Annotated in this window: 47 protein-coding genes, 3 tRNA genes and 1 pseudogene; 12 read left to right on the top strand and 39 right to left on the bottom strand. The window is 65.2% G+C overall.

The window, feature by feature from the left end; genetic code table 11:
• Nucleotides 1-4 precede the first annotated feature (4 nt).
• From ACLIIZ_RS11445 to ACLIIZ_RS11415, 7 genes are read right to left on the bottom strand one after another with little or no spacing between them, the layout of a single operon-like run.
• On the bottom strand, nt 5-922 hold the full coding sequence (locus ACLIIZ_RS11445; protein ID WP_416692252.1) for an acetaldehyde dehydrogenase (acetylating): 918 nt from the start codon (nt 920-922) through the stop codon (nt 5-7).
• Between the two features lie 23 nt (nt 923-945).
• Nucleotides 946-1,740, bottom strand: coding sequence for an SDR family NAD(P)-dependent oxidoreductase (locus ACLIIZ_RS11440; protein WP_416692251.1), 795 nt, complete (start codon nt 1,738-1,740; stop codon nt 946-948).
• Between the two features lie 10 nt (nt 1,741-1,750).
• Nucleotides 1,751-2,533 carry a 2-oxopent-4-enoate hydratase gene (dmpE, locus tag ACLIIZ_RS11435; RefSeq protein WP_416692250.1) on the bottom strand — a complete coding sequence of 261 codons (783 nt, stop codon included), beginning with the start codon at nt 2,531-2,533 and terminating at the stop codon, nt 1,751-1,753.
• Nucleotides 2,534-2,550: 17 nt separating this feature from the next.
• Nucleotides 2,551-3,375, bottom strand: a complete 825-nt coding sequence (locus ACLIIZ_RS11430; protein ID WP_416692249.1) for an alpha/beta fold hydrolase — start codon at nt 3,373-3,375, stop codon at nt 2,551-2,553.
• 11 nt (nt 3,376-3,386) lie between these two features.
• Nucleotides 3,387-4,841, bottom strand: coding sequence for a 2-hydroxymuconic semialdehyde dehydrogenase (locus ACLIIZ_RS11425; RefSeq protein WP_416692248.1), 1,455 nt, complete (start codon nt 4,839-4,841; stop codon nt 3,387-3,389).
• Between the two features lie 30 nt (nt 4,842-4,871).
• The gene (locus ACLIIZ_RS11420) at nt 4,872-5,300 is read right to left on the bottom strand and encodes a GlcG/HbpS family heme-binding protein (RefSeq protein WP_416692247.1); all 429 of its coding nucleotides are present in this window, start codon (nt 5,298-5,300) and stop codon (nt 4,872-4,874) included.
• Nucleotides 5,300-6,226 carry a catechol 2,3-dioxygenase gene (locus ACLIIZ_RS11415; RefSeq protein ID WP_416692246.1) on the bottom strand — a complete coding sequence of 309 codons (927 nt, stop codon included), beginning with the start codon at nt 6,224-6,226 and terminating at the stop codon, nt 5,300-5,302. The genes ACLIIZ_RS11420 and ACLIIZ_RS11415 overlap by 1 nt, the downstream gene beginning before the upstream one ends.
• A gap of 171 nt (nt 6,227-6,397) precedes the next feature.
• On the opposite strand from ACLIIZ_RS11415, the gene ACLIIZ_RS11410 reads away from it, so the two are divergent.
• Nucleotides 6,398-7,108 (top strand): GntR family transcriptional regulator, encoded by a 711-nt coding sequence (locus ACLIIZ_RS11410; protein ID WP_416692245.1) that lies wholly within the window; start codon nt 6,398-6,400, stop codon nt 7,106-7,108.
• 13 nt (nt 7,109-7,121) lie between these two features.
• Here ACLIIZ_RS11410 and ACLIIZ_RS11405 read toward each other — a convergent pair whose 3' ends face one another.
• Genes ACLIIZ_RS11405 through ACLIIZ_RS11375 form a run of 7 tightly spaced genes read right to left on the bottom strand, consistent with a single transcriptional unit; the run spans nt 7,122 to nt 12,115 of the window.
• Nucleotides 7,122-7,463, bottom strand: a complete 342-nt coding sequence (locus ACLIIZ_RS11405; RefSeq protein ID WP_416692243.1) for a 2Fe-2S iron-sulfur cluster binding domain-containing protein — start codon at nt 7,461-7,463, stop codon at nt 7,122-7,124.
• A 14-nt stretch (nt 7,464-7,477) separates the two neighbouring features.
• The gene (locus tag ACLIIZ_RS11400; protein ID WP_416692242.1) at nt 7,478-8,539 is read right to left on the bottom strand and encodes an NADH:ubiquinone reductase (Na(+)-transporting) subunit F; all 1,062 of its coding nucleotides are present in this window, start codon (nt 8,537-8,539) and stop codon (nt 7,478-7,480) included.
• Between the two features lie 12 nt (nt 8,540-8,551).
• On the bottom strand, nt 8,552-8,908 hold the full coding sequence (locus tag ACLIIZ_RS11395; protein ID WP_416692241.1) for a phenol hydroxylase subunit P4: 357 nt from the start codon (nt 8,906-8,908) through the stop codon (nt 8,552-8,554).
• Between the two features lie 53 nt (nt 8,909-8,961).
• Entirely contained in the window at nt 8,962-10,518 is a 1,557-nt protein-coding gene (locus ACLIIZ_RS11390) for an aromatic/alkene/methane monooxygenase hydroxylase/oxygenase subunit alpha (protein WP_416692240.1), read from the bottom strand.
• Nucleotides 10,519-10,533: 15 nt separating this feature from the next.
• A complete protein-coding gene (locus ACLIIZ_RS11385) occupies nt 10,534-10,803 on the bottom strand; it encodes an MmoB/DmpM family protein (protein ID WP_374324805.1) in 270 nt (89 codons plus the stop codon).
• Nucleotides 10,804-10,811: 8 nt separating this feature from the next.
• Complete coding sequence (locus ACLIIZ_RS11380; protein ID WP_416692239.1) at nt 10,812-11,801, bottom strand: aromatic/alkene monooxygenase hydroxylase subunit beta; 990 nt, start codon at nt 11,799-11,801, stop codon at nt 10,812-10,814.
• Nucleotides 11,802-11,848: 47 nt separating this feature from the next.
• Nucleotides 11,849-12,115 (bottom strand): phenol hydroxylase subunit, encoded by a 267-nt coding sequence (locus tag ACLIIZ_RS11375; RefSeq protein WP_416692238.1) that lies wholly within the window; start codon nt 12,113-12,115, stop codon nt 11,849-11,851.
• A gap of 345 nt (nt 12,116-12,460) precedes the next feature.
• Between ACLIIZ_RS11375 and ACLIIZ_RS11370 the strand changes: the two genes are divergently transcribed.
• Entirely contained in the window at nt 12,461-14,137 is a 1,677-nt protein-coding gene (locus tag ACLIIZ_RS11370; RefSeq protein ID WP_416692237.1) for a sigma 54-interacting transcriptional regulator, read from the top strand.
• 13 nt (nt 14,138-14,150) lie between these two features.
• Complete coding sequence (locus ACLIIZ_RS11365; protein WP_416692236.1) at nt 14,151-15,053, top strand: LysR family transcriptional regulator; 903 nt, start codon at nt 14,151-14,153, stop codon at nt 15,051-15,053.
• A gap of 8 nt (nt 15,054-15,061) precedes the next feature.
• Here the strand turns inward: ACLIIZ_RS11365 and ACLIIZ_RS11360 are convergent, their stop codons facing one another.
• From ACLIIZ_RS11360 to ACLIIZ_RS11350, 3 genes are all read right to left on the bottom strand, one after another.
• Nucleotides 15,062-17,668: an EAL domain-containing protein gene (locus ACLIIZ_RS11360; protein ID WP_416692235.1), complete on the bottom strand. Its 2,607-nt coding sequence runs from the start codon at nt 17,666-17,668 to the stop codon at nt 15,062-15,064.
• Entirely contained in the window at nt 17,665-20,901 is a 3,237-nt protein-coding gene (locus tag ACLIIZ_RS11355) for a response regulator (RefSeq protein ID WP_416692233.1), read from the bottom strand. Before ACLIIZ_RS11355 ends, ACLIIZ_RS11360 begins: the two co-directional genes overlap by 4 nt.
• Nucleotides 20,902-21,027: 126 nt before the next feature.
• On the bottom strand, nt 21,028-22,626 hold the full coding sequence (locus tag ACLIIZ_RS11350) for a methyl-accepting chemotaxis protein (RefSeq protein ID WP_416692232.1): 1,599 nt from the start codon (nt 22,624-22,626) through the stop codon (nt 21,028-21,030).
• Between the two features lie 312 nt (nt 22,627-22,938).
• Between ACLIIZ_RS11350 and ACLIIZ_RS11345 the strand changes: the two genes are divergently transcribed.
• Nucleotides 22,939-24,276, top strand: a complete 1,338-nt coding sequence (locus tag ACLIIZ_RS11345; protein WP_416692231.1) for a transglycosylase SLT domain-containing protein — start codon at nt 22,939-22,941, stop codon at nt 24,274-24,276.
• A gap of 46 nt (nt 24,277-24,322) precedes the next feature.
• On the opposite strand, the gene ACLIIZ_RS11340 is transcribed toward ACLIIZ_RS11345, so the two are convergent.
• The 11 genes from ACLIIZ_RS11340 to ACLIIZ_RS11290 all read right to left on the bottom strand — a co-directional run bounded on the left by ACLIIZ_RS11340 (nt 24,323) and on the right by ACLIIZ_RS11290 (nt 35,720).
• Complete coding sequence (locus ACLIIZ_RS11340) at nt 24,323-26,302, bottom strand: ABC transporter ATP-binding protein (protein WP_416692230.1); 1,980 nt, start codon at nt 26,300-26,302, stop codon at nt 24,323-24,325.
• Nucleotides 26,303-26,325: 23 nt separating this feature from the next.
• Nucleotides 26,326-26,679: a hypothetical protein gene (locus tag ACLIIZ_RS11335; RefSeq protein ID WP_416692229.1), complete on the bottom strand. Its 354-nt coding sequence runs from the start codon at nt 26,677-26,679 to the stop codon at nt 26,326-26,328.
• Nucleotides 26,680-26,707: 28 nt separating this feature from the next.
• A complete protein-coding gene (locus tag ACLIIZ_RS11330; RefSeq protein ID WP_416692312.1) occupies nt 26,708-28,084 on the bottom strand; it encodes an ABC transporter permease in 1,377 nt (458 codons plus the stop codon).
• Entirely contained in the window at nt 28,084-29,061 is a 978-nt protein-coding gene (locus tag ACLIIZ_RS11325) for an ABC transporter permease (protein ID WP_416692228.1), read from the bottom strand. Before ACLIIZ_RS11325 ends, ACLIIZ_RS11330 begins: the two co-directional genes overlap by 1 nt.
• A 34-nt stretch (nt 29,062-29,095) precedes the next feature.
• Nucleotides 29,096-29,638, bottom strand: a complete 543-nt coding sequence (locus tag ACLIIZ_RS11320) for an ABC-type transport auxiliary lipoprotein family protein (protein ID WP_416692227.1) — start codon at nt 29,636-29,638, stop codon at nt 29,096-29,098.
• Nucleotides 29,635-30,558, bottom strand: coding sequence for an MlaD family protein (locus ACLIIZ_RS11315; RefSeq protein ID WP_416692226.1), 924 nt, complete (start codon nt 30,556-30,558; stop codon nt 29,635-29,637). The genes ACLIIZ_RS11320 and ACLIIZ_RS11315 overlap by 4 nt, the downstream gene beginning before the upstream one ends.
• Nucleotides 30,555-31,373 (bottom strand): ABC transporter ATP-binding protein, encoded by an 819-nt coding sequence (locus tag ACLIIZ_RS11310; protein WP_416692225.1) that lies wholly within the window; start codon nt 31,371-31,373, stop codon nt 30,555-30,557. The genes ACLIIZ_RS11315 and ACLIIZ_RS11310 overlap by 4 nt, the downstream gene beginning before the upstream one ends.
• 3 nt (nt 31,374-31,376) lie before the next feature.
• On the bottom strand, nt 31,377-32,180 hold the full coding sequence (locus ACLIIZ_RS11305) for an MlaE family ABC transporter permease (protein ID WP_416692224.1): 804 nt from the start codon (nt 32,178-32,180) through the stop codon (nt 31,377-31,379).
• Entirely contained in the window at nt 32,170-32,502 is a 333-nt protein-coding gene (locus tag ACLIIZ_RS11300; protein ID WP_416692223.1) for an STAS domain-containing protein, read from the bottom strand. The genes ACLIIZ_RS11305 and ACLIIZ_RS11300 overlap by 11 nt, the downstream gene beginning before the upstream one ends.
• An 8-nt stretch (nt 32,503-32,510) precedes the next feature.
• Nucleotides 32,511-34,169, bottom strand: a complete 1,659-nt coding sequence (locus ACLIIZ_RS11295) for an ATP-binding SpoIIE family protein phosphatase (protein WP_416692222.1) — start codon at nt 34,167-34,169, stop codon at nt 32,511-32,513.
• A gap of 168 nt (nt 34,170-34,337) precedes the next feature.
• The gene (locus ACLIIZ_RS11290) at nt 34,338-35,720 is read right to left on the bottom strand and encodes a dicarboxylate/amino acid:cation symporter (RefSeq protein WP_416692221.1); all 1,383 of its coding nucleotides are present in this window, start codon (nt 35,718-35,720) and stop codon (nt 34,338-34,340) included.
• Between the two features lie 459 nt (nt 35,721-36,179).
• Here ACLIIZ_RS11290 and ACLIIZ_RS11285 point away from each other — a divergent pair, with 459 nt between their 5' ends.
• Together ACLIIZ_RS11285 and ACLIIZ_RS11280 are read left to right on the top strand one after the other, a co-directional pair.
• Entirely contained in the window at nt 36,180-37,052 is an 873-nt protein-coding gene (locus ACLIIZ_RS11285; protein WP_416692220.1) for a bactofilin family protein, read from the top strand.
• 13 nt (nt 37,053-37,065) lie between these two features.
• Complete coding sequence (locus ACLIIZ_RS11280; RefSeq protein WP_416692219.1) at nt 37,066-37,707, top strand: hypothetical protein; 642 nt, start codon at nt 37,066-37,068, stop codon at nt 37,705-37,707.
• A 5-nt stretch (nt 37,708-37,712) separates the two neighbouring features.
• Here ACLIIZ_RS11280 and ACLIIZ_RS11275 read toward each other — a convergent pair whose 3' ends face one another.
• Nucleotides 37,713-37,928 (bottom strand): hypothetical protein, encoded by a 216-nt coding sequence (locus tag ACLIIZ_RS11275; RefSeq protein ID WP_416692218.1) that lies wholly within the window; start codon nt 37,926-37,928, stop codon nt 37,713-37,715.
• The gene (gene ccoG / locus ACLIIZ_RS11270) at nt 37,925-39,310 is read right to left on the bottom strand and encodes a cytochrome c oxidase accessory protein CcoG (RefSeq protein ID WP_416692217.1); all 1,386 of its coding nucleotides are present in this window, start codon (nt 39,308-39,310) and stop codon (nt 37,925-37,927) included. The genes ACLIIZ_RS11275 and ccoG overlap by 4 nt, the downstream gene beginning before the upstream one ends.
• 183 nt (nt 39,311-39,493) lie before the next feature.
• Between ccoG and ACLIIZ_RS11265 the strand changes: the two are divergent.
• From ACLIIZ_RS11265 to ACLIIZ_RS11255, 3 genes and pseudogenes are all read left to right on the top strand, one after another.
• A pseudogene (locus ACLIIZ_RS11265) lies at nt 39,494-39,766 on the top strand (cytochrome c oxidase subunit 3 family protein); the annotation flags it as partial.
• Between the two features lie 375 nt (nt 39,767-40,141).
• Nucleotides 40,142-40,909, top strand: coding sequence for a hypothetical protein (locus ACLIIZ_RS11260; protein WP_416692215.1), 768 nt, complete (start codon nt 40,142-40,144; stop codon nt 40,907-40,909).
• Between the two features lie 198 nt (nt 40,910-41,107).
• On the top strand, nt 41,108-42,286 hold the full coding sequence (locus tag ACLIIZ_RS11255) for a hypothetical protein (RefSeq protein ID WP_416692214.1): 1,179 nt from the start codon (nt 41,108-41,110) through the stop codon (nt 42,284-42,286).
• Nucleotides 42,287-42,437: 151 nt separating this feature from the next.
• On the opposite strand, the gene ACLIIZ_RS11250 is transcribed toward ACLIIZ_RS11255, so the two are convergent.
• The 4 genes from ACLIIZ_RS11250 to ACLIIZ_RS11235 form a co-directional block, all read right to left on the bottom strand.
• A complete protein-coding gene (locus tag ACLIIZ_RS11250) occupies nt 42,438-43,850 on the bottom strand; it encodes an aminotransferase-like domain-containing protein (protein WP_416692212.1) in 1,413 nt (470 codons plus the stop codon).
• A 62-nt stretch (nt 43,851-43,912) separates the two neighbouring features.
• Nucleotides 43,913-43,989 (bottom strand) — tRNA-Val (locus ACLIIZ_RS11245).
• Between the two features lie 16 nt (nt 43,990-44,005).
• Nucleotides 44,006-44,081: transfer RNA gene (locus ACLIIZ_RS11240), tRNA-Gly, on the bottom strand.
• A gap of 83 nt (nt 44,082-44,164) precedes the next feature.
• A complete protein-coding gene (locus ACLIIZ_RS11235) occupies nt 44,165-45,049 on the bottom strand; it encodes a bile acid:sodium symporter family protein (protein WP_416692210.1) in 885 nt (294 codons plus the stop codon).
• Nucleotides 45,050-45,159: 110 nt separating this feature from the next.
• Between ACLIIZ_RS11235 and ACLIIZ_RS11230 the strand changes: the two genes are divergently transcribed.
• Entirely contained in the window at nt 45,160-47,781 is a 2,622-nt protein-coding gene (locus ACLIIZ_RS11230) for a PhnD/SsuA/transferrin family substrate-binding protein (RefSeq protein ID WP_416692208.1), read from the top strand.
• Between the two features lie 349 nt (nt 47,782-48,130).
• Here ACLIIZ_RS11230 and ACLIIZ_RS11225 read toward each other — a convergent pair.
• Nucleotides 48,131-48,218 (bottom strand) — tRNA-Ser (locus tag ACLIIZ_RS11225).
• A 27-nt stretch (nt 48,219-48,245) separates the two neighbouring features.
• Here ACLIIZ_RS11225 and mltF point away from each other — a divergent pair.
• Nucleotides 48,246-49,667 carry a membrane-bound lytic murein transglycosylase MltF gene (mltF, locus tag ACLIIZ_RS11220; protein ID WP_416692206.1) on the top strand — a complete coding sequence of 474 codons (1,422 nt, stop codon included), beginning with the start codon at nt 48,246-48,248 and terminating at the stop codon, nt 49,665-49,667.
• 170 nt (nt 49,668-49,837) lie between these two features.
• Here mltF and serS read toward each other — a convergent pair whose 3' ends face one another.
• The gene (gene serS / locus ACLIIZ_RS11215; protein ID WP_416692205.1) at nt 49,838-51,124 is read right to left on the bottom strand and encodes a serine--tRNA ligase; all 1,287 of its coding nucleotides are present in this window, start codon (nt 51,122-51,124) and stop codon (nt 49,838-49,840) included.
• A gap of 149 nt (nt 51,125-51,273) precedes the next feature.
• Here serS and ACLIIZ_RS11210 point away from each other — a divergent pair, with 149 nt between their 5' ends.
• Nucleotides 51,274-52,233 (top strand): M14 family zinc carboxypeptidase, encoded by a 960-nt coding sequence (locus ACLIIZ_RS11210; protein ID WP_416692203.1) that lies wholly within the window; start codon nt 51,274-51,276, stop codon nt 52,231-52,233.
• 6 nt (nt 52,234-52,239) lie between these two features.
• Here the strand turns inward: ACLIIZ_RS11210 and ACLIIZ_RS11205 are convergent, their stop codons facing one another.
• The 3 genes from ACLIIZ_RS11205 to ACLIIZ_RS11195 are packed head-to-tail and all read right to left on the bottom strand — an operon-like array spanning nt 52,240 to nt 54,827.
• Nucleotides 52,240-53,553: a replication-associated recombination protein A gene (locus ACLIIZ_RS11205; protein ID WP_416692202.1), complete on the bottom strand. Its 1,314-nt coding sequence runs from the start codon at nt 53,551-53,553 to the stop codon at nt 52,240-52,242.
• Nucleotides 53,554-53,556: 3 nt separating this feature from the next.
• Nucleotides 53,557-53,796, bottom strand: a complete 240-nt coding sequence (locus ACLIIZ_RS11200) for an AbrB/MazE/SpoVT family DNA-binding domain-containing protein (RefSeq protein ID WP_416692201.1) — start codon at nt 53,794-53,796, stop codon at nt 53,557-53,559.
• 47 nt (nt 53,797-53,843) lie between these two features.
• A complete protein-coding gene (locus ACLIIZ_RS11195) occupies nt 53,844-54,827 on the bottom strand; it encodes an integron integrase (protein ID WP_416692200.1) in 984 nt (327 codons plus the stop codon).
• Between the last annotated feature and the right edge of the window lie 461 nt (nt 54,828-55,288).

Here is a 55,288-nt window from a genome sequence, read left to right as displayed (position 1 = left end):
CTCCTCAGGCAGCTTGGGTCGGCGCGAGCTTGAGCGTGCCCTTGATCATTTCTTCGGCGAACATCTCGGCGGTGCGCGCCCCGGCGGCGGTCATGATGTCCAGGTTGCCGGCGTAGGTCGGCAGGAAGTCGCCCAGGCCCTGCACTTCCAGATAGACGGAAACGCGCTTGCCGTCGAACACCGGGCCGTTGACCAGGCGGTAGCCCGGCACGTATTTCTGGACTTCCTTGATCATGGCGTGGATCGATTCGGTGATCGCCGCCTGGTCGGGCGCCGTTTCGGTCAGGCAGTGCACGGTGTCGCGCATGATCAGCGGCGGCTCGGCCGGGTTGATGATGATGATCGCCTTGCCCTTCTTGGCGCCGCCGACCTTCTCGACCGCCCCGGCGGTGGTGCGGGTGAATTCGTCGATGTTCTTGCGCGTGCCGGGACCGGCCGACTTGGACGAGACGGTGGCGACGATTTCGCCGTAGGCCACCGGCTGCACGCGGGAAACGGCAGCGACCATCGGGATCGTCGCCTGGCCACCGCAGGTGACCATGTTGACGTTCATCTCACGCTTGCCGACATGCTCGACCAGATTGACCGGCGGCACGCAGTAAGGGCCGATGGCGGCCGGCGTCAGGTCGATCATCAGCACGCCGAGTTCGTTGAGCTTGCGCGAGTTCTCGGCATGGACGTAGGCCGAAGTCGCGTCGAAGGCGATCTGGATGTTGTCTTCCAGCACGTGCGGCAGCAAGCCGTCGACACCGCCGGCGGTGACTTTGAGGCCCATCTCGGCGGCGCGCTTGAGGCCTTCCGATTCGGGATCGATACCGACCATCCAGGCCGGTTCGAGGAAGGGGCTGCGCTTGAGTTTGTAGAGCAGATCGGTGCCGATATTGCCCGGCCCGATCAGCGCGCATTTGATTTTCTTGGTCATGGGGATAGTCCTTGTTGTCAGGGTCAACACATGGTGGAAACGACGCCGCCCTCGACGCGCAGCGCCGCGCCGGTCGTCGCCGACGCTCGCGCGCTGCAGACGTAGGCGACCAGCGCCGCCACTTCGGCGGGGGCTATCATTCGTTTGAGGATCGAGGTCGGCCGGCCCTCGGCGAAGAAGCGGCGCTCCATCTCGTCGACAGCGATGCCGGCGTCGGCGGCGAGCTTGCCGAAGAAGTCGGTAACGCCTTCCGAGCGGGTCGGTCCGGGCAGCACGGCATTGACCGTGACGCCGGTGCCGGCACAGCTCTGGGCCAGGCCGCGGGAAACGGCGAGCTGGGCCGACTTGGTCATGCCGTAATGCACCATTTCGCCCGGCGTGTTGATGCCGGATTCGCTGGAGATGAAGACGATGCGGCCCCAGTTGGCGGCCTTCATCGCCGGCAGGTAGTGACGGGCGACGCGCACGCCGCTCATCACGTTGGTGTCGAAGAAGCGCTGCCACTCGCTGTCGGCAATCGCCTCGAAGGGCGCCGGGTCGAAGATGCCGAGGTTGTTCACGACGATCTCGGCCCGCGGACAGGCGGCAAACAGTTCGGCGCAGCCGGCGGCCGTTGCCAGGTCGGCGGCAACACCTCTGACGCGGGCGCCCGGCACCTGCTCACGCAGGCGGCCGAGCGCCGCATCGACGCCGGCCTGACTACGGCCATTGATGGTGACCACGGCCCCCTCGCGCGCCAGTTCGGCGGCGATGGCGAAGCCGATGCCGGCGGTCGAGCCGGTGACCAGCGCCGTCTTGCCGTTGATTTGCAAGTCCATTGCCGCGGCCTCAGACGAAACGCACGGAGCAGCCGCCGATGCCGCCCACCGTCACGCGCAGGCTGTCGCCGGCCTTGACCGGGAACAGCGGGGCCAGCGAACCGGAGAGGATGACCTCGCCGGTCTTCAGCGGGATGCCCAGGCGGCCCAGCGTGTTGGCCAGCCAGGCGACGGCGTTGATCGGCGAGCCGAGCGCGGCGGCGCCGGCACCGGTGCCGATGATTTCGCCGTTCTTCTCGACGACCATGCCGCACATCGTCAGGTCGAGGCACTTCGGATCGACCAGGCGGTCGCCGAGCACGAAGACGCCGCAGGAGGCGTTATCGGCGACGGTGTCCTGGATCTTGATCTTCCAGTCCTGGATGCGCGAATCGACGATCTCGAAGCAGGCCATGACGCCTTCGGTGGCGGCCAGCACGTCGGCGTTGGTGACGCCCGGCCCCATCAGGTCCTTCTTCAGCACGAAGGCGATCTCGCCTTCCGCCTTGGGCTGGATCAGCGTGTCCATCGGGATCGACTCGCCCTCGTTGTACACCATGCCGTCGAGCAGGTAGCCGAAGTCCGGCTGGTAAACGCCGAGCATGTCCATCACCACCTTGCTGGTGACGCCGATCTTCTTGCCGATCACCTTCTCGCCATTGGCCAGGCGACGCGCCAGCATCTGCTGCTGGATGTGGTAGGCGTCCTCGATCGTGATGTCGAAACCGCGCGAGGTCAGCGGGCTGACCGTCTGGCGGCTGGCCAGCGCCTCGTAGAGTTCGTCGCCAAGTTGCAGGATTTGTGCTTGTTCCATCGTCTTGTTTCCTCGTTTCAGTCAGCCAGGAAATGGCTGACCAGATGGTTGAAATCGGCGCTGTGCTCAATCTGCACCCAGTGGCCGCAGCGGCCGAAGACGTGCAGTTGCGAGTCGTCGATCCAGCGGTTCAGGGTCTGCGAGTTGCTCAGCGGAATGACCCGGTCGTCGCGGCCGTGAATGATCAGCGTCTTGTGCTGGATCGCCCGGATGTCGGCCTCGGCGCTGGCCATCGCATCGACCCAGCGCTGACGCGGGGCCGGGAACATCGCCGCGAACGATTCCTGGAAGCCGGGCCGGATGCTCGCCTGGTAGCGCAGCTCGGCCAGTTCGTCGGTAACCAGCCCGCGGTCGTGGGCGAAGATGTCGAGCAAACCGCGCATCGCCGCCAGTGACGGCTGGTAGCCCCAGACCGCGTCAAGTTCCGGCGTGATGGCAAAGGGCACGCCGACGCTGCCCATCAGCACCAGCCGGCGCACCCGCTGCGGATGGCGGATGGCCAGCGCCAGCGCGATGGCGCCGCCGAAGGAATTGCCGATCAGGTCGGTCTGTTCGATGCCCAGCGCGTCGAGCAAGCCGACCGCGTGCGCCACCCAGGCGTCGATGTTGTAGTCGATGCCGGCCGGCCGCTCGGTATAGCCGAAGCCGAGCATGTCGGGCGCAATCGCCCGGCAGGTCTTGCCCAGCTCGGGCAGCACCAGCCGCCAGTTGGCCCAGGCGGTGACGCCGGGGCCAGAACCGTGGATCAGCAGCACCGGCAACCCGCTACCGACATCGTGGTAGTTGGTCGCGATGCCGGCAGCGACGATGCGCTGGCCGATTTCGGGAGAGTTGGCGGACATGCCGATGCGCCTTACAGCTTGATGCAGACGTTCTTGAGTTCGGTGTAGAACTCAAGCGAATGCACGCCGCCCTCGCGGCCGATGCCGGAGTTTTTCGAGCCGCCGAAGGGCGTGCGCAGGTCGCGCAGGAACCAGCTGTTGACCCAGACCAGACCGGCTTCGATGCGCGCGGCGACGCGGTGGGCGCGATTGACGTCCTGGGTGAACACCGAGGCGGCCAGCCCGTAGTCGGTGCCGTTGGCGCGCTTGATGACTTCCTCTTCGCTGTCGAACGGCATCACCGTCGTACAAGGCCCGAAGATTTCCTCGCGCACCACTGCGGCGTTCTCGTCGAGGCCGGTCCAGATGGTCGGCTGCACCCAGGCACCGTTGGCCAGTTCGCCCGGCATCTCGGGGACGCCGCCGCCGGTGACGACGGTGGCGCCCTCGTCCACCGCCTTCTGGTAATAGGAGAGCACCTTGTTGCGGTGTTCCTGGCTGATCAGCGGCCCCATGTTGGCGGAAGCGTCGCCCGGCACGCCGAGCTTGAGCTTTTCGGCACCTTCCTTGAGGCGGGCGACGAAGCTGTCGAACAGCGGGCGCTCGACATAGACGCGCTCGGTGCCGAGGCAGACCTGGCCGCAGTTGGAGAAGCAGGAGCGCAGCGTGGCTTCGATGGCGACGTCGAGGTTGGCGTCGGCGAAGACGATGGCCGGGTTCTTGCCGCCCATTTCCAGCGACACCGGCCGGGCGCCGTCGGCAGCGGCCTTCATGATGGCGGCGCCGGTGCGCGTCTCGCCGGTGAAGGTGATGGCGTTGACGCCCTGGTTGGTGGTCAGGAATTCGCCGGCCGAATCGGGACCGAAACCATGCACCACGTTATAGACGCCCTTCGGCACGCCGCAGGCGTTCATCACTTCGCCGAGCAGCGTCGCGGTGGACGGGGTTTCTTCCGACGGCTTGACCACCACCGTGTTGCCGCAGGCGAGCGCCGGGCCGACCTTCCAGGTCATCAGCAGCAGCGGCAGGTTCCACGGGCAGACGACGCCGACCACACCGACCGGCCGGCGCATCGCGTAGTTGATGGCACCCTTGCCGTCCGGCGTCGCCATTTCGAAGAACTCGGTCGGCGCGTTCTTGATCACGTCGGCGAAGATCTTGAAGTTGGCGGCGCCGCGCGGGATGTCGATGTGCGAAGCGAGGCTCTTCGGCTTGCCGGTATCGGCGCACTCGGCGTCGAGGAATTCGTTGAAGCGGCGGGTGATCTCGTCGGCAACGCGGTTCAGGATCTCGGTGCGCTCGACCACGGTCATCCGCCCCCACGGCCCATCGAGGGCTGCGCGGGCGGCAGCGACGGCGGCATCGACCTCGGCCTTGCCGGCCTCGTGCACCATGCCGATCAGGCTGTTGTCGAGCGGCGAGCGCTTCTGGAACTGTTTGCCAGTGGCGACGAATTCGCCGTTGATGAAGTTCAGTATCTGTTTCATTCCCTATTGGTCCTTGTTGAATTCTTGTTGTCAGGCGAGGCCGATGGCGGCCAGGCCAGCCCTGGCGCATTCCTCGTCCTCGGCCTCGGAAGCGCCGGAGACGCCGATGCCGCCGAGCCACTCGCCGCCGTCGCCGGGCACCGGCAGGCCGCCGCCGAAGACGATCAGCCGCGGCTGGTTGGCGAAGCCGAGCTTCATCCCTTCGTCGTGGCCGATCGCCCCCATCCAGGCCTTGGTCGGGAAGCCGAAGCTGGCCGAGGTGTAGGCCTTGTCGATGGCGATCCCGATCGAGTGGATGAAGGCGCCCGGCTGGCGCAGGAAGGCCATCAGGTTGCCGCCGCGGTCGACGACGGCGACGTTGATCCGCCAGCCGCGGGCGGCGGCATGCGCCACCGCCGCGCTGCAGGCGGCTGCCGCCGCCTCGGCGGTGATGCCCGGGGTGCTGGCGGCGACTTGCATCAGCTGACCACCGTCAGGAAGCGGTCGTTGAGCTTGCGGTCGTGATAGAAGACGGCGGCGCCGACTTCGTCCATCGTCCATTTGGTCGGTTTGTTGTCCGGGTAGCACTGGTAACCGCCGCAGAAGGTTTCGAAGCGGTTGCCGTTGGGGTCGAAGGCGTAGATCGTCGTGCCGCGGGTGACGCCGTGACGGGTCGGGCCGATGTCGATCGAGACGCGGTTCATCGACATGATGTCGGCGGCGCGCAGCACCTTTTCCCAGCTTTCGAGCAGGAAGGAGACGTGGTGCAGCTTGCCCGGCTCGGGATGGCGGACGAAAGCGATGTCGTGCGCCTTGATCGAGCAGGACAGCCAGATCGCCAGGTCCTGGCTGTCGTCGAGCGCGATGTGCTCGACCAGGTAGAAACCGAGCACGTCGGTGAAGATGGCCTGCGCCTTCTCGATGTCCGGACCGTAGAGCAGGCAATGGTCTAGGCGGATCGGGGCGATGCCCTTTTCGGCGGCGGCGGTCCAGGCTTCCGGATTGACGTCGCTCATGCCGTTGCCGACTTCGCTCTTCTTCGAATAAAGCTCGATGTCGTGGCCGGTGGGCAGCGTGAAGCGCACGCGCTCGCCGGTTTCCAGCAGTTCGCCGGCCGGGATGCGGCGGGTGGCGACGCCGTAGGCGTTGAGGTCCTTTTCCAGCTTGTCGAGCGTTGCGCAGCTATCGACCTTGAAGGCGAAGAAGTCGATGCCGGCGCTGTCGGCCTGACGCAGGATCACGCTGTGATGATCGCGCTCGTCCCAGGCCTTGAAATAGACGCGCCCCTGCGCGTCGCGGCCGGTTTCCGTGAGGCCGAGCACGTTCGAGTAAAACTCCACGCTCTCATCGAGATCGAGCACCTTCAGCTGGATGTGCCCGGGACGAAGTACGCCTGTCATTGCCATTTGTCTGCTCCTCTTTATTGATGTGATTGATCGATCAATCCTGCAACCGATTTACTATTACGATATTTACAAGCAATCTCGATGTCAATACATTTTCTCGAGATTTTTAAATTAACCCGAAAATTTTCGCTCCGGGTTAGAATTTTTCATCCTTGTTTCGACGCCATCTCCATGAACATCAGCGCTGCTGCCGAAGGCTTCTCCGCCGAACCCAAAACCCTGGTCGAATCGGCCTACCGCGCCTTGCGCCGGGACATCATCGAAGGCACGCTGGCGCCCGGCGAGAAGCTGCGCGTCGAGCACCTCAAGGACAACTACGGCGTCGGCGCCGGCACCCTGCGCGAAGCGCTTTCCCTGCTCATCGCCGATGCCCTGGTGGTCAGCCAGGGGCAGCGCGGCTTCCGCGTCTCGCCGGTGTCGCTCGAGGATTTCGACGACATCACCCGGACCCGCGTCATGCTCGAATGCGAAGCCCTGCGCCAGTCGATCGCGATGGGTGACGACGCTTGGGAAGCCAACTTGGTCGGCGCCTTCCACCGTCTCGCCAAGGCCGAGGAAAAGCGCATCGGCAGCGACGCCCGCGAGGAATGGGAAGAACGCAATCGCATCTTCCACGAGGTACTGATCGCCGCCTGTCCGTCCCGCTGGCTCAAGCATTTCCTCTCCATCCTCTACTACCAGGCCGAACGCTACCGGCGCCTGTCGCTCTACCTGCAACCGATTCCCCGCGACATCCACGCCGAGCACGAAGCCCTGCTGCAAGCCGCCATCAAACGCGACGCCGATCAGGCCGCCGCCCTCCTCGCCGAGCACATCCTGATGACCTTCCGGTCGATCGAGGCGATCCCCAGCGAAGAACTCAACCGCAAGCCGGCCGCCTGAGGCGCGGCCGCCTTTACAACGCGGCGGCCAAGCCCGTCTGGGCTGGCGGCAGCCGGCACACGTTCTTGGCCATCTTGCCCAGCACGCGCAACGTGATGTCGCTGGTCGGCCGCACCCGGCAGGCCAGCACGCGATCCGCCGCCTCGTCCTCGACGCTGACGTAATCGCGGCTCATCACCCGCTTCAGATAGCTGCCCGAAACGATTTCCACCTTGCACACGCCGCAGCCGCCGCCCCGGCAGCCGACCGGAATGCCCTTCTTGCCCAGGCGTTCCATGCCGGCCAGCAGCGACTCCTGCGGCGAGCAGCGGTAGCTCTCGCCGGTTTCCTCGATCAGCACGTTGAAATAGATCATCGCCGCGCTCCCGCTCAGATGTTCTTGAACAGCGGACTCTTCAACTGCTGCGAGGCATCGGCCGCGGAGAAGAACTTCTCCATGTAGATGTCGCGCTCGAACAACCGGCCTTGCATCAGCGTCGTGACACAGGCTTCGATCATCGCCGGTGGCCCGCACAGGTAGGCCTTGTGGCCGCGGAAGTCGTTGGCGAAATGGGCCTTGGCCGCCTCGTGCACGAAGCCACGCGCCCCGTCCCAGTCCGAACCGGCCGGCTCGTCGGAGAGCGCCGGCACATAGCTGAAATTCGGGTACTGCTCGGCGAGGGCCCGGAACTCGGCGTCGTAGTAAAGCTCGCCCCGGTTGCGCTGGCCATAGACGAGGGTCATCGGCAGCGTGCAGCCTTCAGCGAGCAGTTCCTCGATCATCGATTTCGGGCTGGACAGCCCGGAACCGCCGGCCATGAAGATGAGCGGCAGATTGGCCGACTTCTTGACGAAGAAGCGCCCGTAAGGACCGCTCAGCTTGAGCCGGTCGCCGACCTGCAACTGCTGGTGCAGCCAGGCGGTGACCTGGCCGCCCGGCACGATGCGCACGTTGAGTTCGACGACATCGCCGCCGTCCGGCGCGTTGGCCAGCGAGAAGGCGCGCGACTGGCCGGGGAAGGCCTCGACTTCCAGATTGATGTACTGGCCGGCCTGGAATTGCAGCGGCCGGTCCAGCTTGATCCAGATGCCGCGGATGGTCGGCGTCAGCGCTTCGATCCTGACCACCTCGCCCGCGTAGTCCTCGACCGGCAGGTTCTGCGAATCGGGATCGTCCTCGATCTCGGCTTCGATCACCACATCGGATTCGAGCCGGGCGCAGCAGGCCAGGCACTTGCCCTCCTCGCGCTCGAAGTCCATCAGCGCGAAGGTCGAGGCCTCGCCGTGATCGACTTCACCGTCCGTCACCTGCACCTTGCAGGTCGCGCACAGGCCGTGGCAGCAGGCGTGCGGCAGGTAGATGCCGGCGCGCAGGGCGGCATCGAGGATGGTCTGGCCATCCTCGACTTCGATCGTCTGGCCAAGGGGTTCGATGGTCAGTTCGTAGCTCATGCCGCCCCCGGATCAGAAGTAGGTGCCGTTGCCGTTCAGACCCGGCGTCTGCAGACGCAGCGCATCCTTGTGCTTGAGCCCCTGTTCGGCCAGCGTCTTGTTCATGTCCGGCACGAAGGGCTGGCCCGACTTGAGCCAGACCGCCTTGCTGAAATCGATCTGCGCCCAGTCCGGGTGACGGCTGTAGGAATGCGGCAGGTGTTTTTCGACCAGTTCGGAAAACTTGGTGTCCGGCGGCAGGCAGTAGGCGAACGGCGCGCAGAACATCAGGTGGTCGTCCCAACCGACGTAGAGCAGTTGGTTGCCGTGGAACTTGTCCTGCGTGTCGGCGGCCGGGAAGTTGTAGTCGTAGAGGGCTTTGACAGCCATGTTTGTCTCCTTTTGTTGTAAGCGGGGGCACACTGGCCCCCGTTTCTGATCGATCAGGTGTTCTGCGTTGCCATGCCGCGCCAGGCGGCGAAGTTGGCCTGGTCACCGGAACCTTCGTAGTCCATGTTGTCCTTGCCGTTCTCGATGTGGTACCACTCCAGCACCTTGAGCATCGGGTCGAAACCTTCGACGGTCGGGTCGGTGCCTTCCGGGAAGCAGTTGCCCTGGTAGATCTGGTGCACCGGCAGCCAGGCCTGGATGTACTTCTCCGGTTCGTCGTCGAAGATGTGCTTACAGCCGTCCGAACAGGTGTGGTACTTCTCGCCCTGGTACTCGGATTCGCGGTAGCAGATCTTGGTCGGGTCGTCCGGCTCGGTGAACACCATCGGAATCTGGCAGACCTGGCACAGCATCGGCAGCGTGTTGTTGTAGAAACGCTCGCCCTTGTCGGCCATTTCGCGCCACTGGGTGAAGCGCGGCCGGTAGTACTTGTCGAAGGTGTTCGGGTACTTGGCCGACAGCCAGTCCATTTCCTCGTCGTTCGGCAGCCAGGTATGGAAATCCGAGGCGTGGGCGTACTGGTAGAAGGTGGCCCAGGCCTGATGCGAGATGTGTTCCTTGTCGACCGTGCATTGGGTGATGCACTCCGGCACCTTGATGCCGTACTTGGCCAGGTCGTTGAACAGCGCGCCGCCGTTCTGCTCGAAATAGATTTCCCAGGCTTCCTTCCAGCTCATCACGCGCTTGGGCAGCATGTAGTCCATCATCATGCCGACCAGGGTGAGCACGCGGATGCCGCGCCAGGCCCACTTGTCGATCCACTTCTGGACGATGGGCAGGTTGTCCGGGTCCTGCTCCAGCATGAACTTGATGCATTCGAGGCCGAGCGTCATGTGCCGGGCTTCGTCGGACTGGGCCGAGAAGCCGAAGGTGACGGTGGCCATGTCGCCGTTGTAGGCGGCGCCCGACATGAAGGGCACGAACAGCAGGTTGGTCAGCACGTATTCGAAGGAGAAGCCGATGGCGATCATCCATTCGAAGGGACCGGCACTGAAGGCATCGTCGAAGAAGGACTTGGGCACCGACAGGTACCAGACGCGTTCGATCTGGTGCGTGGCGCCGGCATGGAAACCTTCGTAGAACTTGTTGTAGTTGGACAGTGCGTGAATCTGCGTCTGGGCGTGGCGGACTTCGTCGATCGACTGCATCAGGCAGGCGACGCGCGGACCGACGCCGGGGAAGTTGCGGCCGGCGGCGGCAAAGCCGCGGTGGGCGACATACTCCAACGGCGAAATCCCGGTCAGGAACAGCTTGACCGCGTTCAGGTAGCGGGCGTCGGTGATGCCGAGGTGGCCGTTGTTCTGGGCAAAGGCGTCGAGCACCGCGTAGAGCTTGCGTTCCTTCTCGGCCTGGTACTTCCAGTAGGCGTCCATAGTCAGGCGGAAGGGGTCTTCCCACTTGTCCCAGTCGTGAATCTTGATGCCTTCGAAGGCAGCCTGCGGGAAGACCTTGTCCATCGGCTGGTAGGTGGTGTCCCAGCCCAGGCCGCGCGTCATGTGGGCGTACTTTTCCTTGAGGCCCAGCTTTTTCTTGGTGGCTTTCATGTCCATCAGAGTTCTCCTTGCTCAGTTTTTCCAGGCCAGCGTCAACTGGTCGTCGTCCTCATCCATGTTTCCGGAGAGCGTGATCAGGTTGACCTGTAACTCCTGCAGGTCGAAATCGCGACCGATGCGCTCTTCGATCGATTCGCGCTTGATCACCAGGCTGCCCTCGGCGTTGATCTTGACCATGGCCGGCTGCTCGTCGAGCACGGCATGCGGGTTGTCGGCGAGGATCGACTCGATGATCGGCCGGGTGTCCTCGTTGGTTTGAAAGGCGATGAATACGGTAGACATGAAAACTCCTAGACGGCCAGGCCAAGCTTGGCGCAGCGGGCATTGAATTCGGCGGCGACGTCGGCCAGCACATCGGCCGACGGTTCGCCAAAGGCGCGGGCGGCAATCGGTGCCAGCGCGGCGAGCGTTTCGGCGCGGTAGTGCGTCACCCAGGCGCTCAGCTGGGCCTTGTTCTCCGGCGACTCGGCGGCCGCCACCTTGATCTGGGCATCGACCCACTTGGCGGTCTCGGTCGACCATTCGGCCATGAAGCGGGTCATCATCGAGATCGCGGTGCCGCCCTTGGCCGAGAAGTCGGCGTCGAGGTGGTCGTAGAGCAGCGGATTGAGCAGGCCTTCGAGGACCAGGTTCTGGGCGACGAAGATTTCGAACCAGTCCTGCAGCACCAGCAGGTTCTCGACGTGCTCGCGCAGCGGCTGCCAGTTCGGGCAGGACATCCAGGCGGACTTGGCGGTTTCCAGCGCGTCCGGGCCGTCGAGGACGAGACCGATGCGGGTCAGGTACTGGGCGACGCCCAGGTGATCCATCGCGTGGTAGAGACAGGGCTGGGTGATGACCGTGCCGTAGCCGTAGGCGGCGATGTAGGAGTTGCCCATGTTGCCACCCCACTCGACGTGGCGCATCGGCACCAGGACGTCGAGCGCGGTCTGCCGCAGTTCGGCCGGGATCAGTTCGGCCAGGCCGCGATCCTCGATCATCTCGAAGCTCGACTCGGCGGCTTCCTGCTGCCGGGCGCGGGCGATGGTGTAGGAGCCGTAGTAGTACTGGCGCGGGTCCTTCAGCGCGTACCAGTCCTTCATCCGGATCTTGGTGCGCTTCTTGTCGAACAGCACGTTGTCGGCGTCCCAGCTCGGCCGGTAGTGGAAGATGTGTTCCTGCTGGATGTTGTAGCTGCCTTCCTGGTAGCGGCTGGCCGGCTTGTCGCCGAAGCGTTCGACCAGGTGGTCGAAGGTGTGGCGCAAGGGTTTGATCGCCACGGTGCGCAGATCAATCTGCATGTTTGTCTCCTGTCGTTATTCCCGCGAACGGGGGTGTTGAAACTTCGTCAAACTGCGTCTTCAAAGCCCTGGCGCGAGGCATCGTTCAACCGGGAAACCCAGTCGCCTTCCGACGTTGCCGGATCGAGCACGATCACCTCGTTGGCCAGGCAGAACTCGTGAAATGCCGATTCCGGCAACATCAGCTCGACAGCCAGTTCCGGATCGCCGATCGCGAACTCGAATTCGATGAATCCATCCGGACGACGCTTGCAGATACGGACGTAGCGACGCCCGGCGTCGAACGTGCTGCTCTGCCTCTCCTGCTGTCCCATCTTCTGTCTCCTGAAATCCGCACAGCGCACATCGCTGCCGCGTCTTCTTTATCAAGGAGCGTGCCAGACAACCAAGTCTTTGTTTTTATGGAAATCAGCAAAACAAGCCCAGTGCAATGCTGCGGTGCATCGTTACGATCCAATGAACTGATTTCCCGATGATTAACTAAATGATCAACAGCACAGCTCTCACGGCGAGTCTGGAATTACGTATTGCGATATGCCCCACGAAAAGGGAAACCGTGAAATAATCTCGAGAAAATTACGGCGCCCTGCCGGCGCCAGCACCCCAATAAAAAGAGGCCCCCATCCACCCGGGCAAGCCCGCCAGGACAGAGAGACAAGATGACCATCATCCGTTACCCGGAATCGAACGACCTGCGCAACCTCGTCAAGTTCTGCGAGAAGGACGGCACGATCTGGCTGGCCGAAAACCGCATGGTGCTGATGCACACCACGGCGCTCGGCGCCCTGCGCCGCGAGCTGGTCGGCTCGGTCGGCAAGGAACACGCCCGTCGCCTGCTGACCCGCATGGGCTACGCCGCCGGCGTCAGCGACGCCGAACTGGCCAAGCGCATCCGCGGCAACCAGTCGCTGCAGGATGCCTTCTTCACCGGCCCGCAACTGCACATGCTGGAAGGCGTCGTGCGCGTGACGCCGGTCGAGATGGCGATCGATTTCGAAAAAGGCAGCTTCTACGGCGAATTCCTGTGGGAGAACTCCTGGGAACAGGACATCCACCTGCGCGAACTGGGGCGTTCGGAAGACCCTGTCTGCTGGTCGCAGATCGGCTATGCCTCGGGCTACACCTCGGCCTTCATGGGCCGCTTCATCCTGTTCAAGGAAGTCGAGTGCGTCGCCTGCGGCCACAACAACTGCCGCATCGTCGGCAAGCCGCTGGAGGAGTGGGAAGACGCCGAGGAGCACGCCAGCTATTTCGAATCCGACTCGATGCTCAACCGCCTGCTCGAACTGCGCCACCAGGTCGACTACCTGCGCACGACCATCACGCAACAGGTGCAGACCCAGCAACTGGTCGGCAACTCGGTCGGCTTCAAGCACGCCTACGACCTCGTTACGCGCGCCTCCGGCACCCAGGTCACCGTCCTCCTGCTCGGCGAAACCGGCGTCGGCAAGGAGCGCTTCGCGCGCACCCTGCACCAGATGAGCCAGCGCAAGCAGGGACCGTTCGTCGCCGTCAATTGCGCGGCGATGCCCAACGACCTGATCGAGTCCGAACTGTTCGGCGTCGAGAAAGGCGCCTTCACCGGCGCGCATACCTCGCGCATGGGCAAGTTCGAGCGCGCCGACGGCGGCACCCTGTTCCTCGACGAAATCGGCGAGTTGCCGCTCGCCGCCCAGGCCAAGCTGCTGCGCGTGCTGCAGGAAGGCGAGATCGAGCGCCTGGGCGACGACCGCGTGCGCAAGCTGAACATTCGCCTGGTCGCCGCCACCAACGTCGACCTGCAGACGGCGGTCAAGGAAGGCCGCTTCCGCTCCGACCTCTACTACCGCCTGAGCGTGTACCCGATCCAGATTCCGCCGTTGCGCGAACGCCTGGCCGACATCCCGCCACTGGTCGACGCCATGCTCGAACGTTTCTGCACGCTCTACGAGAAGAAACTGCTCGGCGTCAGCGACAAGGCGATGCAGGCGATCAAGAGCTACCGCTGGCCAGGCAATGTGCGCGAACTGGAAAACATGATCGAACGCGGCATCATCCTCGCCCCCAACGGCGGCTGGATCGAGATCGAGCACCTGTTCGCCAACGTCGCCGTCAGCGACTTCCACGAAACGCAGATCAGCCAGGCGGGCAGCCTGGAAGCGCAACCGGAACCCGGCGCCAAGTCCGACCTGATCAGCGCCATCCTCGACAGCGGCATCGCCTTCGACGACCTGGAAACCCGCCTCATCGACGAAGCCGTCAAGCGTGCCGACGGCAACCTGGCCGGCGCCGCGCGCACGCTCGGCATCACCCGGCCGCAACTGCAATACCGCCTGAAGAAGAAGGACGGCGTCTGACGGAGAACGCGGCATGGAATTCCGCCAACTCAAATACTTCATCGCCGTCGCCGAAGAACTCAACATCGGCCGCGCCGCCAACCGCCTGCACATCTCGCAGCCGCCGCTGACGCGGCAGATCCAGCAACTGGAAGAGGAATTCGGCACCCAACTCTTCCTGCGCACGGCGCGCGGCGTCGAACTCACCGAAGCCGGCGAGATGTTCCTGCGCGACGCCCGCAACATCCGCGACCTGATGACCCAGGCCGTCGAGCGCGTGCGCGAGGCCGGTCAGGGCAAGCGTGGCAAGATGGACATCGGCATCTTCGGCTCCGGCATCCTCGACGTCATTCCCAAGGTGCTGCACGCCTTCCGCGCCCGCCACCCCGACGTGCAGATCGCCCTGCACCAGATGAGCAAGAAGGAACAGATCGAAGCCCTGCGCCAGCACCGCATCATCGCCGGTTTCAACCGCATGCTGGCGCCGCTGCCCGACATCGCCAGCGAACCGGTGATGATCGAAAGCATCATGGTCGCCCTCAACGAAAAACACCCGCTCGCCGCCAAGCCGGCGATCCTGCTCAAGGAACTGGCCGGCCAGCCGCTCATCCTGTTTCCGAGCGGCGCCCGCCCCAGCTTCATCGACAAGGTCTGGGCCCTGTGCGCCGACGAAGGTTTCGAGCCGCAGGTCGCCCAGGAAGTCGGCGACGCGCCGACCAGCGTCGCCCTGGTCGCCGCCGGTTTCGGCCTCAGCCTGGTCCCGGAAGCGGCCAGCAGCCTGAGCGTGCCGGGCGTCGTCTACCGCCGCCTGGCCAACGCCCCCGACGCGGTCGTCGATCTCAGCTGCATCTACCGCAGCGACGAAAGCTCGCCGCTACTGCACGCCTTCCTGCAGACGATCCGCGAATTCAGGGAAAAGCACGGCGGGCGGCACTGAGCGCCGCCTCAGCCCGCCGCCGCGTCGATCGATTCGCCGTAATGCCGGAAGGCGTCGCGCACGGTGTGGATCATTTCCGCGTCGTCCCAGGGCTTGGTCAGGAACTTGTAGATCTCGCCGCGGTTGATCGCCTCGGTCAGGCTGTCCAGCGCGGTATAACCGGAAAGCACCATGCGCACCGTCTTCGGGTGCATGGCCCGGGCGCGGGCGAGCAACTCGGTGCCGCTCATGCCGGGCATCCGCTGATCGATGATGATGACCCCGACCTGGTGCTCGGCCAGTTGCCGCAGCGCCTCCTCGCAACTACTGGCGGTCAGGATGCGGTAGTTCTCGCGGCGCAGCAGCCGCGACAGCGAACTGAGAATGCCCGGCTCGTCATCGACCAGCAGCAGCGTCGACGTCGCCTCGTTATCGACCGGGATCTTCGCCGGCTCGTAGGCGATCAGGAAACGCGTCATTTCTTCCGCCGGCAAGGGCCGGCTGATCAGGAAACCCTGCATGACGTCGCAGCGCAGCGAGCGCAGGTAGCGCGCCTGCCCGCTCTCCTCGACGCCTTCCGCGACGACCTCGAGACCGAGACTGTGGCCGAGGGCGATGACCGCCTTGACGATCGACGCGTTGCCGAGATTGGTCGTCATGTCGCGGACGAAGGAGATATCGACCTTCAACTTGTCCACTTCCAGCCGCTGCAGGTAGCCGAGCGAGGAATAGCCGGTGCCGAAGTCGTCGATCGACAGGCGGATGCCGAGCGCCTTGAGTTCCTCGAGCACCTTGAAGGATTGATCCCGGTCGACCATCAGGAAGCTCTCGGTGATTTCGAGTTCGAGTTGCTGCGGGGAAATGCCGGTCTCGACGAGGACTTCCCTGACCGACTCGACCAGTCGGCCGCGACTTAGCTGGACGGCCGAGACATTGACCGCGACCTGCCGCGACGCCAGCCCGTTGTCCGCCCACTGCTTGATCTGCCGGCAGGTTTCGCGCAACACGTAGTCGCCCAGCGCCACCACCAGCCCGCTCTCTTCGGCGAGCGGGATGAACTCCGCCGGCAGGATCTGGCCGCGCTCGGGATGCAGCCAGCGGACCAGCGCTTCGAGGCCGACGATGTCGCCGCTGATCAGGTCGACCTGCGGCTGGTAATGCACGCGCAGTTCGCCGTTGCTCAAGGCCTGGCGCAACTCCGCCTCGAGTTGCAGGCGTTGCTTGGCGCGCAGCCCCATTTCCGGCGAGAAGAAACGCAAACCGCCGCGTCCCTGGACCTTGGCCTGATGCAGAGCGACATCGGCATTGCTCTGCAGGGTCTCGGTGCTGCCGCCATCGCCCGGAAAAACGGCGATGCCGATACTGGCGCCGACATAGACGCTCTGCCCCTTGAGCACGAAAGGCGCGGCCAGGGCGTCGATCATCCGCTGGGCCTGGAGGTCGATCGCCGGCGCCTCGTCGCCGCAGTCGAGGATGACGCTGAATTCGTCGCCGGCGGTGCGGGCGATGGCGTCGCGCTCCGGCAGCAGGCTCTGCAGGCGCTGGCCGACTTCGATCAGCAACTGGTCGCCCAGGCTGTGGCCGAGGCTTTCGTTGATCATCGCGAAATTGTCGAGATCGATGCTGAGCAGCGCGAACTCCCCCTGGCTGGTAGCCGCGTGCAGGATCGCATGCTGCAGCATCTCGGCGAACAGGACGCGGTTGGCGAAGCCGGTCAGCGGATCGCGGTAGGCCAGGGTGCGGTACTTCTCTTCGCTGACCTGAAGCAGCGCCGTGCGCTGGGCCACAAGGTCTTCCAGAAAGCGACGCAGGCGCGCCAGTTCGAGATGATTGCGGATGCGCGCCCGTACCTCGTCGATGTCGAAGGGCTTGGTGATGTAGTCGGCGGCGCCGAGGTTGAAGCCGCGGACCTTCTCCTCGGTGGCGTCGATCACCGTGACAAAGATCACCGGAATCCGGTTGCCCTGCGGCAGCGCCTTGATACGGCGGCAGGTTTCATAGCCATCGAGTTCCGGCATCACGATGTCGAGCAGGATCAGGTCGGGCAGCACGCTGCCGTGCAGGACATCGAGCGCCTTGGCACCGCTGCTGGCGACCATGATGGTGTATTCGTCCTTGAGCGCGGCGAGCAGTTCGTGGATGTTCTCCGGAACGTCGTCGACGACGAGCAAGGTTGGCGGATGCGCCGGATCGGCGTGGGCGGCGATGTCGAACAGCACCGGGTGCTTGCGGTAGCGCCTCAACTCCAGTTGATTGCGCACCCGCGCCTTGAGCAGTTCGGCATTGACCGGCTTGGTGATGTAGTCGGCCACCCCGAGCGAGAAGCCGCGCGCCTCGTCGGCCGCCTCGGCAAGCGCGGTGACGAAGATCACCGGAATCTCGGTGGTGACGGGATTGATCTTCAGCGCGGCGAGCACCGAGTAGCCATCCATGCCGGGCATCCTGATGTCGAGCAGGATGAGGTCGGGTTGTGGCTGCGCCTGCGCCAGTTCCAGCGCCTTTTCGCCGCTGGTGGCGGCGACGATGGCGTAGTCCTCGCGCAGAACGCCCATCAGCGCGTGCAGGTTCTCCGGAACATCGTCGACGATCAGGATGCGCGGACGCAGGCCGGTCGTTTCACTGGCGGTGGGGGTCATGACTGCGAACTCTCGTCAAGGGCGGCGATATTCTTCAATTGGGCAACGGCGCTATCGATATCGAAGACATCGACGTACGCGGCAACGGCATCGACCACCGGCACCAGCGGCGTTCCCGCCACCCCAGCGCGCAGTTCGTTGAGCAGCGGCTCGACGGCGCCGAGATCGTACTCCAGCGCATTGGCCAGACGCTCGAGCAAGGCGCGCAAGGCGGCGGGCGGCAGTGGCGCGGCGGCGGGCGAAAACGCCGGCGCGGCCGGTGTGGCGAGCGAATCGATCGCCGCCATGGCCTGGCGCAACAGGGTTTCCACCTCGTCGAGCTGTTCCGCGGCAGGCGTCAGGCCGCGCTTGAGGAGATTGTCGATGACGGTGAATCTTTCATACAACGCGTGCGCCCCGAGGTTGCCGGTGACGCCCTTGAGGGTGTGGCAATGCGCCTCGGCGGCGACCGTGTCGTCCTCGGCCAGGCGTTGCCGCAGGATGCTCACCGCGTCGGCGTAGTTTTCGCGGAACCGCCGTAACTGCTTGCGGTAGGAAGCCACCTTGCCGCCGATCCGGCGCACCCCTTCGCGGGCGTCGAAAGCCGTCTGGGCCAGCAAGTCATCAGGAATACCGCCCGCCGACGCGGGGACTTCCGTCGGCGCCGCCACGGGGCTGACGGCGGGGGCTGAGCGGCCGACCCATTTGGCCAGAACCGCCATCAGCCGGTCGGGCGAAATCGGCTTGGTGACATGATCGTTCATTCCCGCCGCCTGGCTTTGTTCGGCATCCTGAGCCATGGCCAGCGCGGTCATGGCGATGATCGGCAGGCGGGCGTACTTCCCGTCCGGCAAGGCGCGGATCCGGCGCGCCGCTTCAAGGCCGTCCATGACCGGCATCTGGATGTCCATCAGCACCGCATCGTAGTCCTGCTGCCTGACCTTGCTGACGGCGACTTCACCATTTTCCGCGACGTCGACGACAATCCCTTCGTCACGCAGCAGCTCGCTGGCGAATTCGCGATTGATCTCATTGTCTTCGACCAGCAGCAAGCGCGCACCGGCCAATTGGCCGTGGGCCACGAGATGCGGCGCTACCGGCTGCCTCGCCTCTTCGTTCGCCCCGCCATCGCCGCCGAATACCCGGCCGCGCCCGAGCACGGTCAGGATCGTGTCGAGCAGTGTGGAAGGCGGCACCGGTTTGATCAGGAAGGCATCGATGCCAGCCTGCTCCGAACGTTTGAACACGTCCTCGCGACCGTAGGCGGTGACCATCACGATCTTTGGCTGGCGCGCCAGCGAGAGGTCGCTGTGGATGCGCTGCGCCGCTTCGTCACCATTCATGCCCGGCATGTGCCAGTCCATCAGCACCAGGTCGAAGGGGGCGCCGCCCGCCGCCCGCAGGGCGGTCAAGGCCGCCGCGCCGCTGGCGGCGGTGCCGACGTCAAGGCGGAAGAAACGCAGCATCTCGGCCATGATCTCGCGCGCCGCCTCGCTGTCGTCGACGATCAGCACGCGCACGCCCTGCAACAGCGGCCCGGCCCGCTCGACCAGCGCCCGCTGGTGCGCCTGTGCGGCCTGGGCAATCGGCAGGCGGAGGGTGAAACAGATCGTCGTGCCGACGCCGGGCTGCGTATCCTCGACCCAGATCCGGCCCTGCATCAGTTCGATGAGATTCTTGCTGATCGCCAGTCCCAGGCCGGTACCGCCGAAACGGCGGGTGGTGGTCTGGTCAGCCTGGGTGAATTTCTCGAACAGCCGCTGCTGCACCTCCGGTGCCATGCCGATCCCGGAATCGCGCACGCAGACTTGCAGGCTGACTTCGTCGTCGGTCACGCTGAGACAGCGGAAGGCCAGTTCAACCTCGCCCCGCTCGGTGAACTTGACGGCGTTGCCACACAGGTTGAGCAGAACCTGACCCAGGCGCAGCGGATCGCCGATCAGCCGCGACGGGATGGCGGGATCGTAGCGGATCAGGAATTCGATGCCCTTGTTCTCCGCCTGGAAACCAATCGCGTCGGCCAACCGCTCGAGCACGCCATCGAGACCGAATTCGGTCGCCTCAAGCTCAAGCTTGCCGGCCTCGATCTTCGAGAAATCGAGGATGTCGTTGATGATGCCGAGCAGCGAATGCGCCGCCCCCTGCGCCTTGCCGAGCTGGTTGCGCACCGTCGGCGGCAGCTCGACGTTCTTCAGCGCCAGGTAGAGCATGCCGAGGACAGCGTTCATCGGCGTGCGGATTTCGTGGCTCATGTTGGCCAGGAACTCGCTCTTCACCTGCGTCAGACGCTCGGCTTCATCCTTGGCGGCAAGGTATTGGGCGGTGCGCTGGCTGACCTGCTGCTCCAGATTGGCGCGCTCCGCCTCCAGTTCGCTGGTGCGCAACGCCACCTGCCGGCGCAGCAGGAAACTCGCCGCCAGCAACAGCAGCAGCGCGCCAGCGGCAATTCCCAGCGACCACAGCAACCAGCGCGGCGCCAGGACTTCCGGTGGCATCGCCATCGCCCGGTGCAGCGCCTCGAAATAGATCGAACCGGCATCGTGCCGCCAATCCACCAGATGACGGTCGATGGCGTCGAGCAGGTCAGTGTTCTGCCCCTTGGCGGTGGCGAAGTACAAGGTCGACGGCAGAAAGACGATGGGCGTCTCGACCAGGTGGTAATTCTGGCCGTTGCGAGCGGCGAAGAAACTGTTGGTGACGACCGCGTCGGCCTTGCCCTCGCTGACCAGGCGATAGCCTTCGTCGAGCGACTTGACCTTGAGCAAGTGGTAGGAAATCCCCGCGTTGTCGAGCAACTGCGTGATGAAAGACGCCTGGATGCCGCCGTCGAGCACGGCGATGCGCATCCCGGCGAGGTCGGGCAGGGTCTGGATGTTGCGCTTGGGGTGGGCATAGATCTGCGACCAGCTACTGGCCACCGAGAACTTGTGGAAGGAAAAAATCCCCGCCCGCTCGGCCGAGAAGGCGACATCCGGCATCAGGTCGATCTCGCCCTGCTGCAAGGCTTCGAGGCACTTTACCCAGGTGCAGGGAAGGTATTGCAACTGCCAGTGTTCGGCGCGGGCGATCGGTTCGAGCAATTCGCCAAACAACCCGGCCGCCTTGCCCTGCGACGAGGCGAAGATTTTCGGCGGATTTTCGTAGACCCCGACGCGCACCACGCGCGCCTGCCCGGCGCTGTCCCCGCCGCAACCGACCGTCGGCAGGAAGAGCAGCGCCACGAGCCATGCGAAGAAGATTTTCCGGGCTTGCATGGCATAAGTCTAACCCCATTCGCAGCGCAAGCTGAGTGCATTTCAGCGCGGGCCGTGCAGCCCGCCTGCCGGGCTCGCGGGCCGGCGCCACGGCCTTCGGAAGCCGCCCGCCCGGCGCTTCCCGCATCAGATGCGGAAGGAGCCGACCGACGCCGTCAATCGCTCGGCGAGCCGGTCCAGCCCCCGGGCCTCCTGCAGATTGACCGCCAGACTGGCCGTCGTCGCCTCCAGTGCCGCCGAGATGCTCTCCATGTTGCGTGCTATCTCGTTGCCGGCCACCGCCTGTTCCTTCACCGACAACTCGATCTCGTCGATCCCGCGACTTGCCTCGCCGACACGCCCGATCGCCGTTTCCAGCGCCCGCAGCGTATCGGCGAGCGATGCCTGGCCATTGGCCAGCGTCTCGACCCCGCGCTCCACCGAACGGGACACCGACTGGGAATTTTCGGACAAGCGGCGGGTGAGATTTTCGATGTCCTCGCCCGAACGCCGGGATTGCTCGGCCAGCTTGCGCACTTCGTCGGCCACCACGGCGAAACCGCGCCCCGATTCGCCGGCCCGCGCCGCCTCGATGGCGGCGTTCAAGGCCAGCAGATTGGTCTGCTCGGCAATCGCCTTCACCTGCTGCGTCAGGGCGGAAATCGAACCGGTATTGCGCACGAAAGCCTCCGTCGTGCTCCGGATGTCTTCGACCGCCTGCTGCGTTTCGCGGACCCCGGCGGCCAGCAACTGCATCTGGTCCCAGCCGCTGCGGGAGCAGGACAGGCTTTCCGCCGACAGGCGGCGAACCTCGCCGGCCCGCTCGGCGACTACCGAGATGCTCACGGCGAGCTCTTCGATCGTGCTCGAAATCCGTGTCACCGCGTCGTTCTGCAGCGTCATCCCGGCGGCGCCCGATTCCGACTGCTGGCGTACCGTCGTCGCGCTCTCGGCGATCATCCCGGCATCCTGGCGCGCCGCACTGACCAGCCTGGCCAGACTGGCATTCATTTCGGACAGGGCACGCATCAACTGCGACGCTTCGTCGCTGCCGGCGACCTCCCGCTTCTCGCTCAGATCGCCCGCGGCCACCCGCTGCGCCGAGGCAAGCGCTGCCGCCAATGGCAACAGGGTGCGCCGGCGCAGTCCCGTCGCCGTCAGGATCAGTGCCAGCGCGCAGAAAAACGACAACAGCGCGGCATTCATCTTGATGAACTGCGACGCGCGAAAGGTCAGCGGCGCGAAATCGCGGGAATTCCGCATCATTGCATCCATGCCGGGACGCAGCCGGAGCGCCAGTTCGCGCGACAAGGCACCGCTGGCGGCCGGATCGGCGGCAAGGATGGCGAGCATGCCGTCCACATCGGCGATGTCCTTGGCCGGCAGCTCGATCAACGGCGCAAAACCGAACAGGCCGAGCATCGCCTTCTCCACGGCGAAGGTCTCGTCGCCCGCCTGGACGGCCAACGCGCGGGCATCGCGCAGCATTTGCGCGACATCGTCGACTCGGATCGCCGCCGCATTGCCCGCCGCCTGCTCCACCGCCCCCAGCGCCGCGTCGATACGCAGGGCGAGTTCCATGTGATTGCGCTCGAGAAAATGGAAGGTGGCCGCCTTGCCGAGCAGACGGATGCCGTACACCTGGATCACGATCACCGCGACGATCGTCCAGATCGCCAGCGAAAACCGCTGCCGCAACGACCACTGAGCAGCGCGGAAAAATCCCCCGAAATCATCGAAAACCATTGCATCCCTCTGCGGTGCCTCCATGCCGAGGACACGGACCACCGGTAATGGCCAGGCGAACGCCGGTCGCCTGCAAACCAGGATGGCGAAACTATCGTTCCCGGCCAGCGCCGGCCATTAGACTTTGGTTTAGATGGCGCCCAGCCATCGTCAATTTACGATTTCGGAAAAACCCCTGACTCTGACCTCGGTTATAATTGCGCCCTTTGCCGAATCCGTTCGCGCATGGAGCACCGGTCAATGTCCCATTCCCTCTTCCCGCCCTTGCTCCGCCGTTTCTGCGGCGTGTGCGCGGGAATTGCCGCGTTGGTCATGCCGCTTGTCGCAAGCGCCGACCTCGAGGTTCACCCGCGTCTGCAGACCTCGATCCCGTCGTCCTTCCCGACGCTGGGCGACGGTCTCAACATCATGGAAATCGGCCCGCAGCCCGAACTGCCGCTGACCATCGACCTCACGCTGCGCTCGTCCGACATCTGGGAACGCGTGCGCAACGGGTTTGCGATGACCGATCTCAACGACGATCTGGTCCTCCATTACCAGCAGTGGTACATGGCGCGCCCCGGCATGCTGCGGCAGATGATCGAGCGCAGCCGTCCCTACCTGCACCACATCGTCGAAGCCCTTGAAGAGCGCGGCATGCCGACCGAACTGGCACTGCTGCCGATGGTCGAAAGCTCGTTCAACCCGATGGCGCATTCGCCGGCCGCCGCTTCCGGGCTGTGGCAGTTCATCCCGGCCACCGGCCGTCGCTTCAACCTGGAGCAGAACTGGTGGCAGGACGAGCGGCGCGACGTCTTCGCCTCGACCAACGCCGCCCTCGACTACCTGCAAACCATCTACGACATGCACGGCGACTGGCACCTGGCGCTGGCCTCGTACAACTGGGGCGAAGGCGCGGTCAAACGGGCCGTCGAGCGCAACGCCGCGAGCGGCCTGCCGACCGACTATCCCAACCTGCGCATGCCCAAGGAAACCCGGCATTACGTGCCGAAGCTGCAGGCACTGAAGAACATCATCGGCAATCCGGAAACCTTCGCCCGCCTCAACCTGCCGCTGATTCCCAACGAACCCTACCTGGCCACCGCCGCCGCGCCGCGGCCGATGGACGTCAAGACGGCGGCCCGCCTGGCCAACATGAGCGTCGAGGAATTCCGCCACCTCAATCCCTCGCACAACCGGCCGATCATCAAGGCACACACGCCGCTGATCCTGCCCGCCGACCGCATCGCCATCTTCAACGCCAATCTCGCCAACAACCAGGCACCACTGACGCAGTGGCAGGCCTACGCGGTGAAGTCACCGCAGCGGATCAACGACATCGCTAGCCAGCTCGGCGTCAGCAGCCGCGAACTGATCCAGGCCAACGGTCTGCCCGGCAATGTTCGTCTGGCCGCCGGCTCGAAATTGCTGGTTCCCGGCAACGGCAATCTGGAAAGCCTGCAACGCATGCTGGGCATGGAATCCTCACCGGCCATCATCGCCCCGGAACCCAGGGCCCGGGGCAAAAAGGGCAAGAAGGGCAAGGCCGGCAGCGCCAAGAACAAGAAATCGGCGGCGGGCAAGGCCAAGGCGGGCAATTCCCGGGCAAGCAAGGCCCGCAGCAGCGCGGGCAAAGGCAAGCCGACACCGCGCGGCAAGAAGAAGCGCTAGCGAGCTTCCCCTGCCAGCGGCGGAAGACGCCAGGCGCGCTGGCCGCTCAAGCGGCGAGCACGCAGGCGACCGTGTGCGTCGCCGAGACGGCGACGCTATCCGGATAGCGCTGACGACAGATTTCGCTCGCCCGCGGACAGCGCGGGTGGAAGTGGCAACCGGCCGGCGGCCTGGCCGGCGACGGCGCTTCCCCGGCCAGCGCGATGCGCTGCCCGGCGCCGTCGAGACGCGGCACCGGCACCGCCGACAGCAGCGCCTGCGTATAGGGATGGCGCGGCTTGCCCAGCACTTCTTCCGCCCTACCCTGTTCGACGATGCGGCCGAGGTACATCACCGCGATGTCGTGCGCCAGGTATTCGACGACGGCAAAATTGTGGGTAATGAACAGGTAGGCGACGCCCAGTTCCGCCTGCAGCGTCTTCAGCAAGTTGAGGATCTGCGCCTGCACCGAGACATCGAGCGCCGAGGTCGGCTCGTCGCAGACCAGCAGTTGCGGCTGCACCGCCAGCGCGCGGGCAATGGCGATGCGCTGGCGCTGGCCGCCGGAGAACTCGTGCGGGAAACGCTGCGCCGCGTCGGCCGGCAGGCCGACCTGCTGCAACAGCGCGGCGACCAGCGCCGCCGGGTCGCCTGCAACACCGAGCGCGGCAATTCCTTCGGCGATGATCTCGCCGATGCGCAGGCGCGGGTTGAGCGAGGCGAACGGGTCCTGGAAGATCATCTGCGCCTGCTGGCGGGCGGCGCGCAGCGCACGGCGGTCGGCGCCGACCAGCTGGCGGCCGGCCAGCGTCACGCTGCCGGCGGTCGGCGCGATCAGTTGCAGCAGCGCCTTGCCCACCGTCGTCTTGCCGCAACCGGATTCGCCGACCAGGGCCAGCGTGCGGCCCGGTGCGATGGCGAGCGAAACGCCGTCGACGGCGCGGACATGGCCGACGACGCGTTGCAGGATGCCCTGGCGGATCGGGAAATGCACTTTCAGCTCGGCCACTTCGAGCAAAGGCGCAGCGACCGCTGATTCGGCGGCGACCAGCGCCGCCGGCGCCATGCCGGGCAACGCGCTGCCCTGCCAGTGGCAGCGCACGGCGTGCCCGGGCGCCGCTTCGCGCCAGTCCGGCGACTGCTCGCGGCAGACCGGCATGACCTGCGCACAACGCCCGGCGAAGCGGCAACCGGCCGGCATCGCCGCCAGCGCCGGCACCTGGCCGGGGATCGTGGTCAGCGCCGTGCCGCGCCGCGAGACCTCGGGCAGCGCGGCGAACAGCGCCTGGGTGTAGGGATGGCGCGGCGTCGTGAAGAAGTCCTCGCGGCTCGCCACTTCGACCAGCTCGCCGGCGTACATGACGCCGATGCGCTGGGCCATGCGGGCGACCACGCCGAGGTCGTGGGTGATCAGCAACATGCCCATGCCGCGCGCCGCCTGCAGGCCGGCCAGCAGGTCGAGAATCTGCGCCTGCACGGTGACGTCGAGCGCCGTCGTCGGCTCGTCGGCGATCAGCAGTTCCGGCTCGCCGGCCAGCGCGATGGCGATCATCACCCGCTGCTTCATGCCGCCGGACAGCTGGAAGGGATATTCGTCGAGCCGCCGCTCCGGATCGGCGATGCCGACCTGACGCAGCAATTCCAGCATGCGCTGGCGCGCCGCCGCGCCGGCCAGGCCGCGGTGGCGTTCGAGCACCTCGCCGATCTGGCGGCCGACGGTGAGCACCGGGTTAAGGCTGGTCGCCGGCTCCTGGAAGATCATCGCCATGCGCCCGCCGCGATAGGCCCGCATCTCGGCTTCCGGCAAGGCCAGCAGCTCGCTCCCGGCGAAGCGCACCGAGCCGCCGGCGATCCGCCCCGCCGTCGGCAGCAGGCGCAGGATGCCCTGCGCGGTGGCCGACTTGCCGCAGCCCGATTCGCCGAGCAGGGCGAAGGTTTCGCCGCGGGCGATGGCAAAGGAAATGCCGTCGACCGCGTAGAGCAGCCGCTCGCCGGCCAGGAAGCCGAGGCGCAGGTCGTTCACGGTGAGCAAGGGGGTATCGGCCATGGCGGGAATCGGTGACGGTGAGTTCAAACGCAACGCGCCGGATCGCGCCGGATCAGGATGCCGGTACCGAGCGCAGTGAGCGCCGCCTCGCGGCAGGCCAGTTGGCGGAAATGGCGGCGGAAGCGGTCGGCGTCGCGCAGGACGAGGTTGGGCGGCTGGTCGTCGTTACCGCTGAAGAAGGCCAGCCCGGCCTCGTGCAGCAGTTCGGCCATGCGGTCCGGATCGGCATCGCTGGCCGCGAATTCGGCTTCTGGCATGGCGAATACCCAGGCCGCGGCATGCACCGTGACGCCCGGCGCCAGTTCGCTGGCGAGCAGCGCCTGGACCGCTTCCGGCCCCTGGCGCTTGTAATCGGCGAGATGGATCAGTTCGGACATCGGCTCGGGCTCGGCGTTGAATGACGGATCATGCGGCACGCGGATCGAAAGCGTCGCGCACCGCGTCGGCGAACAGGTTGGCGGCCAGCACCAGCACGAACATGGCGACGAAGGCGGCGATCAGCGACCACCAGACGACCGGCTCGCGGCCGAGTTCCATGCGCGCGTTGTTGATCATCGTGCCGAAGCTCGTCATCGTCGGATCGACGCCGATGCCGACGTAGGAGAGCACGGCCTCGGCCAGCACCAGCCCGGAGAAATCCATGACCAGCGCGATGATGACGATGTGCATGACGTTGGGCAGGATATGGCGCAGGATGATGCGCCCGCTGGAGACGCCGAAGGCCTGCGCCGCCTGGATGTATTCGAGTTCCCTGAGCTTCAGCGTCTCGCCGCGCAGCAGCCGGCACAGCCCGGTCCACGAAGTGATGCCGAGGATGAAGCAAAGCGCCAAGAGGCGCAGGTCGGCGCGCTCGGCGGCGGTGGCGAACCATTGCGGATGGGTGTCGATCACCACCTGCATCATCAGCACGGCGGCGGCGATCAGCAGCACGCCGGGAATCGAATTGAGGACGGTATAAACGTACTGGATCAGGTCGTCGACCCAGCCCCGGAAATAGCCGGCGACGATGCCGAGCAGCACGGCCACCGGCAGCATCACCAGCGTCGTCACCAGGCCGATGATGAGCGCCGTGCGCACGCTCTTGAGAATCTGGTAGAGCACGTCCTGGCCGACCTTGTCGGTACCGAAGACGTGATAGTGGCCGGCCAGCGCGAAGAGCGGCCCGAGCGTCAGGCAGAGGACGAGCAAGGTGAGCAGCACGGCGTTCCAGGCAAAGACGGTTTCGCCGCGGACGAGCTTGCGCCAGCCGCCGACTGCTGCCGCGCTGGCCCCGGCCACCGCCAGCCAGACCAGAAAGCCGAGCGCCGCGCCGCCCGCTGCCCGCCCGGCGATATCGGCACTTGCTGCGGCCTCGTTGTCGCCAAGGTGGGCGCCACCGAACTTGAGACGCGGGAACTCGCGCAGCGTACCGACGCCCGGCGGCTCCACCGTTTCCTTGGCGTAGAGTCGGGTCGCCAGCGGCGCCGAGTAGGTCTTCTCGTTTTCCGTGCGTAGCGGACCGGCCAGCGCGTCGAGCAACGACAGCACCTCGATCGAATACTGCGTCTTGTCGCCCGGCGCACCGGGGAGCGCTGGCCGATAGTGCAACGAATCGAGCAGGCCGACGATCAGGAAAACGAGCAGCACGGTGGCCGACGCCATGCCGGCGCGGCTGCGCCCTACCCGCCGCCAGGCGGCGAGCAGCAGCGGCGTGCGGGCGATCAGCACGCCGACCGCGACGCCGGTAAGCAGCAACAGCCAGACCAGCAGGTCGGACCAGAGGACGACGATCTGGAAGTCCATCATTGGAGACGAATCCGCGGATCGACCAGGGTGTAGGAAATGTCGGTCAGGATCAGGCCGACGATGTAGAGCACCGAGCCGATGAAGACCATCGAGCGCACCACGGCGAAGTCCTGCGCCTGGATGGCGTCGATCGTGTAGCTGCCGAGGCCGGGGATGCCGAAGAAGGATTCGGTGAGCAGCGAGCCCATGAACAGCGTCGGGATGACGACGACGACGCCGGTCAGGATCGGGATCAGCGCGTTCCTCAGGATGTGGCGGAAGAAGACGACGGTCTCGTTCAATCCCTTGGCGCGCGCGGTGCGCACGTAGTCCTTCGAAACCTCTTCGAGGAAGATCGTCCGGTACCAGCGGGCCGAGGCGCCGATGCCGGCGACGACGCCGATCGCCACCGGCAGGACCAGGAAGCGCCAGGCGTCGAGCCCGTCGCCGTAGCCGGAAATCGGCACCAGGCGGAAGACCTTGGCGAACAGGTACTGGCCGCCGATGATGTAGAACAACCCGGAAATCGACATCGCGGCGACGCACAGCACGACGCCCCAGACGTCGAAGGCAGTGGCGCGGAAGAAGGCCAGGGTCAGCGCCAGGCTGATCGTCACGAACAGGCCGAGGACGAAGGTGGGCAGCGCGATGGCGAGCGACGGCCCCATCCGCGTGCCGATCTCGCGGGCGATGTCGCGGCCGTCCTCGGCGCGGCCGAAATCGCCGACGAAGAGACGGGCCGACTTCTCGAAGAAGATGGTGTCGGTCAGCGTCGCCAGCCCAGGCGCCGCGCCGTTGATGAACAGCGGCTTGTCGTAGCCGCGCTCGGCCTTCCACTGGGCGATCGCTTCCGGCGTCACGCGCTTGATGCCGAGCTGCATGCGCGCCATGTCGTCGGGCGTGTTGACGACGAAGAAAAGCGCGAAGGTGATCAGGTTCACCCCGATCAGGATCGGGATCGCGTAGAGCAGGCGGCGGAAGAGGAAGGCGAGCATGGCGATGGATTATCGCAGAAGTCGCCGCCGCTGCTCAGCGGCGGGTGCGCAGATCGGCGAGGAAGCGGCCGTAGATCGTCGCCAGCGCCCGCTCGCTGGCTTCGACGTGGGCGCGCAGGCCGTCGCCGCTGGCCGTTTCCTCGGCCGCATAGCGCCGGTCGAAAACCGCCTCCCGTCCCTGGACAACGCGCAGTTCGAGTTCGACCACGGCCTGCCGGCCGACGCGGTCGAAGCGCAGCACCCGGCCCTCGATCCGCCGTTCGGCAAAATCCGCCTGGCGGGCGCCCAGCGTCTGCGCCAGATGGTCGCGCACCAGTTGCGCCGGCGGGTAGAGCCAAAGGTGGTAGTGGTACTGACGGGCGCTATGCGGGTCGGCCGGATCGCCGTAGACCAGCGGCCGCTCGGCGTAGATGCTGTCGGCGAAGAAACGGCCAATCGCCAGACCGGCGGCTGGCCCGGCGTCGGCGAGCGGCGTTGCCTGCAGGCGGTAGAACTGTTCCTGCGGCGCCGGCGCGACGTTGCCGCCGCAGGCGGCGAGGCCGGCGATGAGGACGAGGATGGCCAGCAGACGGATCACGGTTTTTCTCCCTGGGCGGTGGCGGCATCGACCGGCGGCCGGCTCTGGATCAGCGCCGCCGGATTGTTGCGGATGGTGCGGCTGAATTCGTTGAGGTTGCGGCCGGCGGCTTCCAGCTGGTGGAGCAGCGCGTCGGCGTGGCGCAGCGACTGCTGCAGGTCCTGGCCGCTACCGGCGACGATCAGCCGGGAATCCTTGAGCAGGCCTTCGAGCTCGCGGCTGGCGCCGAGGATTTCCTGCGACAGTTGGGCGATGCGCAGCGAGGCGTCGTGGCCGTTCTTCAACATGCCTTCCATGTGCTGGCGGTTCTCCGCCGAGAACAACTGGTCGACGCGGCCGGCCGTGGCGTTCAGGCGGGTCATCGCCGAGCGCAGTTCGTGCAGCGTCGCCGGCAGGTTTTCTTCGAGGCTGCCGCCGACGCGGTCGATGCGGCCGGCAATCTGCTCGACCAGCGGCCGGATGCCATCGTTGGCCAGGGCGCGCAGATCGCCGGCCAGCCCGGCGACCGAATCGCTGAGACTGCCGCCGGCTTCGCCCGGCAGTTCGGCGCCGGCCGCCAGCATCTCCTGGCTCTGGCCGCTGCGGATGTCGACCAGCGGCGCCGCCAGCATGCCTGGCGCCGTGATGCGCGCCCGGCTGTCGGCCGGGATGCCGACCGCTTCGCGCAACTGCAGCGTCACCCGGTAGGCGTTGCGGCCATCGCGCCGCACCGGCTCGATGCTGGCCACGTTGCCGATGGCGTAGCCGTCGAGCGTCACCGGCGAGCCGGCCTTGATCCCGGCGACGTTGGCGAAATGGGTGACGAAAGGTTCGCCGTTCGCCGCCTGGCCGGTGATCCGGTACAGCGCGTAGAGCAGGACGATGCCCATGAGCAGCACGAAGCTGCCGACCAACAGGTAATTGACGTTGTCGCGTTTCATGCTCGGAAAATCTCCCGGGTCAGTCGTTCCAGGTAGGCATCGGCGTCCACCGCGTCGCTGCGCGGCGTGCGGTCGAGCAGCGCGCGGATGCGCGGATGGTCGGAAGCGCGCACCGCCGCCGCTGTATCCGACATCAGGATGCGTCCCTGGTCGAGGACGGTGATGCGGTCGGCGATCTTGAAGGCGCTTTCCAGTTCGTGGGTGACGACGACGATGGTCATGTTCATCGCGTCGCGCAGGGTCAGGATCAGTTCATCGAGTTCCGCCGAAACCACCGGGTCGAGGCCGGCCGACGGCTCGTCGAAGAAGAGCAGGCGCGGGTCCATGACGATCGCCCGGGCCAGTGCCGCGCGCTTGATCATGCCGCCGGAGAGCTCGGCCGGCATCAGGTCCTCGAAGCCGGCGAGGTTGACTACCTCCAGCTTCATCCGGCTCATGATGCGGATCGTGTTGTCGTCGAGCCGGGTGTGTTCGCGCAGCGGCAGCTCGACGTTCTCGCCGACCGTCATCGAGTTGAACAGCGCCCCGCCCTGGAAAGCGACGCCCATGTTCTTGCGCAGGTCGTACATCTGGTCGGCGCTCAGCTGGGTGATGTCGTGGCCGAGCAGGCGGATGCTGCCGGAAGTCGGCCGGTGCAGACCGAGCAGGTGGCGCAGCAGCGTGCTCTTGCCGGAACCGCTGCCGCCCATGATGACCATGATCTCGCCCTGGCGGACGCTGAAATTGATGTCGTCGAGGATCTTGCGCGCGCCGTAGTGGGTGACCAGGTGCTCGACCTCGATCGCGTACTCGAAGGCGGATTCGGTGGCGGCCATCGTTCAGCGGCTGGTGAAGAAGGTGAACACCATGTCCACCAGGATGATGGCGATGCAGCACAGCACCACCGAACGCGTCGTCGCCCGGCCGACGCCCTCGGCGCCCGCCGTGACCGAGAAACCGTTGCTGGCGCCGATCAGGGTGACGACGACGGCGAACAAGAGGCTCTTGGTCAGGCCGTCGAGGACATCGGCGACGCGCAGGATGGTGAAGGTCCGTTCGAAGAAGATGCCGACCGGCAGGTTGAGGTCGCCGGCGCAGTAGAGCGCGGCGCCGAGCAGCGCCAGCAGGTCGGCAAGCACGGTCAGCGCCGGCAGCGTCAGCAACATCGCGGCGAGGATCGGCGCCACCAGGTAGCGCACCGGGTTGATGCCGATCACGCGCAGGGCGTCGATCTCCTGCGAAATCTGCATGGTGCCGATGCGCGCGGCGATCGCCGAACCGGAGCGGCCGGCGACGAAGATGCCGGTGATCAGCGGCCCGAACTCGCGCGCCACCGAGAGGGCGACGCCGATCACCACCTGTTCCTCGGCGCCGAAGGTGCGCAGCGTGTAGACGCCCTGGATCGCCAGCATCATGCCGGTGGCGAAAGCCGCCAGGCCGACCACCGGAATCGCCGCGACGCCGACCCCGACCGCCTCCCGGAAAACCGCCGGCAGGCGCACCGGCTGCCGCCGCCAGTGGCCGAGCAACAGCCAGTAGCAGGCCTCGACGAGGAGCGCCGCGATATAGCCGAATTCGGCCAGCGCCGCCGCCGTCCGGCGGCCGAGCGCCTCGACGCGCTGGCTCAGGAACTCAGCGGCCACCGGCCAGCGCCTCGTCCACCGTGGCGTAGAGCGTGAATACCTTGTCCAGCCGGGCCAGGCGCAACACCGCAAGGACCGGCGGTGCCACCGCCACCAGCGCGAAACGGCTACCCTGCCGGCGCGCCGTCTGGAAGGCCTCGACCAGGCAGGCGACGCCCGAGCTGTCCATGTAGCTGACGCCAGCGAGATCGACGAGCAAGCCATTCTTCCCCTGCAGCGCGTCGAGCAGCGCCTTGCGCACCTGCGGCGCGGCGTGCATGTCCACATCGCCGGACAAGCCCAGCCAGTCGTATTCCCCCGCCTTGCGCGTACTGATTTCCACCCTGTCCCTCATGCCTTGAGTCGTTTGCTGATCTGCAACAGATTATCGTAGCCCGGCGGCGGCGGCAGGTAGGCGATGCCGTCGCTCAACTGGCGCATGAAATGCACCCCCAGCCCCCCCGGGCGCAGCTCGTCCAGTGCCCGCGGACAGAGGTCGTCCAGCCTGGCCGGGCGGCCGTGGTCGAGCAGGTGCACCTGGAGCATGCCGTCATCGCGCCACAGGCGCAAGCGGAAAACCTGACCTTCGGCATAGGCGTAGCCGTGCTGGATGATGTTCATGCACGCCTCGTTGACCGCCAGCACCAGCTCGCCGACCGCTTCGGCGGCAAGGCCGACGCCGTTCAACGCCGCCTCCAGCGTCGCCCGGACTTCGGCGAGGACGCCGGATTCGGCCGGGAATTCGCGGTCGAGCAAGGGCGGCGGGGCAATCGCCAGCAAGGTCAGGTCGTCGCGCAGGCGGCGCCCGCCGGACTGCAGCGTGTCGGCCACCGCCGCCAACTGGTCGCTGGCAGCGGCGCCGGCGTGGGCGTCGAAGATCGCCTGCAGGCCGGCGAGGCCGAGCATGCTGCCGTCTTCGCGCAGGCCTTCGGTGACGCCGTCGGTGAACACGAACAGGCGGCCGCCATCGAGCTGCAGCGCCACCGCCTCGTAGCTCATGCCGGGCAGCACGCCGAGCGGCGGCCCGGCGGCGGCGAACTCGACGTAGTTGCCGTCGCGCTGGCGCAACAGCGGCGGCTGATGGCCGGCATTGACCAGGCGCACCGCGCCGCTCGCCGGCTCGTAAGTACCCAGTACCATGGTGACGAACATGCCGAACAGCGCGGTTTCGGCAATCTCGTCGTTGAGGTCGGCGAGCAGGCGGCCGATGTCGGGCTCGCGCTTGCCCAGGCAGCGGAACAGGCTGATCGTCTTGGCCATCAGTAGCGCGGCGTTCATGCCCTTGCCCGAGACGTCGCCCAGGCCCCAGACGATGCGGCCGTCGGGCAGCGGAAAGAAATCGTAGAAATCGCCGGAAACCTCGAGCGCCGGCAGGTTGATCGCGCACACCGGAAAGCCGGGCGGCGACTGCGGCAGCAGGCCGCGCTGGATTTCCCGGGCGAGGTCGAGGTCGCGCCGCATCCGCTCCTGTTCGAGCAGCGCCTCGGCCATCCGCGCATTGTGGATGGCGAGCGAGACGACGCCGGCCAGCGCCTGCAGCAACTGGCAGTCGCCGGCGTCGAAGTTGGCGTCGGCGGCGCGCTTGTTGATCACCTCCAGCGCCCCCAGCTTGCGCCCCTTGACCTGCAGCGGCGCGCACAGGATGGAGCGGGTGCGGAAACCGGTCAGCGCGTCGATCGCCCCGGAAAAATCGCCGTCGGCGGCAACGTCGCGCACCAGCTGCGGCTGGCCGCTGCTCACCGCGCGACCGACGATGCCCTGGCCGTTGGCCACGGTCAGGCCGCGGATGTCGACGGCACCGGCGCAGGCCAGGCAGGTCAGCGTCGCCTCGCCGGGGTCGAGCAGGAAGATCGACGCCGCCTCGACCTCGAGGTAGCTCATGATCTGGGCGATGGCGTTGTCGAGCGTCTCGGGCATCGACAGCGAGGCGGCGAAATCCTGGCTGAGGCTGGCCAGCCACTGGATGTCGCCGGCGGCGTCGGGCGTCAGGGAATGGTTGCTGGAAGTCACGGCGGGTCGCTCGGAGGACATTGGAATCGCCGCACAGGCGGTCGGCACCAATGTAAACCCAAGCGCCGCCTGGCTCAAGCCGGGCTGGCGCGGCGGCGGACGAAAAAAAGCCCCGTCGGCAGGGACGGGGCGCAAGCAGCACAGCGGCTGGAGGAGATCGTTGGTCGCTCAGTGGTGGGCGGTGGCTGGCTGCGGCGTGTGCGCGATGTCCGGCGCCGGCGCGTCGTCGAGGACCAGTTCGGGATGGTCGGCCTCGTCGACCGTCTCGTTGTTGAGGACGGCGCGCAAGCGCTCCTGGTCGAGCGCGCCGCACCACTTGGCGACGACCAGCGTGGCGACGCTGTTGCCGACGAAGTTGGTCAGCGCGCGGGCTTCCGACATGAAGCGGTCGATGCCGAGGATCAGCGCCAGGCCGGCCACCGGCACGGTGCCGACGGCGGACAGCGTCGCCGCGAGCACGATGAAACCGCTGCCGGTGACGCCGGCGGCGCCCTTCGAGGTGAGCAGCAGGATCAACAGCAGGGTGATCTGGTGCGACAGGTCGAGCGGCGTGTTGGTCGCCTGGGCGATGAAGACCGCCGCCATCGTCAGGTAGATCGAGGTGCCGTCGAGGTTGAACGAGTAGCCGGTGGGGACGACCAGGCCGACCACCGACTTCTGGGCGCCGGCGTTTTCCATCTTCGCCATCAGGCGCGGCAACGCCGATTCCGACGACGAGGTGCCGAGGACCAGGAACAGCTCCTCCTTGATGTACTTGATCAGTTTCCAGACCGAGAAGCCGTGACCCATGGCGATGGTGCCGAGGACGCCGAAGACGAACAGCACGCAGGTCAGGTAGAAGGCGCCCATCAGGCTGGCCAGTTGGGCCAGGCTGCCGACGCCATGCTTGCCGATGGTGTAGGCCATGGCGCCGAAAGCGCCGACCGGGGCGACCTTCATGATGACGCCGACGATGCGGAAGAAGACGTGCGACAGGCGCTCGATGAAATCGAACACCGGCTTGCCGCGCTCGCCGAAGGCGTGCAGCGCGTAACCGAAGAGGACCGAGAAGAACAGCACCTGCAGCATGTCGCCCTTGGCGAAGGCATCGACCACGCTGGTCGGGATGATGTTCAGCAGGAATTGCGTCGTCGTCTGCATCTGGCCGGGCGCCGCGTACTTGTCGATGGCCGAGGTGTCGAGCGAGGCCGGATCGACGTTCATGCCGACGCCGGGCGCCCAGACATTGACGACGATGAGGCCGATGACGAGGGCGATCGAGCTGACGATCTCGAAGTAGAGCACGGCCAGGCCGCCGGTCTTGCCGACCTTTTTCATGTCTTCCATGCCGGCGATGCCGACGACGATGGTGCAGAAGATGATCGGCGCGATGATCATCTTGATCAGCTTGATGAATCCGTCGCCCAGCGGCTTCATCGCCGCGCCGGTTTCCGGATAGAAGTGCCCGAGCAGGACGCCGATCGTGATGGCGATCAGCACCTGGACGTAGAGGCTCTGGAAAATCTTCTTCACTGCATTCCCCCGATCAAAATGGACATGTCGGGAACCCATCCCCGACCGATGGGCCGCGAGTATGGTGGCTAGGCGAATATCGGGAAATTGTGGCTTTCCGAATTGTGGTTAACCACAATCCGCCCGCCGGACCCTGGTCTATAATCCGGGCGCCCGCATTTTTCCCGACCACCGCCGATGTCCGACGCCCGCCACGACCGCCCTGCCCGCCTGCCGATCCCGGCAGGCAGCGGCGCGTCCGCCCGGCGCCCGGCGTTGCAACTCGCCTTCAAGGTCACGGGGTCGCCCGCCGTGCTTTCCACGGCCGTGCGGGCGCGGCCCGGGCACTAGCCCGGGCGCCCCGCACGGCACCTTGCCCGGCGCCCTTTCCGGCGCGCCGTTCATCGTGCAGTCCTGGCCGCGCAAGGCCCCCTCCCGTCCACCGGCATCCGCCGCCATGACTGCCATTCCGCCGCCGCGCCGCGAAGCCCGGCGGCTCAAGGTCATCGTGGAGACGCCATGCAACTCACCAAGAGCCTGATCAAGGCAAAACGCCCCTGTCGCGAGGGGTTCCGCTGGTTCGCCCGGCATTACACCGAACACGGCCACTACCAGGAACTGCTCGACGCGCTGGTCGCCGACGGGCGCAGCAACGACGCCTGCTGGCTGCTCGACCAGTTCGGGCCGACCGACGAGGTGCGCGTCGTCGATGCGCTCACCGCCGACAGCCTCGTCTTCGCCGGCACGCTGCAAGTGCTCGGCAACGCCGAGGCCGGCGCCCTGCTGCGCGTCGGCCGCCAGCTACGGGTCGCTCGCGGCCTGCGCGTCGACGGCGACCTGGTGGTCGGCGAAGACCTGCGCAGCGACGGCGGCATCCGCTGCGCCGGCAAGCTGACGGTCGGCGGCGAACTGCGCGCCGACTGGAGCATCGACGCCGACGGCGCGCTGCGTTGCGGCGGTCGCTTGCGCGTCGGCGGCGATTTGCGCTGCGGCGCCAGCCTGGAAGCCGCCGACCACGTCAGTGTCGGCCTCGATCTCGACGTGGCGGCCGCCGTCGTCTGTGCCCGCGGCCTCCAGGCCGGCGGCCGGGTCGCCGCCGGCGGCGCTCTGCGCGCCGGTCACGGCATCCTGGCTGGCGGGGCGATCGAAACCGGCCGTCACCTCGAAGCCGGCTGGGGCATCCGGGCCGGCGAAGACATCGCTGCCGGCGGCAGCATCCGCGCCGGCGAAAGCCTTAGTGCCGGCGGCACGATCCGCGCTGGCGCCGGCTACGGCATCTTCGCCGGGCTCGACGTGGCGCTCGCCGACTGGGCGCAAAGCGCCCGCGTCAGTGCCGCCGTGCATCCGCCCGACCTGATCAGCGGCCACTGGTCCGGCCCTGCCGCCGGCTGAGGGAGGACACGCCATGCTCCTTGCCCTGCCCGCTTTTTCCTTCCCCGCCCTGGCCTTGCGTCGACCGTTGCGAAGCGAACTGCGGATCGACGTCGAACTGCCGCCGGCCAGCCTCGAAGCCGAACTGGCGGCGCTCGACCGGCGCCTGCAGACGCCCGGCGACGCGTTGCACGCCTGCGCGACCTGGCCGGCGCCGCTGCCCGGCCTGCTCTTTCGCCACCGCGAAGCCGACGGCGAGCACTTCGTCTATGTCGTCGATGCCGCCAGCGGCCGGCTCGCCGGCTATACGGTGTTCAACCGGTTGATCGAGATCGACCGCCGCAGCGACCGTCACGTCCGCTCGCCGCATTCGAAGTACGCACCGGCCTGGCAGGGGCGCGGCCTGGCCAGCGCCGTCTATGCCTGGGCGTTGGCGCGCGGCATCTGCCTGGTCAGCGGCGCCCGCCAGTCGCCAGCCGCCTTCGCCCTGTGGCGCTCGCTCGGCCGCCGCCAGCCGCTGCGCTACGTGGATATCCGCGACAAGCGCATCCATGACCTCGGACCGACGGTGGACGCCGCGCAGCACGACCGGTTGACGACGCGCATGTTCCTCGCCGGCAACGGCTGGTCGGCACACCGCCTGCGCCGTGCCGGCGTCCTGCACGACGCCCGATGAGCGTCTCAGAAACCCGGGCGGACGCGCTCGACCAGTTCGTGCAGCGCCGCCCGCAGTTCGCTTTCGGCGCAGCCGAGCAGGATGCCGTCTTCGAGCGCGTCGCGCAGCACCTGCGCCAGTTCGCGGTAGTTCTCGTCGAGGACGCGGATTTTCTCGACACAGGCTAGCGGCCGGCCGTCGGCGTGCCGCCAGAGCGGCGGCACATCCTCGTGACGGGTCATGGCAGCGCGAAGCTGCTCGCTTCGTCGACGCGCAGCGCCGGGTCGTCGACGGCGCTGACCGCGAAGCGGATCGGCACGATGCCGGCGCGCTGCTCGCCGGCCGGCGCCGCAACGGTGACCGCGACCGGGACCAGGCTGCCGGCGCCGACCGCGAACTCGCTGGCGCCGACGATTTCCAGCGCCAGCGGGCCAGCAACCGTGACGCTGAAGCGACGCGGCCGGTCGGCGATGTTGACCAGCTTCAGCGTGTAGGCGTTCTCGATCCGGCCGTCGGCGGTTTCGCGGGCGAGCGCGCCGCGGTCGCGCAGGACGTCGACGCGCAGCAGCGAGCGCTCGGCCAGCGTCCACGCGGCGAGACCGGCGACAGCGACGAGAACGCCGGCGTACACCGCCAGGCGCGGCCGCGGCCGCCAGCCGCTGGCGGTCGAGCGACCGTTCAGCTCGTTCTCGGAAGCGAAGCGGATCAGCCCGCGCGGCGCGCCGATCCGGTCCATCACCCGGTCGCAGGCGTCGATGCAGAGGCCGCAGTTGATGCACTGGTATTGCAGGCCGTCGCGGATATCGATGCCGGTCGGGCAGACCTCGACACAAATGCCGCAATCGATGCAGTCGCCGTGGCCGGCGCCGCGGCTGCCGCGCGGTTCGCCGCGCTGGCGGTCGTAGGCGACGTTGCGCGTGGCCGGGTCGAACATCACGCCCTGGAAGCGAGAATACGGGCACATGTGCTGGCACACCGCCTCGCGCGCCAGCCCGGCCTGGACGTAGGTAAAGGCGGCGTAGAAAATCAGCCAGAAGGCTTCCCAGGGGCCGGTGGACAGCGCGGCGATGCTGGGCAGCAACTCGCGGATCGGCGTGAAGTAGCCGACGAAGGTGATCGCCGTCCACGCCGCCAGCGCCGCCCACAGCAGGTGCTTCGTGAGGCGCAGCGCCAGCTTGCGCGGCCCGGGCGGGCTGCGGTCGAGCTTCAGGCGTGCCAGGTGATCGCCTTCGACGCGCGCCTCGATCCAGGTGAACAGCATCGTGTACACCGTCTGCGGACAGGCGAAGCCGCAGAACAGCCGGCCGGCCAGCGCCGTCGTCAGGAACAGCGCGGTGGCCGCCAGGATCAGCACGAAGGCGAGCAGCAGCGCGTCCTGCGGCCAGAGCACGAGGTCGAACAGGTAGAGTTTTTCGTGCGCGATGTCGAACAGCACCGCCTGCCGCGAACCGCTTGCGCTCTCCCAGGGCAACCAGCAGAGGCCGTAGAAGATCGCCTGGGTAAACCAGACCATGCCCCAGCGCCAGCGGTTGAAACGGCCCTCGACCGAGCGGGCGTGGATCTTCCCGTGCTTGCGATACAACTCCAGCTTGGCTTCCCTGACCTTGCTGACCGGCTTGTTCATGCTCCCGCTCCTCGGTGTTTGACGGCCGCCAGTAGACCACCGGCCGCCAAACAGGAACAGATTCAGAAACTGCGATTTATTATAGGCACAGATTTGCCTGCCAGCTCCCTGTACCGATCGCCATTCGCGCCATCTGTCCCCGTGCGCCGCCGCCGGCGATGGCACGATGGCGGTCGCAAGATCATGGCAACCGCCACCCTCGCCACACACGCCGCGCCGGGCGGACGCATCCCCGGCAACAAGGGAATCTGGGTCGGCATCTGCTGCGAGTTCGTCGAGTTTCTCGTGCTGTTCACGGTCTACTTCGTCGCCCGCGCACATTTTCCCGAGGCTTTTGCCGAAGGCGGCGAGCGCCTGTCGCGCACCGCCGGCACGGCAATCACACTGCTCATGCTCAGCAGCAGCTTCCCGATCGCCTGCTCGGTGCAGGCCATCGGCGCTAGTCGCCGGCTTCGTGCTGACGGCGCCGGTCGCGCTGGTGCTGGTGCTGCTCGCCCTGTTCGGCGCCGAATTCGCCCGCTGGGCGACGCTCTAGGCGGCTACTGCGGAATCTCGATGGCGTTGACCGCCCAAACTTATCCCGGCTGAGCACGCAATATCGTCATCGTGACCAGAAGCTCTCTGGCAGCACCCGGCCAGGAGCTGCCTCTCACGAAAGCGTCGCATAGCGGACGTTGGCTCTGCCCATAAGATTGCTGATTGATAAGGAGACCGACATCAGATAATCTCTATGTCATTTAAAACCTTAGCGGCGATCCAATCGTGTCCGTATTATTAGTAATAACCAGGACGAGTCTGTTCGCGAACAACTGTTAGAGCACAAGGAAACTTATGGCACAGTCTGATCAAGAGACCACATCTCGGTGGTGGGAATTCTATGCGGTCCGCTATGGAATGGGGAGTGTTGTCGGGGGTGTAATTTTCTTCTTTCTTTGTAAAACAAATCCAATATTGCAGCCTATGCTATTTAGCGCAGGGGGAACGCCTGGAGTCATTGATGGCCCCGTACTGGCATTGCTCGCAGGCTACGGCCTAGCATATTGCTATATCGCCAGCGCTCCAATTTTGGTATTCCATGTCGCAAGATTTCTATTTGAATTCGGAAGCAAACGAGGCTCTTCAATTTTAAGACTTATTATAGGTTTTGCCCCGCCATTCATCGCAACGGTAATTTTTTATTTTACAAACTCGTCCGCGGGTGCTGTACGCCATTTTTTTACAATGGTTTTTTGCCTAGCAGCCTTGGTTGTATGGCCACAATATTTAGCCATAATTGCAACGCTTTTTAAACAAAAAGCTTTCTTTTCTTTTTACCAAAAGCTTGCAAACAAGCGAGGAAAATCAACTAGTGACATCGTTTCGTCTTACAAGCACATGCGTGAGCATGGAAATTCTTTCTTCATTGTCATATTAGAAATTATTTTAGCAATAATCTTATTTGCAGCGGGGAATTTTGATTTTGCTTCAACGGGAGTGGTTAGCGAATCAAAACATATATATGCTATTCCGTATGTTTTTATAATATTGATTTGGACGCTACCTGCCGCTTTAGTCTGGTTGGTTGGTACATTATTTGAACGCGAATTCAGTGGCGTGTAGCTCTGACAATTCCCTCTCGTCAAACGTTGAGGCTGTAGAAAAACCTAGTTCGGCGAAAAATGACCGCGGCCCAGAAAAATCCGACTTTCACAATCGCTCCAGAATCGACGATCGTCGTCCTCGGAGACATAAATCATCCACCAAAATCGCCCCTCAATTTTCTGAGTGGGGTTTTTCTACAGCATCGTTAGCCCTCCAATGACCGTCCTTGTATCCCTCGAAGCATGTGAAGCAATAGCGCCGCCGTGTATTGCAAAAATCATTACCGGCGACGCCCTACCCAAAGGAGGTGGCATTTGGTCAATTGGGAATGAGATTCGGCCGTCAGACTTCTATTGTTACTTGTACGCGAAGTTCGGGCCTCCAAATGGCCTTCAGAATTTCCTTCGCGAAGACGATTCAGCAAACCTAATCCACTGGGACTGGACGTTCGCTCACACCAATGGGCTGATGATGATTCTTGGGCTCAACATGCGAACAGAAGTGCACCTTATCGGCCGCGACTGGGATTTTCCGAATTGTGACAAACAGCAATTCATTGACTACGTCAAGAGAGACCTCGGGAAATACGGAAAGCAGATGTCCCACATTCGATCAACGGTTCTCGAAGACTGGGACATGTTTGTCAATCCGTATCGGCAGCTCCGTGACGCTATTACGCAACTAAAGAAAGACCTAGACGAGCTTGCCCTTAACCCAGAAACAGAGCAGCTATCCAATTTCCAACCGGGTTCGGATCAGGCAAAGTTCCAGGCAGAATGGACTGCGCTAACCACAAAATACAACCGCGGCATCGGGCTCGCGATGGCAATTCGAGCAATGACTCCCGTACTGGCAGAGTCGTTCATCAACCTGATATTTTTCATACTGTGCCGCCCTGACATCAAGAAGAATGAACGGCTCTACAACTCGGCGGTGCGGGCCAACATAGACATTAAGGTTCAATCGCTCCATATAAATTGCATTGGCTTTAAGAGCCCCATTGACTGGTCTTCGTCTGAATGTGCTCGCTACAACACAGTAGTGAACGAGCGAAATGACATGCTCCATGGGAATGTCGTCGTGGACAAACTCAAGTTCTCCGAAATTTACTTCCTTGGGAAAGTGCCAATCTTCAAGAGCTATCAAAGCTTTTGGCAGCATTCTATTGGGGTTTCGATCAATGCATCTGGCTTTGATAAGGTTTCTGGTGACATCGAGGCCGTGAACGAATTTATTACATACGTGATGTCGTGCCTCGATGACAAGCTGAAAGAGCAAGTCGAGATGTTCACGGATCGACGAGATATCGGCGTAAACAAGAAGACCAAGCGCCTGGGCTTGCTGCTTCCCGAGCACATCGTCGATTTTGGGGTGTCCCTTGTATCGAAGGGCTAGCCCTGCGTTCGAGACGACCTGCGCGAAAAACCGCGCAGGCGCCTCAACTCCACGTTAAACGTCCGCTTTCACAGCCAACCAACTACCGCTAAGGGTCGATTCGAGCCGGTCAAGTTGATGCGACTCAGGTCTGATCAGTGCGATTCTGCGGCTACAGCGCGGCCGCGACCAGGCGGCCCAGGGTCGCCACTGCCGCCAGCTGGGCGTCGCCAACCGGATGGCCGAAATTCAGCCGCAGGTGGTGGGCGAACTCGCGCTTGGCCGAGAAGATCGGCCCCGGCGCGACGCTGATGCCGCGCGCCAGCGCCTCGCGGTGCACGCGCAGCGCATCGACTTGCGGCGGCAGTTCGAGCCACAGGAAATAGCCGCCCTGCGGCCGGGTCAGCCGGGTACCTTCCGGGAAATGTCGCTCAACGGCGGCGACCAGCGTCGCCGCCTGCTCGGCCAGGCGCCGTCGCAACTGGCGCAGGTGCTTGTCGAAACCGCCCTGGCGCAGGTAATCGGCAAGCGCGATCTGCACCGGCACCGAGGTCGCCAGGCTGGTCGCCAGTTTCTGCCGCCGGATCGCCTCGGCGTAGCGGCCGGCTGCGACCCAGCCGAGTCGGTAGCCGGGCGCCAGACACTTGGAGAACGAGGAGACGTGCATGACCAGGCCGTCGCTGTCGGCGGCCTTGCTGCACAAGGGCGCCTGGCGGTCGAAATGGAGTTCGCCATAGACGTCGTCTTCGATCAGCGGCACCTGGTGGCGGCGCAGCAACTGCAGCAGTTCCTGCTTGCGCGGGTCGGACAACAGGCTGCCGGTCGGATTGGCGAAGTTGAGCATGAACAGGCAGGCCTTCACCGGATGCTCGCGCAGCGCCGCTTCGAGCGCCGTCAGGCTGACGCCCTGGCGCGGATGGCTGGGAATCTCGATGACGCACAGGCCGAGCCGCTCGCTTGCCTGCAGACCGGCATAGAAGGTCGGCGATTCGACGGCGATCAGGTCGCCCGGCCGGGTCACCGCCTGCAGGCAGAGGTTGAGGCCTTCCATCGCGCCGGCGGTGACGACGATCTCCTGCGGCGAAACCGAGGCGCCCTGCGCCAGGTAGCGCAGCGCGATCTGCCGGCGCAAGGCCTCGTTGCCCGGCGGCAGGTCGCTCAGCGTGGACTGCGGATCGAGCCGGCGGGCGGCCCCGGCGAGGAAACGCCCGAGCTTGTCGAAGGGGAACAGCATCGCCGCCGGAAAGCTCGAGCCGAGCGGCACGATGCCAGGATCGCGGACGCTGTCGAGGATCTGGAAGATGAAATCGCTGACCTGCAGTTCGGTGGCGCCGCCGGCCGGATGCGTCATCGCCGGCTCGGGCAGTTTCTGGCCGAGCCGGGCGCGCACGAAATAGCCGGATTTCGGCCGCGCCTCGATCAGCCCGCGACTCTCCAGCAGCGCATAGGCCTGGGTCACGGTGATCGGGCTCACGGCGTGCGTGCGGCAGGCCTGGCGGACCGACGGCAGACGCTCGCCCGGGCGCAGTACGCCTTCGCCGATCAGCTTTTCGGTACGCGCAGCAATGTCCTGATAGAGACTCATGGCGCGCATCGTAGCAGCCCGGCTGGCGGAGAAATCGGGAAAAAGTGGGGAAACCACCGCAGTGGTGCGTCCTGACGGATTCGAACCATCGACCTCCACGATGTCAACGTGGCGCTCTAACCAACTGAGCTAAGGACGCCGGAACGGAAAGGCTGTGGAGCGGCAGAAGAGTCTCGAACTCTCGACCTATACCTTGGCAAGGTATCGCTCTACCAACTGAGCTACTGCCGCGTTTCCGTGTGCGAGGCGCGCATTCTACCGGTTTTCTCGAAAACGCCAAGACCTTGACAGCGAGAGGCTTTCCGGGCTTGACATCAGGCCGCGCCGAGACCGGCGCGGTGGCGCTGGGAGCGGACGATGCCAAGGAAGATGACGGCGCCGAGGTTCATCGTCAGCGCATAGACGACGCTCGGCACCGCCAGCTCCGGCTGCTGGAAGACGGCGAGCGCGACGAAGATGCCGAGACCGGCGTTCTGCAGGCCGCATTCCAGGCTGATGGCGATCGTTTCCCGGCGCTGCAGGCCGCCGGCCCAGGCGAGCAGCGCACCGCCGAGCATGGTCAGCAGGTTGAGCAGGACGGTGGCGGTGCCGACTTCGGGAAATCCGTCGATGATCGTGCTGCGGTGCGAAACGAAGGTGACGACGACGATGGCGACGAAAAAGCCGGTCGCCAGCCGGCCGACGATGCGTTCGCCGCGCTCGCCGATCAGCTTGAAGCGCAGGCGCAGCAGCATGCCGACGACGATGGGCAGCGTGGTGACGACGAGGACGCCGCCGAGCAGCTTGCCGAGCGGCATGTCGCCCGGGCTGAAGGGCGCGGCATCCAAGCCGCTCGCCTGCCAGCCGAGCAGCAGCTTGATCACCAGCGGCAGGCTGAACACCGCGAGCAGGCTGCTGAACGCCGAGACGACCAGCGACAGCGCGGTGTTGCCGCGCGCCAGATGGGTCAGGAAGGCGGAACTGACGCCACCGGGACTGGCGGCGATCAACATCAGGCCGAGCAGCATGGTCGGCGACAGGCCCAGGCCGACGCCAAGCGTGGCGGCGAGCAGCGGCAGCATCAGGATCTGGCCGGCGAGGCCGATGAGCAGCGCCCGCCAATGGACGACGACGCTGCGAAAATCGTCCACGCGCAGCGCCAGGCCGAGCGAGAACATGATGAAGGCGAGCGCCAGCGGCAGGAACAGGGTGTCGATCATGGTCGGCCGATTATACGGACACCCCGGCACAGCCAACAGGCTTACAATATCCCTAAAAAACCAAGGCCTTTAGGCGAACCGACAAGCCGAAACGGCGAAACAGGAGAACGATGAAATTCTGGCTGGCGCTGTTCCTCGCCGCCCTGCCCTTGTGCGGACTGGCGCAAGAGACCCTGACGCTGGGCATCCTCGCCTTCCGCCCGAAACCGGTGATGGCCCAGAAATACGACATGCTCGGCATCTATTTGAGCGGCGCCACCGCCGGCCATGTCGTCCGCGTCGAATATCTGGACAATGCCGAGATGAACGCGGCGATCGCCGCCGGGCGCATCGATCTGGTGTTCACCAACCCGGCGCACTACATCCAGTTGCGCTACGGCAACCGCCTCTCCGGTGCCATGGCCACCCTGCAGTCCCTGGAGAATGGCCGGGCCAGCGCCCAGCTCGGCGGCGTCATCATCACCCGCGCCGACAGCCAGATCCACAAACTGCGCGATATCCGCGGCACCCGGGTGGCGATTCCCGGCGCCGGCGCCACCTTCCTCGGCGGCTACCAGACGCAGGCCTACGAACTGCAACTGGCCGGCATCGACTTGCCGGATGCGGCGAAACTGATCGCCGTCGGCAGCCACGACAAGGTGATTCATGCGGTGCTCGCCGGCGAAGCAGACGTCGGCTTCGTGCGCACCGGCATCCTGGAAACCCTGAGCCGCGAAGGCAAGCTACAGCCCGGCGCGCTGCGCGTCATCAACCCGCAGCGCTTCGCCGGCTTCCCCTTTGCCACCTCGACCCGGCTCTACCCCGAATGGGCCTTCGCCGCGCTGCCCAAGGTACCGGAAGACATCGTCAAGCGCGTCAACCGGGCGCTGCTGCTGATCACGCCGGACATGGCGGTAGCGCAGGCGATGGGCATCCATGGTTTCACCATCCCCGGCGATTATCAGTACGTCGACCAACTGACCCGCGCCCTGCGCCTGCCCCCCTACGAGGAGGCCGATTTCCGCATGCGCGATGTCTGGCAGCGTTACCGCTGGCAGATTCTCGCCGGCATCCTCGCCCTGCTGACCATTTCGGCATTGACGGCACGCCTGTGGCACATGCGTCGGCACCAGGCACGCGAGGCGGAACGGCTGCGCGCGATCACCGACACGATCGCCGACGGCATCTACGTGCTCGACCGCGGCGGGCGGGTCCTGATGGTCAACCCGGCGTTCACCGAAATCCTCGGCTATTCGACCAAGGAGGTAATCGGCGCCATCGGTCACGATCTCTTCCATAACCACGGCAGCAACCCGGTTCCGCTGGCGCAGTGCCCGCTGTTCGAGGCAGTGCGCAACGGCCGCGCCTTCCATGGCGAACTGCAGTTCCGCCATCGCAACGGCAGCCTGGTCGACGTCGAGATTGCCGCCCGACCGATCCGCGACCCGGTCGGCCGGGCGACCGGCGGTTCGGTCAGCGCCTTCCGCGACATCAGCGAGCGCAAGCGCACGGAAGCGGAACTGCACCGCCACCGCGACCATCTCGAAGCGCTGGTCGAGGAACGCACCGCCGCCCTGATCCAGGCCAAGGAAAGCGCCGAGGACGCCAGCCGCGCCAAGAGCACCTTCCTCGCCAACATGAGCCACGAACTGCGCACGCCGATGAACGCGATCATGGGCATGACCAGCATGATCCTGCGCCAGACCAGCGAGCGCCAGTTGCGCGAGCAACTGGGCAAGATCGATGGCGCGTCGAAGCACCTGCTGCACGTGATCAACGACATCCTCGACATTTCCCGGATCGAAGCGGAGCGGATGAAACTCGAGGAAACCGATTTCCGGCTCGGCAGCGTGCTCGAGAACCTGCACAGCCTGACCGCCCAACGCGCCGCAGAAAAGGGACTGGCCCTGCACATCGACGTCAGCGACGCGACCAGGGGGCTGTCGCTGATCGGCGATCCCTTGCGCCTGGGCCAGGTCCTGCTCAACCTGACCGGCAACGCGATCAAATTCACCCATGCCGGCCAGGTCACCGTGCGCTGCCAGGCCGGCGAAATCATCGACGGCAACGTGACCCTGCGTTTCGCGATCGAGGACAGCGGCATCGGCATCGCCGATGAAGCCCGGCAACGCCTATTCACCGCCTTCGAGCAGGCCGACAACTCGATGACCCGCAAGTACGGCGGCAGCGGCCTCGGCCTGGCGATCAGCAAGCGCCTGGTGCACCTGATGGGTGGCGAAATCGGCGTCGACAGCGTCGCCGGCCAGGGCAGCACCTTCTGGTTCACCGCCCGCCTGCGCCACGACGACGACGCGCGGGTAGCCGACACGCCGGGCAGTTCGGCCGAGTTGCAGATCATCCGCGAATTCCTGGCCAGCCGCGTCCTGCTCGTCGAGGACGAGCCGATCAACCGCGAAGTGGCGCTCGGCCTGCTCGAGGATTGCGGCCTCTGCGTCGACACCGCCGAGGACGGCGGCGAGGCGGTGGCGCTGGCGCAGCGCGAAACCTATGCGCTGATCCTGATGGACATGCAGATGCCGACCCTCAACGGCATCGAAGCAACGCGCGCCATCCGCGCCGCATCGCTCAACCGCGAGACACCGATCATCGCCATGACCGCCAACGCCTTCGCCGAAGATCGCCTACGCTGCCTGGAAGCCGGCATGAACGACCACCTCGGCAAACCGGTGGCGCCGGAACGGCTGTTCGAAACCCTACTCCAATGGCTGCGCCAGTCCCGACCGGCGCAGTGATCGGGTACGACCATCGTACAATTCAAAGGGAATAATGAAGCAGGGATAATCGGCGCATGTCCGCTTCCCTCATCCTTGTTCCGCTGCTCTTCATCGGCACTGTCCTGATGCTGCTTTACCTGCTCGGCTGGATCTGGCCCGGACCGGGCGAATAGCCGGCGCCCGCCGGCGATTTACAAATCGCGCATTTCCTTACCAATGCGGCACGGCCCTTGCGGTAACATCGCCGCAAGATTTCTGCCCAGCGGGGAATTCATGCTTGCCAAACGCTATCCCAACGAAAAACAGGACAAAAAAAAAGCCAGCCTGAAAAGGGCCGGCATCACTACTTCCATCGTCAATCGTTTGCTGGCGGAGAGGGAGGGATTCGAACCCTCGGTACCTTGCAGTACGCCTGATTTCGAGTCAGGTACAATCGACCACTCTGCCACCTCTCCGCAGCGGCCGAGATAATAGCACAAGTTATGGCGCGGTTTAACAGCCTTGTCGCATTTCTGCTCACTCTGCTGCTCGCTGCCTGCGACAGGGGATGGCCGGTACCGCTTCCCTACCCGACGCCGGGCAAGCAGAACCTCGTCGTATTGACGCGCCCCGGCCCGCTCACCTACCAGCTCGACGAATCGGGCAGCATCAGCGGGCTGGAATACGATCTGGTCAACGGACTGGCCGAGGAACTGGGCGTCCCGGTCAAGTTCAACGTTCTGTCACCAGGCGAACTCAGCCGGCAGTTGCTCAACGGCTCCTACCACATCGCCGCCTCCTGGCTGTCGCCGGGAAGCAATCCGGAGATGCAGAGCGGCCCGCCACTGTTCAAGACCTACGATGTGCTCGCCCAGCACGAGGCCTCGTTGCCGCTGACCTCGCTCGACCAACTGGCCGGCAAGACCGTGCACGCGCTGGCCGGAACCCGGCAGGCAGCAACGATCCGCCGTCTGATGGAAAAAATCCCCGGCCTGCAATTGATAGAAATCGGTCAGGGCGACGTCATCGACCTGCTCGAAGCGCTCGGCGAACAGAAGATTTCCTACGTCGCGATGGACGGCAAGTTCGCCGACATCGCCAACCAGTATGTTCCCAGCCTGCGCACCACCCTGCCGCTGAGCAGCGAGGCGCCGGTCGTCTGGTGGCTGGGGCCGGTGCCGAATCCGGAACTGAAGGCGCGGATCGAAGCCTATCTCGAAAGAATCCGCGCCGATGGCACGCTGGCCCGCCTAGAAGAACGCTATTTCGGCCACGTCCGCCGCCTGCAGCAGGACGACGTCGAAAAATTCCTCGGCCACATCAAGACCACGCTGCCACAGTTGCGCAAGCATTTTCTGGACGCCGAACGGCAGACCGGCATCGACTGGCGGCTGATCGCCGCGCTGGCCTGGCAGGAATCGCATTGGGACCCGTTCGCCACCAGCTATACCAATGTCCGCGGGCTGATGATGCTGACCGAGGAAACCGCCGACCGGCTCGGCGTCAGCAACCGCCTCGACCCGCGCGAGAGCGTCCTGGCCGGCGCCCGCTACCTGAACATGATCCGCAACAGCCTGCCGCACGACATGCCGGAACCCGACCGCACCTGGCTGGCGATCGCCGGCTACAACATCGGCCCCGGCCACCTCAACGCGGCACGGACCATCGGCAAGCAATTGAACGCCGACCCCGGCGCCTGGTACGACATGAAGCGGGTCCTGCCGCTGCTGGCCAAGCCCAAGTATTACAGCCGGCTCAAATCCGGCCGGGCGCGCGGCGGCGAAGCGGTGATCATGGTCGAAAACATCCGCAGCTATTACGACATCCTGGTCCGCAACGCGCCACCGCTGACCGCCGCCATCTCGCCGATGGACGGCAAGATCGGCATGCGCGGCGAGGCGCCGGAACTCAGGCTCGGACGCTGAACCGGCGCCGAAACAATCAGCGCGTCGACGTCAGCTGTTCCAGACCCCCCATGTAGGGACGCAAAGCTACCGGAATGGTGACGCTACCGTCGGCCTGCTGGTTGTTTTGGCTACGGCCGCGCCTGCGGCGCTTAACGCGCGCTACGCGCGGTTAGCCTGCGCCGAAACAATCAGCGCGTCGGCGTCAGGCTTTCCAAACCGCCCATGTAGGGGCGCAAAGCGGCCGGGATTTCGACGCTGCCGTCGGCGCGCTGATTGTTCTCCAGAATCGCCACCAGCGTGCGGCCAACCGCCAGACCGGAGCCGTTCAGCGTGTGGCAGATTTCCGGCTTGTTCTTGTCGTTGCGGAAGCGCGCCTGCATGCGGCGGCCCTGGAAGGCGCCGAAGTTGGAGCAGGAGGAAATCTCGCGGTAGGTATTCTGCGCCGGCAGCCAGACTTCGAGGTCGTAGGTCTTGGCGGCGGAGAAGCCCATGTCGCCGGTACACAGCACGACGCGGCGGTAAGGCAGTTCCAGTTTTTCGAGGATCACTTCGGCGTGGCGGGTCAATTCCTCGTGCGCTTCGGCCGATTTTTCCGGATGGACGATCTGCACCAACTCGACCTTGTCGAACTGGTGCTGGCGGATCATGCCGCGCACATCGCGGCCGCCCGAACCGGCTTCGGAACGGAAGCACGGGGTGTGGCAGACGAACTTGAGCGGCAGCACCTCGGCGGCGAGGATTTCGTCGCGGACGATGTTGGTCACCGGCACTTCGGCGGTCGGAATCAGGTAGAGCGGATCCTGCTCGCCGCGCAGCACCTTGAACAGGTCTTCCTCGAACTTGGGCAGCTGACCGGTGCCGTAGAGGCTGGCGGCGTTGACCAGGTAGGGCGCGTAGAGCTCGGTGTAGCCGTGCTCGGCGGTGTGCGTGTCGAGCATGAACTGGGCGAGCGCGCGGTGCAGACGGGCCAGACCGCCCTTCAGCAGCGAGAAGCGGGCGCCGGAAATCTTGGCGGCGGTGGCGAAATCGAGCTGACCGATGGCCTCGCCGACATCGGTATGGTCCTTGACCGGGAAGTCGAAAACGCGCGGCGTGCCCCAGCGCTTGATCTCGACGTTGGCGCTCTCGTCGGCGCCAACCGGCACCGATTCGTCGGGGATGTTGGGCAGCGCGGCGAGGATCGCGTTGAACTCGCCGAGCAGTTCGGCCAGGCGCGCTTCGGAAGCCTTCAGTTCGTCGCCCAGGGCGCCGACCTGGGCCATCACCTCGGAGGCATCCTTGCCCTGCCCTTTCAACATGCCGATCTGCTTGGACAGGCTGTTGCGCTGCGCCTGCAGGTCCTGGGTGCGCGTCTGCAGCGTCTTGCGCTCGGCTTCCAGCGCCGCGAAGGCGGTGAAGTCGATGGGTTTGCCGCGCTTGGCCAGACCGGCGGCGACGGCATCGAGATTGGAACGGAGTTGTTGGATGTCGAGCATGATCATTTTCCTGGATGGGGCCAGGCGGCAGCGGATTCCCCTGGAATCAGCCGGCGCCAAATCAGCCGGTGATTATACGCGACACGCCAACGCCCAGAATCGGACTGACCCGGTTATCATTACGCCTCGCTCATAAATATTCAAAACGCATGACTCGCCATTTCATCCCAACCCTGCTTTCCGTGACACTTGCCGCCGCCTGCATCGCTTCCGCCTCAGCCAACCCAGCCCCCCCCGCCCCAACCACCGCCAGCGTCACCGACGCCTGGTGCGACGACCTTGGCGCCCGCCTGCACAGCGTCGACGCCGACCACTGCCGCAAGCAGTCCTTCGTCACCGGCAGCGAGCGTACCGCTGGCGGTCGCGCCCTGGTCTGGCGCGACATCAAGGCGGTCAGCAAGCACCCGGACAAGGCACCGCGCGTGCTGGTCGTCGGCGGCATCCACGGCGACGAACTGACCGCCGTCTCCATCGTCTTCCGCTGGCTCGAATGGGTCGGCGAGGACGCCGGCAAGAAATATCACTGGCGGATGATTCCGGCGTCCAATCCGGACGGCCTGCTGATCCGCCCATCGACCCGGGTCAACAGCAAGGGCGTCGATCTCAACCGCAACTTCCCGACCCCGGACTGGGACAGCGACGCCAAGAAATACTGGATCGAACGCACCGGCCGCGACCCGCGGCGCTTTCCCGGGGAATCCGGCGGCTCGGAAATCGAGACGCGCTGGCTGGAAAAACAGATCGCCGACTACAAGCCGGACGTCATCATCAGCATCCACGCCCCTTACAACCTGCTCGACTACGACGGCCCGGCGCCGCAGCCGCTGCGCTTCGGCCGCCTGGCGCTCAACCGTCTCGGCGTCTACCCGGGTTCGCTGGGCAATTACGGCGGCCTGCACAAGAACGTGCCGGTGGTCACCATCGAACTGCCGAACGCGACGATGATGCCATCGCCGCGCGACCAGCGGGCGATGTGGGTGGACATGCTGAAATGGATGGACCGCAACATCAAGGCCGGCAACGGCAGCGCCAAGGAAACCACCAAGCGCCCGGAAAAATACGGCGAGCCCGTCTTCAAGGGCAAGATCGATCACAAGAAGATCGACTGACCCCAGCTACTTCTTGCCCGCCTTGCGATCCAGATCGCGCAGGTGGGCGAGTTTTTCGCCGATCTTGCCCTCCAGCCCGCGCGGCGTCGGCGCGTACCAGCCGGGCTCAGGCATGCCGTCCGGCAGGTAGCTCTCGCCGGCGGCGTAGGCTTCCGGCTCGTCGTGCGCGTAGCGATAGGCCTTGCCGTAGCCGAGTTCCTTCATCAGCTTGGTCGGCGCGTTCCTGAGATGCACCGGCACCGGCCGTGAACCGTCCTTGGCAACGAAGGCGCGCGCCGCGTTGTAGGCGTTGTAGCCGGCGTTCGACTTGGCCGCCACCGCCAGGTAAGTCACCGCCTGCGCCAGGGCCAGCTCGCCTTCCGGCGAACCGAGGCGCTCGTAGGTTTCGGCCGCGTCGTTGGCAATCTGCATCGCCCGCGGGTCGGCCAGGCCGATGTCTTCCCAGGCCATGCGGATGATCCGCCGCGCCAGGTAACGCGGATCGGCGCCACCATCGAGCATGCGGCAGAACCAGTACAGCGCGCCGTCCGGGCTGGAACCGCGCACCGACTTGTGCAGCGCCGAAATCTGGTCATAGAAGGCGTCGCCGCCCTTGTCGAAACGACGCAGGTTTTGCGCCATGGTGGCCTCGATGAAGGCGCCGTCGACCGCCGAAACCCCCGCCGCCCGCGCCGCCGTGCGCACCTGTTCGAGCAGGTTGAGCAGGCGCCGCGCATCGCCGTCGGCCAGCCCGATCAGGCGCGTCTTCGCTTCCTCGTCAAACGCCAGATCGGCCAGCGCCCGCGCCTGGGCGCGGTCGAACAATTGCCCCATCTCGGCCTCGTCGAGCGACTTCAGCACATACACCGAAGCCCGCGACAACAGCGCCGAATTGACCTCGAACGACGGGTTTTCGGTCGTCGCACCGATGAAGGTGAACAACCCGCTTTCGACAAACGGCAGAAAGCCGTCCTGCTGCGACTTGTTGAAGCGGTGGATTTCATCGACGAAGAGGATGGTCCGCTTGCCCTGCACCTTCCACAGTTCGGCCTGCGCCACCGCCTCGCGCACTTCCTTGATGCCGGAAAACACCGCCGACAGCGCGATGAACTCGCACTGGAACTGCGTCGCCATCATCCGCGCCAGCGTCGTCTTGCCGACGCCCGGCGGCCCCCACAGGATCATCGAATGCGGCTGCCCGGACGCAAACGCCAGGCGCAAGGGCTTGCCCGGCCCGAGCAGATGCTGCTGGCCGATCACCTCATCCGGCGTCTGCGGGCGCAACTGTTCGGCGAGCGGGGCGGAACGGTCGACTTCGGTAGAAGAAAACAAATCGCTCAAGGTTCAACCACGCAAAAGGTTCATGAATTGATCGGTGCTCATCCCCTTGAACTGCACCGCATTGGCCGAACCGCGCACGCGCGCAAACGCCTCGCGCACCCTGCCGACAACCGCCGGTACCGGGCGAATCACCACCTCGCCGTTATCGCGCAGTTCAAACTCGACCTCGCCATGCGGCAACAGGCCGGCCTTCTCGCGGATTGCGCGCGGAATCCTTACCTGCCCCTTGCTTGATATCCTCATTACTCCTCCACCATCCAGCTTTTGCCGGAGAGTATTGCCGAAGCCGGCTACTGTAAAGCACGCACCGCATCCAACGGCGACACCACGCCCCGCCCGCCCCGGTTGAGCTCATGCGTGTAGATCATTGTCGTCGACACATCCGAGTGGCCCAGCAGTTCCTGCACGGTACGGATGTCGTAACCCGACTCCAGCAAGTGGGTGGCAAAGGAATGGCGCAACGTGTGCGTCGACGCCGGCTTGGCGATGCCGGCCAGCCCTACTGCCCCCTTGATCGCCCGCTGCAGCGCCTGCTCATGCGTATGGTGACGACGCTCGATGCCGCTACGCGGATCGGTTGACAACTCGCGCGCCGGAAACACCCAGAACCAACCCCACGATTTGGGCGCAGCCGGGTACTTTCGCGCCAGCGCCTCCGGCATTTCCACCCCCGGCCGCCCGGCTGCCGCATCCTGCTCCCACAAATTGCGCACCCGGAGCAGATGCGCCTGCAAAGCCGCCATCAAGGACGCCGGCAACACCGTCAGCCTATCCTTGCCGCCCTTGCCATGACGCACCGTCAACTCGCTACGCTCGAAATCGACATCCTTGACCCGCAGCCGCACGCACTCCATCAAGCGCATGCCAGTTCCGTAGAGAAGACGGGCCATCAACGCATGCGTCCCGTCCATCGCCGCCAGCAGGCGCTCGACCTCGCCGCGCGACAGCACGACGGGCGTCCGTTTCGGCTTCTTCGGCCGATCCAGATTGGTCAACCAGGGTAGATCGATGCCGAGCACTTCGCGGTACAGAAAGAGCAGCGCCGACAAGGCTTGCTGGTGCGTCGACGCCGCCACCTGCAAATCCGCCGCCAGATGCCCGAGAAACGCCCGAACCTCGTCAGCCCCCATCTCCCTGGGGTGACGCCGCCCATGAAAAGCCACGAAGCGGCGCACCCACTCGACATAACAGCGCTCTGTCCTTATGCTGTAGTGCTTGTAAGGGATGACTTCCCGAACCCGCCCCAGCAAGGTCGATGATTGATTCAGTTCCATGCCGTACCTGCCAATCGATATTAACTGGTTATAAATACAGTATTCCATCTTTACCGATATGACAAGAGACTTCTCGCGCACCATGTTTACCAGCGTATACGTCAAGAAGCCAGCATATGCGGCGATCGCGCCTGATATCCAGGCTCCACGCCATGTTCGAGCGCCGTCCATCCTGGGAAATATGCGGGCGAACTCCGCCAAAGCCCACTCCGGCCGGCCCTTCGCTACTGACATGCCGTCCAGAATAGATGGCGGCATTCCAGAATATGCGGCAAATATGCCGTCCACTTTACGTTGAACTAAACCGCTACGCGGTGGCAGGGTGCTCGACGGTTAGTTCTACTTTGTCAGATTCGGCATTACTTTGATGCCCGAAGGGTTTTGGCCTGTTTTTGGTAGGCGGATTGCATCGCCTCAAGTCGTCGGCGATGGCGTTCGGTGATCATGTCGGCCATGTCGTC

The organism is Azonexus caeni (assembly GCF_048146105.1).
Taxonomy (GTDB): Bacteria; Pseudomonadota; Gammaproteobacteria; order Burkholderiales; family Rhodocyclaceae; genus Azonexus; species Azonexus aromaticus_B.
This window is presented reverse-complemented; position numbering and strand designations above follow the sequence as displayed.

What these genes read in the sequence shown, in the direction of transcription:
- ACLIIZ_RS11445 (WP_416692252.1), bottom strand. Translation starts at nt 922, where the DNA reads ATGACCAAGAAAATCAAATGCGCGCTGATCGGGCCGGGCAATATCGGC.
- ACLIIZ_RS11440 (WP_416692251.1), bottom strand. Translation starts at nt 1,740, where the DNA reads ATGGACTTGCAAATCAACGGCAAGACGGCGCTGGTCACCGGCTCGACC.
- dmpE (WP_416692250.1), bottom strand. Translation starts at nt 2,533, where the DNA reads ATGGAACAAGCACAAATCCTGCAACTTGGCGACGAACTCTACGAGGCG.
- ACLIIZ_RS11430 (WP_416692249.1), bottom strand. Translation starts at nt 3,375, where the DNA reads ATGTCCGCCAACTCTCCCGAAATCGGCCAGCGCATCGTCGCTGCCGGC.
- ACLIIZ_RS11425 (WP_416692248.1), bottom strand. Translation starts at nt 4,841, where the DNA reads ATGAAACAGATACTGAACTTCATCAACGGCGAATTCGTCGCCACTGGC.
- ACLIIZ_RS11420 (WP_416692247.1), bottom strand. Translation starts at nt 5,300, where the DNA reads ATGCAAGTCGCCGCCAGCACCCCGGGCATCACCGCCGAGGCGGCGGCA.
- ACLIIZ_RS11415 (WP_416692246.1), bottom strand. Translation starts at nt 6,226, where the DNA reads ATGGCAATGACAGGCGTACTTCGTCCCGGGCACATCCAGCTGAAGGTG.
- ACLIIZ_RS11410 (WP_416692245.1), top strand. Translation starts at nt 6,398, where the DNA reads ATGAACATCAGCGCTGCTGCCGAAGGCTTCTCCGCCGAACCCAAAACC.
- ACLIIZ_RS11405 (WP_416692243.1), bottom strand. Translation starts at nt 7,463, where the DNA reads ATGATCTATTTCAACGTGCTGATCGAGGAAACCGGCGAGAGCTACCGC.
- ACLIIZ_RS11400 (WP_416692242.1), bottom strand. Translation starts at nt 8,539, where the DNA reads ATGAGCTACGAACTGACCATCGAACCCCTTGGCCAGACGATCGAAGTC.
- ACLIIZ_RS11395 (WP_416692241.1), bottom strand. Translation starts at nt 8,908, where the DNA reads ATGGCTGTCAAAGCCCTCTACGACTACAACTTCCCGGCCGCCGACACG.
- ACLIIZ_RS11390 (WP_416692240.1), bottom strand. Translation starts at nt 10,518, where the DNA reads ATGGACATGAAAGCCACCAAGAAAAAGCTGGGCCTCAAGGAAAAGTAC.
- ACLIIZ_RS11385 (WP_374324805.1), bottom strand. Translation starts at nt 10,803, where the DNA reads ATGTCTACCGTATTCATCGCCTTTCAAACCAACGAGGACACCCGGCCG.
- ACLIIZ_RS11380 (WP_416692239.1), bottom strand. Translation starts at nt 11,801, where the DNA reads ATGCAGATTGATCTGCGCACCGTGGCGATCAAACCCTTGCGCCACACC.
- ACLIIZ_RS11375 (WP_416692238.1), bottom strand. Translation starts at nt 12,115, where the DNA reads ATGGGACAGCAGGAGAGGCAGAGCAGCACGTTCGACGCCGGGCGTCGC.
- ACLIIZ_RS11370 (WP_416692237.1), top strand. Translation starts at nt 12,461, where the DNA reads ATGACCATCATCCGTTACCCGGAATCGAACGACCTGCGCAACCTCGTC.
- ACLIIZ_RS11365 (WP_416692236.1), top strand. Translation starts at nt 14,151, where the DNA reads ATGGAATTCCGCCAACTCAAATACTTCATCGCCGTCGCCGAAGAACTC.
- ACLIIZ_RS11360 (WP_416692235.1), bottom strand. Translation starts at nt 17,668, where the DNA reads ATGACCCCCACCGCCAGTGAAACGACCGGCCTGCGTCCGCGCATCCTG.
- ACLIIZ_RS11355 (WP_416692233.1), bottom strand. Translation starts at nt 20,901, where the DNA reads ATGCAAGCCCGGAAAATCTTCTTCGCATGGCTCGTGGCGCTGCTCTTC.
- ACLIIZ_RS11350 (WP_416692232.1), bottom strand. Translation starts at nt 22,626, where the DNA reads ATGGTTTTCGATGATTTCGGGGGATTTTTCCGCGCTGCTCAGTGGTCG.
- ACLIIZ_RS11345 (WP_416692231.1), top strand. Translation starts at nt 22,939, where the DNA reads ATGCCGCTTGTCGCAAGCGCCGACCTCGAGGTTCACCCGCGTCTGCAG.
- ACLIIZ_RS11340 (WP_416692230.1), bottom strand. Translation starts at nt 26,302, where the DNA reads ATGGCCGATACCCCCTTGCTCACCGTGAACGACCTGCGCCTCGGCTTC.
- ACLIIZ_RS11335 (WP_416692229.1), bottom strand. Translation starts at nt 26,679, where the DNA reads ATGTCCGAACTGATCCATCTCGCCGATTACAAGCGCCAGGGGCCGGAA.
- ACLIIZ_RS11330 (WP_416692312.1), bottom strand. Translation starts at nt 28,084, where the DNA reads ATGGACTTCCAGATCGTCGTCCTCTGGTCCGACCTGCTGGTCTGGCTG.
- ACLIIZ_RS11325 (WP_416692228.1), bottom strand. Translation starts at nt 29,061, where the DNA reads ATGCTCGCCTTCCTCTTCCGCCGCCTGCTCTACGCGATCCCGATCCTG.
- ACLIIZ_RS11315 (WP_416692226.1), bottom strand. Translation starts at nt 30,558, where the DNA reads ATGAAACGCGACAACGTCAATTACCTGTTGGTCGGCAGCTTCGTGCTG.
- ACLIIZ_RS11310 (WP_416692225.1), bottom strand. Translation starts at nt 31,373, where the DNA reads ATGGCCGCCACCGAATCCGCCTTCGAGTACGCGATCGAGGTCGAGCAC.
- ACLIIZ_RS11290 (WP_416692221.1), bottom strand. Translation starts at nt 35,720, where the DNA reads ATGGGTTCCCGACATGTCCATTTTGATCGGGGGAATGCAGTGAAGAAG.
- ACLIIZ_RS11285 (WP_416692220.1), top strand. Translation starts at nt 36,180, where the DNA reads ATGCAACTCACCAAGAGCCTGATCAAGGCAAAACGCCCCTGTCGCGAG.
- ACLIIZ_RS11280 (WP_416692219.1), top strand. Translation starts at nt 37,066, where the DNA reads ATGCTCCTTGCCCTGCCCGCTTTTTCCTTCCCCGCCCTGGCCTTGCGT.
- ACLIIZ_RS11275 (WP_416692218.1), bottom strand. Translation starts at nt 37,928, where the DNA reads ATGACCCGTCACGAGGATGTGCCGCCGCTCTGGCGGCACGCCGACGGC.
- ccoG (WP_416692217.1), bottom strand. Translation starts at nt 39,310, where the DNA reads ATGAACAAGCCGGTCAGCAAGGTCAGGGAAGCCAAGCTGGAGTTGTAT.
- ACLIIZ_RS11260 (WP_416692215.1), top strand. Translation starts at nt 40,142, where the DNA reads ATGGCACAGTCTGATCAAGAGACCACATCTCGGTGGTGGGAATTCTAT.
- ACLIIZ_RS11255 (WP_416692214.1), top strand. Translation starts at nt 41,108, where the DNA reads ATGACCGTCCTTGTATCCCTCGAAGCATGTGAAGCAATAGCGCCGCCG.
- ACLIIZ_RS11250 (WP_416692212.1), bottom strand. Translation starts at nt 43,850, where the DNA reads ATGAGTCTCTATCAGGACATTGCTGCGCGTACCGAAAAGCTGATCGGC.
- ACLIIZ_RS11235 (WP_416692210.1), bottom strand. Translation starts at nt 45,049, where the DNA reads ATGATCGACACCCTGTTCCTGCCGCTGGCGCTCGCCTTCATCATGTTC.
- ACLIIZ_RS11230 (WP_416692208.1), top strand. Translation starts at nt 45,160, where the DNA reads ATGAAATTCTGGCTGGCGCTGTTCCTCGCCGCCCTGCCCTTGTGCGGA.
- mltF (WP_416692206.1), top strand. Translation starts at nt 48,246, where the DNA reads ATGGCGCGGTTTAACAGCCTTGTCGCATTTCTGCTCACTCTGCTGCTC.
- serS (WP_416692205.1), bottom strand. Translation starts at nt 51,124, where the DNA reads ATGCTCGACATCCAACAACTCCGTTCCAATCTCGATGCCGTCGCCGCC.
- ACLIIZ_RS11210 (WP_416692203.1), top strand. Translation starts at nt 51,274, where the DNA reads ATGACTCGCCATTTCATCCCAACCCTGCTTTCCGTGACACTTGCCGCC.
- ACLIIZ_RS11200 (WP_416692201.1), bottom strand. Translation starts at nt 53,796, where the DNA reads ATGAGGATATCAAGCAAGGGGCAGGTAAGGATTCCGCGCGCAATCCGC.
- ACLIIZ_RS11195 (WP_416692200.1), bottom strand. Translation starts at nt 54,827, where the DNA reads ATGGAACTGAATCAATCATCGACCTTGCTGGGGCGGGTTCGGGAAGTC.